The organism is Altererythrobacter sp. C41, from assembly GCF_016803135.1.
Classification (GTDB): Bacteria; Pseudomonadota; Alphaproteobacteria; order Sphingomonadales; family Sphingomonadaceae; genus Pelagerythrobacter.
The window spans coordinates 12,501-70,171 of the sequence record NZ_JAEVFE010000004.1 but is presented as its reverse complement, the minus strand read 5'-3'; the positions used below and the strand labels follow the sequence as shown (position 1 = coordinate 70,171).

Below are 57,671 nucleotides of genomic sequence, written 5' to 3'. Positions count from 1 at the left end.
TGGCCGACCGGCGCACGGTCGCCGAAGGGGCGCACACCGCGCCCGTGCTGACCGAGCTCGCTGCACGCCACGGCGTCGCCATGCCGATTGCTGCGGCCGTCTATCGCCTGCTGGGCGGCGCACCCGCGCGGGATATCGTGACCGAACTGCTGTCCCGTCCGCTGCGCGCCGAACAGGAAGGCCTTGCGTGACCGACGCGGCACAGCAGGGCGACATCGCCGCGCTCGCCAAGGGCGGGCGAACGAACTTCATCGGCTTCCTGCTGCGGCTCGCCGCGCGGGTGCCGTTCCTGTTCATTGCAGGGCGACTCTACGGCGCGGCCGAACTGGGCCGCTTCGCCTCGGCCCTCGTCGTGGTGGAACTGCTCGCGCTCATTTGCTCGATGGGCGAAAAGCGCGGTCTGGCCCAGCGCCTGTCGGAAGGCGAAGGCATACGCCCGGCGAACCTCGTGTTCGACAGCATGTTGCTCGCCGTTCTGCTTTCCACGGTGGCGGCCGTGTTCCTGTGGTTCGTCCCCGCGCCGATGTTCCCAGCCGGCCAGTACAGCACGCTCGACAAGTTGCTCGTCACCGCGATCCCCGCCTATGCGCTGACCGAAATCCTGCTCGCCGCACAGGCCTATCGCTACGATATCGCGACCACCGTGCGCGCCCGCGCGATCGTCGAGCCATGGACGATCTCGATCATGGCAGGGGTTTGCTTCTATCTGATCCCCAAGTCGGGCCTGTCGCTCGCCTACATCGCCTCGATCTATGCCGGGATGTTCGCCGCGGCGTGGCCGTTCTTCAGAACCTACGGCCTGCCGCGCCAGTGGCGCCCCAGCCTCAAGGGCATGTGGCGCATGTCGACCCGCGCCTTCCCGCTCGCGACCGCCGATGCGATCGAATGGGGCACTCGGCGGCTCGACATCTTCATCCTCGGCCTCTTCGCGGCGCCCGCCGCGGTCGGCATCTACTATATCGCCCAGCAGGTCGCCAGCTTGCCGCAGAAGCTCAAGACCAGCTTCGAGCCGATCCTCGGCCCCGTCATCACCCGCAATCTCAAGGAAAAGAACTACCCGGCGATCGCCAAGCAAGTGTGCCAGGTCGGCTTCTGGATCGTTGCGGCGCAGGCGGGGATCGCGCTGGCGCTGGGCGTGCCGGGCGAAGCCGTGATGGGGCTCGTCGGCCCCAATTTCGTCGGCGGCACCGGAGCGCTCGCTTTCCTGCTGGCGGCGGAAGTGGTGGCGGCGACTGCGGTCGTTTCCGAAGCCGCGCTGGTCTACGTGGCGCGGAAGCGCAATCTCGCAATTTCCGTGGGCACGATCGTGCTTCAGGGCATACTGACGGTGGCAGCGATCCTCCTGATGGAGCGGTGGGCGCTCGGCGAACCCTACAAGGCCGCCGGGGCGGCGATCGCACTGATGGTGGCTCTCGGGGTCGCCTCGCTCGTCAAGGCATGGGTGCTCTCGCGCATTCTGGGCGAGCGCGTGAACAACTGGCGCTGGGCGCTGGTGTGGGCCGCGGTCCCGGCCATCGCAGTTGGCTACCTCGCGACGCGGCTGCCCGAGTGGGCAGAGCTGATCTTCGGGATTCCGCTGATCCTGCTCACCTATGGCTGGATCATCTGGCGCAAGGGCTTCGGCCCGGAGGATCGGGTGCTGTTTCGCAAGAATCTCGGCGGAGAAGACACCGCTGAGACCTGAGAGGAGCCATTTCGCCCTGGCCCTTTCCCCCAAAGCCCCCGCCCGCTAAAGCGCCGGCATGCCAGTCCGCACCTCCATCGCCATCGTGGCCGGCGCCCTCGTCACGGGCGCGCTCGCGATCGCCGGAACGTCGATGGCGGCCGGGGAATTGCAGGCCGAACTCGCGGAGCAGGCGGCCCAAGCGATCGAGGAAGCGAACGGCGGCGGGGTGACGGCGCGGTTCGTCTCCCCATCCGGCTGGCCGTCGCGTCATCCGGTGCTCGAGGGCGGCGAAGGGCTGGACGAGAGCACGCGAACCCGGATCGCGCGCGCTGTCGCCGCCGTCCCCGGTGTGGGCGGAATCCGGTGGGCCGACGGCGAGGCGCGGGCCCATTCGGGCGGCCCCGAATACACGCCGACGCACTGTCAGGACGATGTCGACGCGCTGCTGCGCGCGCGGACCATCCGGTTCGAGGAATCGCGCAGCACGATCGACAGCGCCAGCCAGGAATTGCTCGACGAGGTCGCAACGGCGCTGCGTCCGTGCCTTGGCAGCATCATCGCCATCACCGGCCACACCGACAGCTCCGGGCCTGAGCCTGGCAATCTCGCCTTGTCGATGGAGCGCGCCGAGGCCGTGCGTCAGGCGCTGATCGCGCGCGGCATCCCGGGGGACGGGCTGCGCACGCAGGGCGTCGGATCGAGCGAGCCGGTCGAAGGCCTCGCACCCAGCGATCCTGCCAACCGCCGGATCGAGTTCTCGGTCGTGGCGACGCAGCCGGTCAGCATCTCACCCATCGATCTGCCGGGAGCGCGCTGACATGGCGATGTGGTTCGAATTGATGGTAATGCTGCTCGCAGCCTATTCGGTCGGCCTGGGCATCGGTTGGCTGATATGGGGCCGCGTATCGAACGATCTGGGAGAATGATGGCATGATGCAGATGGTGGAAACCTGGTGGCCGCTGTTCGTGGTCGCACTGTTGCTGGGCATCGCGATCGCGTGGTGGATATTCGCCTCCTCCCGCAAGACCCAGGTGCGCGACCATAGCGGCGCCGACGTGCTGGACGAAGGCGCTGCCCCCGCGGCGCGCAATCAGGCGCTGATCGATGCCGCGCCCGCCGCAGCGGTGCAGCCGCCGGTGGTCCCGCCGGGCGTCGCCGGGGCGGGAACGGCCGTGGCCGCCGCCGTCGAGGCCCAGCAGATCAGAATGGCGGAGGAAGCCGAGGCGGCCGAGGCCGAGGCGCAGCCGGCATCCCCGGCATCCCCCTCTCCCGTGGGCGACGATCTCACGCGGATCAAGGGCGTCGGCGGCAAGCTCAACGAACTGCTCGCCTCGCTCGGCGTCACGAGCTTTGCCCAGATCGCGGCCTGGAACGATGCCGACATCGACCGGATCGACGCACAGCTCGGACGTTTTCAGGGGCGCATCCGGCGCGATAGCTGGGTCGAGCAGGCGCGCCTCCTGGCAGAGGGAAATACGGCCGGATACGAGGAGAAATTCGGCAAGCTCTGAGAAAGCACGAATAACCGGCGCGGGAACGATTGGGTCCGTAGCAGGTTGGTTCGATCAAAATCCGGTCGAATTCCTGCAGGACTTTATGATGAATCATCCGCGTATTCTGGTTGCCGAGGACGAGTTCATCGTCGCGTTCGACTTGTGCGATACGGTGCAGGAGGCCGGCTTCGAAGTCGAAGGCCCGCATTCGGAGATCTCCACCGCCATGCTTGCGGTCCAGAAGGCGCGGCCCGATCTCGCCATTCTCGACGTCGAGCTCGAGGACGGCGACGCCTTCCCGTTGGCCGAAGCGCTTATGGCAGAGGACGTGCCGGTCATCTTCCATTCGGGCCAGTTCACGCCCGAGGAAGTCCGCAGGCGGTATCCCAGTGCGATCGCTTGTTCCAAGCCCTGCCCTCCCAGCGTCATGCTTGCCAAAGTGCAGAAGGCGCTCGGCGCGCACTGACGGGTTTTCCCGCTGTAGCGGCCCGGCGCCTTCCATGGGGTCGGCTGCGCTCTCCATTTCGCACGCACGGCCTTTCGCGCCGGGCTTGCCGCTGCCGCGCAACCCTGCGAAGGGGAATGCGACAGTTACAGGAGAAACTATGGCCGGGATGGTGTCGTTCAGCTGGGAGGACCCGTTCGATCTCGACGGGCAGTTGACCGAAGACGAGCGGATGATCCGCGATGCCGCACGCGCCTTCGCCCAGAGCGAGTTGCAACCGCGCGTGCAGCAGGCCTTCCGTGACGAGGCGGATGCGCCCGAACTGTTCCCGCTGATGGGCCGCGCGGGCCTGCTCGGCGCCACGATCCCCGGGGAGTACGGCGGCGCCGGCGCAGGCTACGTCGCCTACGGCCTCATCGCGCGCGAAATCGAGCGGGTCGATTCGGGTTACCGCTCGATGGCCTCGGTGCAGTCCAGCCTCGTGATGTACCCGATCCACGCCTACGGCTCGGAAGAGCAGCGCCGGAAGTATCTGCCGGGACTCGCCAGCGGCGAACTGATCGGCTGCTTCGGCCTGACGGAGCCGGATGCCGGGTCCGACCCCGGCTCGATGAAGACCTACGCCAAGAAGGATGGCGACGGCTATTCGCTGTCCGGTTCGAAGACCTGGATCTCCAACGCGCCCTTCGCCGACGTCTTCGTGATCTGGGCCAAGAGCGAGGCGCACGGCGGCGCGATCCGCGGGTTCGTGCTCGAGAAGGGCATGGCCGGCCTCTCCGCACCGAAGATCGACGGCAAGCTCTCGCTGCGGGCCTCGACCACCGGCATGGTGGTAATGGACGAGGTCAAGGTCGGCGCCGACGCCTTGCTGCCCGAGGTGCAGGGGCTGAAAGGGCCATTCGGCTGCCTCAACCGCGCACGCTACGGCATTTCGTGGGGCAGCATGGGCGCGGCCGAGTTCTGCTTCCACGCCGCGCGCCAGTACGGACTCGACCGGCAGCAATTCGGCGTTCCGCTGGCGTCCAAGCAGCTCTACCAGCTCAAGCTTGCCAACATGATGAGCGAGATCGCGCTGGGCCTGCAGTCCAGCCTGCAAGTCGGCCGGCTGATGGACGAGGGCCGGTTCGCGCCGGAGATGATCTCGATCGTCAAGCGCAACAACGTCGGCAAGGCGCTCGATATCGCCCGCGCCGCGCGTGACATGCACGGCGGCAACGGGATTTCCGACGAGTACCAGGTGATCCGCCACATGGTGAACCTCGAAACGGTCAACACCTACGAGGGCACCCACGACGTCCACGCGCTGATCCTCGGCCGCGCGATCACGGGCATCCCGGCGTTCTGATGAAGCTCTTCGGATATTATCGCAGCTCGACGAGCTACCGCCTGCGGATCGCGCTGAACCTGAAGCGGCTCGATTACGAATACGTCCCCGTCAACCTGGTGACCTCCGAGCAGAAGGGCGAGGCCTATACGGCGCGCAACCCCTTCGGCAGCGTTCCGCTGCTCGAGGCCGACGGGCGCGACCGGGCCCAGTCGATGGCGCAGCTCGAATGGCTCGACGAAGCCTACCCCGAGCGTCCGCTGCTGCCGGCTGACATCGAGCAGCGCTTCACCGCGCGCGAACTCGCCTATGCCATCGCCACCGAAACCCACGCGCCGAACAACTTGCAGGTTCTCAAGTACCTCAAGGAGCAGTTCGGTGCCTCTCAGGACCAGATCGACACCTGGTACCGGCACTGGCTCACGCGCACGTTCACCCCGATCGAGGCGCGCCTGGCGCAGCTCGGCACGGGCAATTTCCTGTTCGATAGACCCGGCCTGTTCGAGGTCGTGCTGCTGCCCCAGGTCTACAACGCGCGCCGCTTCGCACTCGATGTAAGCGCCATGCCGCACATCGCGCGGATCGAAGCGGCCTGCCTCGCGCTGCCCGAATTCCAGCGTGCCCACCCCGACAATCAGCCGGACAACCCCGAGTTTTCCGGGCCGGAGAAGGACTGACACCATGAAGCTCGCGACCCTCAACGACGGAACCCGCGACGGCAAGCTGATCGTCGTCTCGAAGGACATCACCCGCTACTGCGCGGCCGACAATATCGCGCCGACCCTGCAATATGCGCTCGACAACTGGGCGGAGATCGCGCCGAAGCTCGAGGTGCTCTACCGCGATGTCGAGCATCAGGCCGTGCCCTGCGAGCGCTTCCACGAGCGCGAGGCGCATTCGCCGCTGCCGCGCGCCTACCAGTGGGCCGACGGCTCCGCCTACATCAACCACGTCGAACTGGTGCGCAAGGCGCGCGGCGCCGAGGTGCCCGAGAGCTTCTATCACGACCCCCTGATGTATCAGGGTGGGTCGGACGATTTCCTGCCGCCCCGCGCCGACATTCCGCTGAAGGACACCGCCTGGGGTTGCGACATGGAAGGTGAAGTCGCCTGCATCGTCGACGACGTGCCGATGGGCGCCACGCCCGAGCAGGCGGCGGAGCACATCAAGCTGCTGATGCTGGTCAACGACGTCAGCCTGCGCGGCCTCATCCCCGGCGAACTCGCCAAGGGCTTCGGGTTCTTCCAGTCCAAGCCCGCGACCGCGTTCAGCCCCGTGGCGGTGACGCCGGACGAGCTGGGCGACGCGTGGAAGGACAGCGTGATCCACCGCCCGCTGATGGTCGACTACAACGGCGAACCCTTCGGCCGCGCCAATGTCGGCCAGGACGCGACCTTCAGCCTTGCGGACCTCGTCGCCCATGCGGCGAAGACGCGCAATCTGGGCGCAGGCGCCATCATCGGCTCCGGCACGATTTCCAACCAGGGCTCGGACGGCGGCCCTGGCAAGCCGGTCGCCGAAGGGGGTGCGGGCTATTCCTGCATCGCCGAGATCCGCATGATCGAAACGATTGCCCAGGGCGAAGCGAAGACGCGCTTCATGGCTCCCGGCGACCGCGTGGCGATCTGGATGGAAGACGACGACGGCCACTCGATCTTCGGCAAGATCGAACAGCAGGTCGTCCAGATCTAAGCCGGCGGCGATCTATCGGCGCGGCGGCTCACACGCACTGAAGCAGCCGGTGGCGGTCGTGCGCGCCTTCGGCCCGGTATTTCCACCCGAGCGGTCCCTGCGCGACGTGGACCCGGTTCCGCCCCGCCGCCTTGGCGGAATAGAGGGGCGAATCCGCGGTCTGCAGCGCCAGCGTGGCGCTGCACGGCTCGCGCAAGTGCGCTAGGCCGATGCTTGCGGAAACGCCGAACATGCCGCCATCGGCGTCGCGGATCTGGTTCTCGTTGATCGCCTCGCGCAAGCGTTCGCACACATCCGCCGAATCCGTCACGGCACCATGCCGGGCGATCATCCCGAATTCCTCGCCGCCAAGGCGGGCGAAGAAGCACTCGTCGTTCGACAGGCGCTTCATGATTCTTGCAACGTGCTTGAGCACGAGATCGCCGACATCGTGCCCGTAGCGGTCGTTGACCGTCTTGAAATGATCGAGATCGATGATCGCCAGCGAGAACGGCCGCTCGTCCGCCTCGGCGAGGGCCGGCTCCAGTTCCTTGAGGAACGCGCGGCGGTTGGGTAGTCCCGTCAGAGGATCGGTAGACGCATCGCGCATGGCCTGCAGCTCCTCCTCTTTGCGGACGGTCACGTCGCGCACGGTGACGACATAGCTGCCGGGGACCGTCTGCCCACCCTCGACCGCACGGACTTTCGCTTCCAGCCAAAGATCCTCTCCGCCCTTCGCGATGGGGCGCTCGACGACTTTGGTCACTCCCGGCGCCGCCCAGGCTTGCGCGAGCGCATCCGCGATCAGCGGCGCGTCGGCGTCATCGAAGAATATCGACAGGGGCAGGCCCTCGAGCTCCTCCGCACCGCTGAGGCGCCGGCCGGCCGGAGAAGCAAAGCGGATCCGCCCGGTTTCATCCAGGCTCAGCAGCGCATCGTCCGAATGATCGGAGATCATCCGCTGCAGAGCCTCGCGGTGCAGAATGCTCGCGTGCAGAATCTCCCGGTGCTTGAGCGCCGTCGCCACCGGCAAGGAGGCGAGCAGGACGATTACGAGGTAGAATTGCAGGAACATCGCCTTCTCCGCCAGTGCAACCGGCAGGGCTGCGAACGGACCCGCGCCGGAGACTAGCGAGGCTGACGCCACGAGAGCGGTGAGCAGGACCGCGATCGACGCGCCGATCCGGCCGAAACGGAAGCAGGCCACCATCAGCGGCAGGATCGGCAGGAACAGGATCGGATAAGCCGTCTGATAGAAGGCGAGGAACGCGATCGCGACACAGGCGAGCGAGAGGGCGGCGAGTTCCCCCCAGCCTCGCCGCGTCCGCAGCCGCGTGAGCCCGGCAGCGCTCCCGCGCGCAAGCAGGAGCGCGAGCGGCAGCGCCAGCAGAGTGCCGAGGCCGTGCCCCGCGAACCATTCGACCGAATGGTGCAGCCATCCGCCCCCCACTTCCGCCGCGACCAGTCCTCCGCCGGGCAGCGACGCCAGACCGGGGCCGACGATTCCGCCGACCAGGATCAGCTTCACGAAGCCGGACCAGTTCTCGAAGTAATCCCGCTCCGGCCGCAGCCGCACGAGCAGTGCGGCGATGACGATGGCCTCGCACATGTTGACCAGCGCCAGCGGAATCGCAGCATGCGGGCCGAAGCCGAACAGGGTCGTCGCGCAGATGCTGAGACTGGCGAAGAAGATCACCGTGCGCAACCAGGCACGCGACGGCACGTTGACCAGCAGCGCCGCGAGAATGGCGGTGCCAAGCCAGACCAGCGCAAGGCCGCCGCTGAAGCGGGTCGAATAGATGGTGAGCGAGGTTATCGCGAAGAACGCAAGCGCGAACCCGAAGGTTCGCAAACCCGACTCCTCAACGCTGCGTTGAACCCCGACCATTCCCCTTCATGGCCGCAAGCGGTTAAGAATTCGCAAGAGGCGGGCGCACCCGCAGGAAGTCGTACCGCCCGGCTGGGCGGAGCCGGGCGGCACGACCTGCCCGCACAAAGTGCGGACGGGGGGCTCAGAAACCCATGCGGATGGTCCCGCGCAGCGTGAAGCCGACGTCGTTGTGGCGTTCCTCGGCACCGGCTTCGCCCGAGATCGTGAAGGCCTGGTCGCCGCCGATCGCGCGCAGGCGGGCGTACCAGCCGTTGACGCTCTGCTCCGCCTGGAGCGTAAACGGATCGCCGCCCTCGAATTGCGCGGTCGTGTCACCCAGCCCGCCGCCGAGGATCTCGCGCCAGCCGCCCTCGCCTTCGACGCGGAACCAGCTCTCGTCGCGCGCGCGCATGCCCTTGAGGTCGACGCCGAGCGTCAGGCCGCCGTTGATCGCGAACTCGTCGCTCGTGCGCTCCGCAACCGTGAGGTTGAGGCCACCGCCGCCGGTGTCGGTATAGCCGTCTTCCTTCAGCCGGACGTAGTCGACCACGACCGAGGGGCGGAAGAAGAAGAACTGGCCGCCGCCCTCGAACGAGGCGCCGCCCATGAAGCTGGTGACGGTGCCGTCCCACTCGCGCTCGACATCGCGCGAGATGGTGTCCTCGCCCACGGTCGCGTCGAAATAGCGCGTGCCTTCGAAATCGACCATGCCTATGCCGGCGCGGGCGAAAGTCTGCAGACCGCCCCACTTGCCGACCCAGTGCGCGGCCAGCTCGTAGGTGCCGGAGATGACCGAACTGGTATCGCCGATGTCGTGGCGGTTCCACAGGTAGGTGATCGTGCCGCCGAAGCGGCCCACGCCGGTCGAGATTTCGGCGCCGGCGGCGAAGCCGAGACCACTCTGGTCGTAAGCGGCCGTGTCGCCTTCATCCTTGTTCGAGCCCCAGCCGCCGGCATCGAAGATCAGGTGGATCTTGGACGACGGGTCGATCGGGCCCTGCGGATCGGAGAGGAAGCGCGACATGGTCCGCGTGCCCAGGCTGACCCCTTCGAATGCACCGCCTGCGTGGTCCGGCAGCATCAGCGTGACGGTGTTGCGGAAGGCAGCCCCGTCCGTGATGTTGAGGAAGACGTCGGCGATCTCGTCATCCTCGCCCAGCGCGTCGAGGATCGCATCGTAGGCCGTGGCCTGCGACCGGTTCAGTCCGAGCTCCGTGGTCGTCTTGCGCCCGATCTCGACCGCCAGCTCGTTGGCCGCTTCGTCGGCATCGATGGTCGCCTTGTACATGAAGGGGAGGAGCGTGTTGTCGCCCGTCAGTTCATCGCCCACCTGCAGGTCGCCCGCGGTGAGCACGACGTAGCGCCCTTCGGCGCTGTCGATATCGGCGAGGCGGAAGCGCAGCTTGGAATCCTCGTCGAAGGTCGCCGTCCCGGCGACGTCGATCAACGTGCCCTGCCCCGCGTCCTTATCGAGCGTGACGTTGAGGATCGCGCCCGAACCGACCTCGAGCGAACCGATCGAAGTCGGGCTCGAAAGGTCGAGCACGCCGCCGCTCACGGTGACGGCGAGGCTCTCCGCATTGGTGAGCGTGCCGGAGAAGCGCGCCGAGCCTGCCAGCGCCAGCACGTCCGCGCCGCCGCCGAAGTCGGCCGTTCCGTCGAACACCGACGAACCGGCAAGGCTCATCGTATCGGTGCCGGCTCCAAAGGTGACGGTGCCGGTCTGCTTGGCATCACCCGAGAGCGCGAGTTCGTTGCTGCCGGCGCCGAACGTCACGTTGCCGCTGACGGTGCCGTCGGCGATCTCGAACACGTCGTCGCCCGCGCCGAAGCGCACGTCGCCCTTGATCGAGGGCGCGTCCTTGCCCGTGGCGACCGCCGTCTGGCGCACGGTGGCGCCGTTTGCATTCGCGGTCAGATCGATCGCGACGTTGCGGTCGGAATCCTCGTCGGCACCGCCTGCGGAAATCGCGCCGCTGTTCTCGACCAGTTCGACCCCGCCGCTGCGGTCGAGGATCGCGGTCGCGGTGCCGTCCTTGCCGGACACGGCCGCCTTGATCGTGCCGCTGTTGCGGACGGTGTCCACGTCGGCGCCCTCGTCGATCACGACCGCCGTCGCGATCGAATCCTCGGTCTTGCCGCTGCTGGCACTGATCGTGCCGGAGTTGCGGATCTCCGGAACCGTCGCGTCGGCGCCGATGCGCAGTGCGGTGGCGCTGGCATCGACCGACTTGGCAGCGATCGTGCCGGAGTTCGCAATGCCGCCCGCGATGCTCACCGCACCGCCGCGGCCGCCGATCACGAGGCCATTGCCGTCGACGCCGGCATAGACGCCGTCGCCCAGAATGCCGCCTTCGACGATCAGGCCGAAGTTGTTGCCGCTGCCTGCGACGGGCCCGATCGCGATGTCGCGATCTTCCGCGCCAACCACCATGGCCGGCGCTTCGCCTGCGGAGACGACGGCAGCTGTGCCTTCCTGGGCGTCGGGAATGCCGTCCTTGTCCTGGTCGGTATTGTCCGCGGGGTCGCCCTCGCCGTCTTCGTCCTCACCGCCCTCGTCTTCGCCGCCTTCGCCTTCGCCGTCATCCTCGTCGTCGCCCGGCTTGCCGGGCGCCGCGGCGAGCACGATGCCGCCGGTCACGTCACCTTCGATGACGAGCGCCGATCCGCCCTGGAGCTTGTCGTCGGCATCGAGCTTCGAGGCATCCGAGGGAGGCGTGGGATAGCGGTAGCCGGTCGAGGAGACCTGCCCCTGTACGACCATCGCGCCATCGACGTCGCCGCCGAAGTGAGCGCCGACCGCGCCTTCACCCTTGGCGATCACCTTGCCGGCAAGCCGCACATCGCCGGTGATATCCTGCGCGCTGACGGCAACCGAGTCGCTGCCGAGCACGCTGGTCTCGCCGTTGTGCGTGAAATCGCCGGTCAGCGGCCCACCCAGCGCTATGCCGGCCGAATCGTTGCCTTCGACCACGATCTTGCCGCTGTTGGAGATGTCGCCCGTGTGCGCGCCCTGCGTACGGATGCCCGCGCGGCCGGTGCCGACCGCGAACGGCCCGTCGGCGTCGCCATCCTTGTCGATGTCTTCGGGCGTGTAGGTCTCGTCGATCGTGATCGTGCCGGAATTGACGATGTTGCCGGTCGTGCCCGCCGCGGCTGCGATGCCGGTCGCGCCGTTGGCATTGGTGATTTCGATCTCGCCTTCGTTAGTGATGCCGTTGTTGCTGTCCATCGTCACCGCGGTACCGCTGCCGACCACGACGGAGCCTTCCTTGGCGATGCGGATCGAATCGGGCGAGCCGTTCTTGATCGTCGAGGTGCGCACCGGCTGGGTGCGGTCGTCCGAGATCACGGTCTGGGCGGAAAGTGGCGTGGCAAGTGCGGCGATCGCCGTCGTCGCAAGCAAGTAGCGGTGCATGAATCCTCCGGTCCTTTGTCGACCAGCAGGACGGAGCCCTTCCGCGCGAACCTTGACCGCGCGGCAAAAAAATTCGCGGCGGACGGATCTCCGCCCGCTACCGCGTCCCCTAGAAGGCGAAATCGAGCCCCAGACGGAAGGTTCGCGGACGCAGCGGCGTGATCTGCTCGCGCCCGATCTCGAACGGGGTGCCCAGCGCAAAGCGGTTGCCTTCCGTGTCGAAGATATTGGTCACGCTGAACGTCAGCCCCATCCGCTCGCGCCCGACGCGCGCGGTGAGGCCACTGTCGAGATAGTCGCCCTGCGGATCGCCGAGTTCGGGTCCGACTCCGAGCCGCGATTCGCCGACGTAGCGCGCCCAGCCCTGCGCGGTGAGCACCAGATCACGGCCGATCGCGCGTTCGTAGTCGAAACCGGCGCGCGCGTTCACGTTGGCGATGTTCGGAACCTGGCCGATCTTGGAGAACAGGAAGTTGCGTGGACTTTCGATGCGGCTGCGGTTCCACGACAGTCCTGCCTCGAGGCGCAGGTCAGGGGTCACCGCCACGCCGCCGGAGAAGCTCGCCGTCCAGACCTGCCCATCGCCGATGTTGGCGGTGGTCGGCAACCCGAAGGGGTCGATGAAGTCCGCCTGGATATCGCGCCAGCGGGTGAAGGATAGGCTGCCGGAAAGATCGAACGGCCCCGCCCCGGGCCGGCCATGCCGCGCGCCGATCTCCAGCGTCGCCGTCCGATCGCTGCGGAAGCGGCGGACGAATTCGCCGTCGATCGCGAGCCCGCCGGGCCGGAATCCCTCCTGATACTTGATGTAGAGCGCGGTCTCGGAAAGGAGGTTCGCCGTGACGGAGGCAGAGGGCAGGAACACCGTTTCGTGCCGCTGCGCGGTCACTTCGGAGCGGGCGAGCGCGATCATCGGATTGACGTCCTCGCCCGCGCCGCCGAGCTCGGAGCGCGTGACGCGGCCGCCGGCCGTCGCCACCAGCCCCTCGCGCAGGCGGTAGCTCGCCTCGCCGTAGAGCGTCGCCTCGTCCACCCCGTTGCGCACGCCGGTGCTCGCGCGCATGACTTCCGCGGCATCGAAGCTGCGCGTCAGGCGCGTGCGGTTGTGCGTGAAGCTGGCTCCGGCCACCCAACCGAAACGATCCTCCATCGGCCGCCATAGCCGCGTTTCGTTGGCGATCATCTGTGAATCGTTGTTCTGGATAAATACGCGGGTGGGTTCGTCGGGCTCGGTTGCGTCGTACCGTTCCTGAAGCTCCTGATCGACCACGCCGGTCGACGACCGGAAGCGGATCGCGCCGAACTCCCCGCTGACGACTATCTGCCCGTGCAGATAGTCGGCGTCGAAGCCTTCGATCACCCGCGCGGACCGCGTCAGCGGCGGGCCATTGCGATCCGCATACTGGCTGTCCTCGCCGTCGATCCGCTGCGCCAGCCCGATCAGGTCGACCGTCCAGCCGCCCCCCAGGTCGGCACGAGCGAAGGCGCGGCCGCCGTAGATGCGGGTGCGGTTGACGTCGTCGCGGCCGAGCAGCGGCTTGTCGATATAGCCGCCCTGGCTCTCGGCATCGACGACCAGCCGCAGCGTGGCCGCCTCGCCCGCGAGCGGCAGGTTCATCACTGCCCCCGCGTCCGCCCCGAGCGCTCCATGAGTGGTCGCCGAGCCGCCGAGGCTGGCGGAGGCGGAGACGACGCCGGGCTCGGGCGCATTGGGCACGAGCCGGATGATCCCGCCGAGCGATCCCGCGCCGTAGAGCGTGCCCTGCGGCCCCTCCAGCACCTCTACTTTCTCCATGTCGGAGAGGCGGAGATCGGGGTCTGGCGAATTGTAGCTGAGCCGCAGGTCGCCGAGATATTGCCCGACGGTCGCTTGGGTCGGCCCGGTGAAGCTCGAATCGGCGATGCCGCGGATGAACAGCTTGTTGCGTCCGCTGCCGAGGTAGGTCGACGTGACGCTGGCGACCTGGTTGGCGATGCGCTCGCTGCCCCCGGGGCCGCCGAACGCCAGATCGTCGCCCTGGATGATCGTGATCTGCCCGGCGTAGTCCTGCAGCCGCACGTCGCGTTTGCTGGCGGAGACCACAATCGGCGGCCCCACCGCAGGCGGCGGAGGCGCGGGCGGGGCATCGGGGGTCGGTTTGCGGCGAGATGCCGGCCTGCGTGTCTGGGCCTGCCTGTCGGCCACCAGCCGCCAGCCCATCGCACCGGCACTGACCGGCCGTGCGCCAAGCACGCGCGCCAGCCGGTGGACCGCCTCGCGCGCGGTGAAAGTCCCACGGATCGCCGGTACCCGGCGGGCGGCAAGCTCCGGGTCGGAGATGACGATGCTGGTGCCCGTCTGGCGCGCGATCGCGGCGGCCGCTTCACCCCCGCGACCGGCTGGCGCGTCCACCCGCACTTCCTCCGCTTGCGCGGGGACCGCGGCCACCAGGGAGATCAGGGCTATCGGCAGGGATGCGCGCATCGTCAGGGTCGATCGATGATCCAGCTATCTCCTTCGCGGCGCACGGCGACGCCGAACAGCGGACCGATGGCCTGCGGATTCTGCTCCACCGGCGCGAGAGCGACGCTGCCCGTCACGCGCCGTTCCGCCACCGCGGGCGCGGCGGAAAACGCAATGCCGGTGCTGCTTGAAAGCTCATGCGCGATCTCCCCGAGCGTCGCATCGTCGAAGGTCAGCCGGCCATCGCGCCATTCGCCGATTCGCGCAACCGGCGCGGTGCCGAGGCGATAGGCATCGCTCCCGTCGGTGACGCTCAGCGTATCGCCCGGTTCGAGCCGCGCCAGCTTGCGCTCCGGGTTCACCAGCACGACGCCTTCGGACACCGCCACGCTGGTTGTCTTGCCCATGCGCGCGACGTCGAACACGGTGCCCGCATCGACCAGCGTTTGCTCGCCGACATTGACGACGAACGGGTCCGCGTCGTCGTGCCGCACGCTGAAGAGCGCCCTGCCCTGTTCGAGCGTGGCGATGCGCGGGTCCTCGCGGTCGAGCACGATCCGCGCCGCGCCGCCGAGCGTGACGTCGCTGCCGTCCGCGAGCGCCACCGTGCGCGTCTCCCCGGCGGCGGTCTCGACTACATAGCTCGCGTCGCGCAGTTGGATGAAGCCGAGCATCGCCACCAGCACGACCGACGCCGCGAGCGCCAGCCACCGCCAGCCGCCGCGGGCAGGCGCTTCCTCGGCGACATCGTCGTTGGCCGGCGCGACAGAGCCTGCCTCGGCCGCATCCATCACCCCGGCCACGGCGCGGTCGTAGGCCTGCGCATGCGCGGGGTCTGCCTCCAGCCAGGCGGTGAACGCGTCCCACTCCTCGAACGAGGGGTCCCCCGTCCGCACGGCCCAGGCAATCGCTTCGTCGGTCATCCGTTCATCTTGCCTCATCGCGGGCCCTCTTCGCGAAAGAAGACGGAGCCGAGGGTCTCAAGCCTCATCGATCCGCTCCCTGACCTCGAGCACGGCGCGGTAGGCGCGGCGCAGATCGCTCTCGACCGTACTCAGGCTGACGCCGAATTCCTCCGCCACCTGCCGCTGCTGCACGCCATCGATACGGTGGCGGCGGAAGATCGCCGCGGGACGGGGACCGAGAGCATCGAGCGCCTCGGCCACCAGACGCGCGTGATCGCGGGCGATCAGGACGCGCTCGCCCGAAGGCGCATCCGAGACGCCGGGCACCGTCGCGGCCGCCTCGCTCCAGTCCTTGTCGCGCCGGCGGGCCTGACGTTCGGACCGGTAGCGGTCGATCATCAGCAGGTCGGCCGTGCGGTAAAGATAGGCCACCGGCGCCGCGACGGGGCCCACCGCCGCGGTGGAAATCTTGAGCCAGACTTCGTGCAGCAGGTCTTCCGCAGCATCGCCCGCCCCGCGCGCGCGCAGGAAACGCAGCAGCCGCTCGCGATTGGCGAGGAAGGCGGCTTCGAGACCGTTGGGCGCGCGATTGCTGGACACGGACAAAACCAATGACGGCCGCGCGCGATAAGTCAAAATCGGCGTTGGTGAAAGGTGCCTCGCTCTTTCGCGGTCCGTTCTTCCCGGTCGTCAGCCACGGCCCCTCGTCCCTTCTTGTAGTGTTTCAAAAATCGGGTATGCTGATTCGCAACAGACCCCGAAGGGGCGGCGACAATGGGAGGAGTGCATGGCCTGGGATTTCGAAACCGAGCCCGAGTTTCAGGAGAAGCTCGACTGGATGGAAGAGTTCGTCCGTGAAAAGGTCGAACCGCTGGGGATGCTCGGCATCCATCCCTACGATGTGAAAAACCCCCGCCGCAATGCACTCGTCCGCCCGCTGCAGGCGGAGGTCAAGGCGCAAGCCCTCTGGGCCTGCCACCTCGGGCCGGAACTTGGCGGACAAGGCTACGGCCAGGTCAAGCTGGGGCTGATGAACGAGATCCTGGGCGGCGCGAACTTCGCTCCGATCGTGTTCGGCTGCCAGGCGCCGGACACCGGCAATGCCGAGATCATCGCGCACTATGGCACGCCCGAACAGAAGGAGCGGTATCTCCGACCGCTGCTGGATAACGAGATCGTTTCCGCCTTCTCGATGACCGAGCCGCAGGGCGGGTCCGATCCGACCAACTTCGTCACCCGCGCCGAGCTCGACGGCAATCACTGGAAGATCAACGGCGAGAAGTGGTTCTCGACCAACGGCAAGTGGGCCGACTTCCTGATCGTCATGGCCGTGACCGATCCCGAGGCGCCGCGGCACGAGCGGATGAGCATGTTCATCGTGCCCGTAGACACGCCCGGCGTGGAGATCGTGCGCAACGTCGGCGTCTATGGTCAGCAGGACGGTTCCGAGAGCTACATCCGCTACACCGACGTGCGCGTACCGGCCGATCATCTACTTGGTGAGCGCGGCGGCGCCTTCGCCATCTCGCAGACGCGGCTCGGCGGCGGGCGCGTGCATCATGCGATGCGCACGGTGGGCAATTGCCGCCGCCTGCTCGACATGATGAGCCGGCGGGCGGTCAGCCGCAAGACGCGCACCGGCACCATCGCCGACTATCAGGCGGTGCAGATGCAAATTGCCGACAGTTATATCGAGCTCGAACAGTTCAAGCTCTTCGTGCTCAAGACCGCCTGGATGATCGACAAGTACCAGGATTACCGTAAGGTCCGGAAAGACATCGCGGCGATCAAGGCGCTGATGCCGAAGGTCTATCACGACATCGCCGCGCGATGCGTGCATATCCATGGGTCGCTCGGCGTGTCGAACGAGATGCCCTTCGTCGGCAGCCTCGTCGCCTCGATGGTCATGGGCATCGCCGATGGGCCGACCGAGGTGCACAAGGTCACCGTCGCGAAGCAGCACTTGCGCCAGTACCGCGACGTGGCCGATCCCATCTTCCCCGACTACTCGCTGATCCACCGGCGCGCCGCCGCGCAGGCTCTCTACGATCCGCTGGAGGAGATCACCGACGCGGCGGAGCAAGCCGCATGACCGCGGCGAGCGCCGCGCAGGACAGCGCCGCTCGCACCGCCGCGTCCAGCCCACCGCCGATCGGCTTCGTCACCCGCGTCAGTTACGGCGCGGGCGCGATGGCGAACGGCATCAAGGGCGCCGCGTTCTCCAGCTACCTGATGCTCTACTTCAATCAGGTGGTCGGGGTGCCGGCGGCGATCGTCGGCACCGCCTTGGCCTGCACCCTGCTGGTGGATGCGATCGTCGATCCGTTCCTCGGGCGTTGGGCCGACGTCAGCCGCTCGCGCTGGGGCCGCCGGCATCCGTTCATGTATGCAGCGGCAATCCCGACCACGATCTTCTTCTTCCTCACCTGGTTCCCGCCCCAGGGTCTCACCCATGTCCAACTCGGTTTCTGGATCTTCGCGTTCGCTTCCGCGACCCGCGCTGCGATCAGCGCGTTCGAGATCAACGCCTCCGCAATGGCGCCCGAGATGACCGCCGACTATAACGAGCGCACGCGGCTGTTCTCGCTCCGCTACTGGTTCGGATACGCAGGCGTGTACGGCTTTACCGCCTTCTCGCTCGCGTTCATCTTCATCGAATCGCCCGAGTATCCACGCGGGCAGCTCAACCCGGCAAGCTACGCCAACTTCGCCGCGCTCGGGGCCGTACTGATCTTCCTCGCGATCCTGATCTGCGCGGCCGGGACGCACAACCGTATCCCTTACCTTCGGCAGGCAGATTCCACGCAAGGGAAGCCCAAGCTGCGCCTGCGCGATCACGTCGCCGAAATGTTCGCCGCCTTCCGTAACCGCGCCTTCCTCGCCATCTTCGGCTTCGGCGTGTTCAAGTACACCGCGATCGGCCTCTACAGCGCGATCACGCTCTATTTCAGCACCTTCCTGTTCAAGCTCAACACAGCGCAACTCGCGCTTCTCACGCTCGACAGCCTGGTGGCGGCGACTCTGGCCGCCCCCCTCGCGCCGATCTTCTGCAGATGGTTCGGCAAGCGAAACTGCGCGATGGTCTTCGCCGTGGTCGGTGTCGCCATGGGTCTTACCCCGCTGTTTCTGAGCCTGTTCGGCCTGTTCTTCGAACCGGGCCATCCGCTGCTCGTGCCGGTATTGTTCGCTGTCGGTGCAATCTACGGCGCGATGGTCGCCGTCTCGCTCATCGCCACGAGCGCGATGCTGGCCGACGTGGTGGAGGAAAGCGCGGTCGAGACCGGCCGGCACACCGCAGGCACCTTCTTCGCCGCGTCGAGCTTCATGCAGCAATGCTCCAACGCACTCGGCCTCTTCGTGGCCGGACTGGTCCTCTCATGGTCGCAATTCCCCGAGAGGGCCGATCCGGCGACGATCGAACGCTCCGTGGTCGACAGCCTGCTGAGCCATTACATTCCGACAGTGATTTCGCTCTGGACAATCGGCGCGCTGATCCTTCTGTTCTATCCGATCACGCGCGCGCGGCACGAGCGGAACATCGAAATCCTTCGCGCCCGGGAAGCCGAGGCGCTCGAACAACAACAGCGCGATGCGCCCCTGGGCGGCCCCGCCCGGTAATTTTAGGAGAATGCGATGGCGACCCAGCCCGATCTGAAAGCACCAAGCGCGGACGATGCCTTCCGCGAGGAAGTGCGCGATTTCCTCGCGGAGAACTTTCCGCCCGAGCTCAAGGGCAAAGGCAGCGCACTGGCCGGAGTCGACGGACCGACCGAGGAGAGCGAAACGCAGCGCAAGTGGCGCGAGGCGATGGGCGCGCGCGGCTGGGGCACACCGACCTGGCCGAAGGAATACGGCGGCGGCGGGCTGTCGCGCAGGCAGGCGGCGATCCTCAATGAGGAGATGGCGAAGGCCGGCGCCTACAATCCCATCGGCGGCATGGGCGTGATGATGTTCGGCCCGACCCTGCTCGAATACGGCAGCGAGGCGCAGAAGAGCGAGCACATCCCGCCGATCTGCCGCGGCGAAATCCGCTGGTGCCAGGGCTATTCGGAACCGAACGCCGGGTCCGACCTCGCCAATCTCCAGACTTTCGCCGAGGACAAGGGCGACCACTATCTCGTCAACGGACAGAAGACCTGGACCAGCGGCGGCCAATGGGCGGACAAGTGCTTCTGCCTCGTGCGCACCGACAAGAGCGACAAGCACAAGGGCATCAGCTTCCTGCTGATCGACATGGACGCGCCGGGCGTCGAAGTCCGCCCGATCCAGATGATCAGCGGCATGAGCCCGTTCTGCGAAACCTTCTTCACCGACGTGAAGGTGCCCAAGGAAAACCTCGTCGGCGAGGAAGGTCAGGGCTGGACGATCGGCAAACGCCTGCTCCAGCACGAGCGCACCAACCTGTCGGGCGGCGGCAGCCTCGCCCGCATGATGGGCGCGAGCCTGGCCGATATCGCCAAGAAGTACGTCGAAACCGACGAAAGCGGCGCGATCGCCGACAAGGTTCTGCGCGACCGGATCGCCGATTTCGAGATCCGCTGGAACGCCTTCCTCCTCACCGCGCGCCGCGCGACCGAGGAAAGCAAGGCCGCCGGCGGCGTTTCGGAGATCAGCTCGGTGCTCAAGAAGCTCGGCACCAAGCTCGGGCAGGAGCGGGCTGAGCTGACGATCGAGATCATGGGCCTGCAGGGCCTCGGCTGGGAAGGCGAAGGTTTCACCGACGCCGAGCTTTCCGGCGTGCGCGCCTGGCTCTTCGGCAAGGCGACGACGATCTACGGCGGCTCGACCGAGATCCAGAACAACATCATCGCCAAGCGCGTGCTTGGCATGCTCGACCATCAGTAAGAGGGCGCGAAGAACATGGCGGTTCTCAACGAAGAACAGGAAATGCTGCGCGACATGGCGCGTGACTGGGCCACGAACGAAAGCCCGGTCGCGGCCTTCCGCAAGGTCCGCGCGAGCGGCGCGCCCGAGGCGTTCGATCGCGAGGCCTATACGGCGATGGCGCAGATGGGCTGGGCCGGCATCGTCGTGCCCGAAGCGCACGGCGGATCGGATTTCGGCTGGCTCTCGGCCGGGCTGGTGGTCGAGGAACTGGGCAAGACACTGACCGCGAGCCCGCTCGTCGCCACGACGCTCGCCGCGACGGCGATCGTGCTCGGCGGCAGTGAGGAGCAGAAGGCGAAATGGCTGCCCCGGCTCGCGAGCGGCGAGGCGATCGGCACGCTTGCGATAGACGAGGGGCCGCATCACAACCCGGCGAAGATTGCCGCGAGCGTATCGGGCGGGAAGCTCTCCGGCACCAAGGCCTTCGTTCACGAGGCGCACAGCGCCGACCTGTTCGTGGTCGCAGCGGCGGACGGGCTCTACCTCGTCGAGAAGGGCGACGGCGTATCGCTCTCGACCCGCAAGCTGACCGACCAGCGCAGCCATGCAGAGGTGACCTTCGACGGCGCGGCGGCGGACAAGCTCGCCGGCGGCGGCGACAGCCTGCTCGACGACGTGCTCGATCGCGCGCGTGTCCTGACCGCTTGCGAAATGCTCGGCATGGCGCAGGCCGTGTTCGACACCACGCTCGATTACCTGAAGCAGCGCGTGCAGTTCAATCAGGTGCTCGCCACCTTCCAGGCGCTGCAGCACCGCATGGCCGATCTGTTCGGCGATCTCGCGATGATGCGCTCGGCGGTCGAGGGCGGGTTGCAGGCGCTCGACAGCGGGTTCGGCGTCGCGCGGGCGGCGACGATCGCCAAGGCGGAAGCCAACCGCGTGCTTCACACGATCAGCCGCGAGGGCGTCCAGCTCCACGGCGGCATTGGCATGACCGACGAGTACGACATCGGCTTCTACCTCAAGCGCGCCCGCGTGCTCGAGGCGAGCTGGGGCGGCACCTCCTACCTGCGCGACCGGTTCGCGCGGATCGGCGGCTATTGAGGCATTGGATCCGCTTGAGGATCCCGAAGGCCTAGGTGACACGGCCAGCGCCCAACAGCGGGCGCTGGCCGATCACGCGCGGTTCGTCGACGAAAACCTGACGCGCAATTACCGGGCGAACTTCATCCACGGCGTGCTGGGGATGACGGGCTTTCGCCTGATCTACGCCCCGACGATCATCCCGGCCTATCTGATGCTGCTGACCGGCAGCGCGGCCGCCGTGGGGCTCGGCACCGCGCTGCTGCAACTCGGCGCGACCATCAGCCCGATCGCCAGCGGCGCGCGGATCGAGCATCGCAGCCATATCCTGCCCTACGCGATCCGGGTCGGCTCGCTGATGCGGCTGATGATCCTCGGCCTCGCGCTCGCGGGGTGGCTGCTGACCGGCGAGGCGCTGCTGCTGGCGACCTTCGCTTTCTTCCTCCTGCTCGGTTTCTTCACCGGGGCGCAGCGCGTCGCTTTCCAGATGCTGATGAGCAAGCTGATCCCCATCAGAAAGCGCGGGCGGTTGCAGGGCTATCGCAATTTCGCCGGCGGACTGATCGCCGCGGTACTGGCCTGGGTCGCGGGCAACTGGTTCATCGCGGGAAACTGGCTCGGCAACGGCTACGCGACCACGTTCCTCTTCGCCTTCTTGCTCACCAGCGCCGGGCTGGTCGTGCTCAAGACGATGATTCGCGAGCCGCCCGCCCCAGTGTCGCGCCCGCAGATCCCCTTGCGCGACCGCATTCGCGAATTTCCCGAGCTGCTCGCCGACCGCGACTTCGCCAACTTCCTCGGCACGCAGAGCTTCGCCACCATGGCCCGAGTCGGTGCCCCGTTCTGGACCGTCTATGCCGGCGGCCTGCTCGGGCTCGACGGCGCGCTGATCGGCGGGCTCAGCTTCGTGTTTCTGGGTTCGGACACGGTCTCGAACATCGTCTGGGGGCCGATGGGGGACCGCTTCGGATTCCGCATCGTCTATGCACTCGCGCTGCTCTGTTCGATCGGAGGCGTGGTGCTGCTGATCTTCGCCGAAGCCGCGGCGCCCGTTTACGGCGCGTTCGTGCTGCTCGGCTTCGGCGGATCGGGCTGGCTGCTGGCCGCGAGCACGATGGTGCTCGAATTCGGCCGCACCGAGGATACGCCCATGCGGCTTGCGCTGGTGACCACGGTGGAAGGCATCATAGCCGCGTCCGGGCCGGTCCTCGCCGGCCTGATCGTCGCGGCCTGGGGATTCACGCCGCTCTTCGCGCTCGTGCTCGGTGCGCTCGTCATTGCATTGCTGCTGCTGGTGTTTCGAGTGCGCGAACCGCGCGATCTCGCCAAGGGCTGATCAGTCGGCGCCCGGCGGCGCGAGCAGCCCCGAGGATAGCGCCGACACGTAGGTCCGGATCGCCATCTCGGGATCATCGAACCGCCCGGCCCAGTTGCGCGCCTCGTAGGCGCTGTTGAGCGTCGACATGATGATCTGGCTGGCCACCAGCGGATCGATCGGCCGCACCGAGCCGTCGGCGATCCCGTCGATCAGCATTCCCGCGAACCGCCGGGCCAGCCGGTTGGAGCGCGTGACCACATCGGTCCGCTGATCGCTGTCGAGCGACTGGAGCGCGGTGGTGCGCAGCAGAGGCATGGCGTCGAAGAACTGCACGTCGACCAGCTCGCGCAGCACGCTCGCCAGCCGCGTCCAGTAATCCGTTTCGATCTCCTGCCCGGCCATCTGCACCGCGGAAAGCCTGTCGTAGCTGCGCTGGAAACAGGCCAGCACGAGATCGTCCTTCGCGTCGTGGTGATGGTAGAAGCTGCCCTTGGTCACGTTGAGCGACTTCGCGATCCGGTTGACCGATGCCCCGCGATAGCCGCGCTGGTTGATCGTGACGGTGGCGGCGCGCAGGAATTCGTCGTTCTGGCTCGGCTTGGCCACTTTCTCCGTGCGCCAGCCGCGATCGGGCAGAGGCCGGGGCGACCAGCGCTCCGGTTCGGCCGGGATGCCGTGCGCGAGGATGTCGAACATCCGCTCCTCGACGCGCGGGAAATCGAGCGAGGAATAGCGCAGCGACCACACCGGCCACCACATCATCGCCTCCAGCAGGATATGCGCGCGAGCGGAAAACAGCGCGTGGTCGCGATCCGACCGCGCCTCGCCGAAGAAGCCGCGCACCAGCTTCACCACCGTCCTGTAGCGCGCGAGCAGCGGCGCCTGGGTCTCGGGGTCGAGCGTGCGGATTTCCGACAGCGCCGTCACCAGCCCCCTTTCCCCGCCCCGGATACGCCTGCGCAGCGCGACGTGGTCGGCGATGTAGCGGCGCAGGCGCGACGCGGGATCGGGCTCGGCCAGCGCGTCGGCCGCCATCTGCTCCATCAGGTCGAGCGTCGCCTCGTAGACCGCGACGACGAGCTGTTCCTTGCGCGAGAAGTAGTAGGTGATGCTGGTCGCGTTGAGTCCGATCGCGCGCGCGACGTCGGACAGGGTCGTCGCCTTGACTCCGGTTTCGTTTATCAGCACCGAGGCGGCATGGATGATGGCCTGGCGCTTCTCGCCAAACCGTCTCGTCTCCGCACTCTTGCTCGCCATCGGGTCCCCCATGTCAGGCCCGTTACAACAGCGCGGGCGAAAGTGCCAACCGCGCCGCCGGCCTTTCCGTTAGAACAGCGCGGCCAAATCCTTCTTGAGAATCTTGCCGTTCGCGTTGCGCGGCAAGGTCTCCTCCGTAAACACCACCCGCACCGGCACCTTGAACTTCGCCAGCCTGTCGGCAACCCAGCGCTGCAGTTCTTCCTCGCTCGCAGTGGAACCGGGAGCAAGGTGGACGACGGCGGCGGGCTCCTCGCCCAGTTGCGGGTGCGGCAGGCCGATCAGCGCTGCGTCGGTCACCGCAGGGTGATCGTAGAGCACGTTCTCGACCTCGGACGAATAGATGTTCTCGCCCCCGCGGATGATCATGTCCTTTGCCCGGTCGACGATATAGCAGAAGCCTTCCTCGTCGAGCCGCGCGAGATCACCCGTCCGGACCCAGCCGTCCACGAACGTCGCCGCGGTCGCTTCGGGATTGTTCCAGTAGCCTTTCACCACCATCGGCCCGCGCGCCCAGAGCTCGCCGACTTCGCCTCGCGGCAGCTCCTGCGTGCCGTCCTCGTTCATGATCTTGAGGTCGGCGACGGCGACCGGCGGGCCGCAACTGTCGGGCCGGTTGAGGTAATCCTCGCTCGAATGGCCGGTGACGGTGGCCATCGTCTCGGTCATGCCCCAGCCGTTGCCGGGCAGCGCGCCGAACACCTCGCGGATCTTGCGCACGAGCTCGGGCGCCGAGGGTGCGCCGCCGTAACCGATCGCCTCGATGCTCGACAGGTCGTAGTTCTTGCGCTCGGGATGCTCGATGAGTTGCCAGGCGATCGTCGGCACGCCGCCGGTCGAGTTCACCTTCTCCCGCTCGATGATCTCGAAGGCTTTAACCGGGTCCCACTTGTGCATGAAGATCATCGTGTGGCCCGCCGCGACGTTGCCCATCAGGCCGGCGGAGCAGGCCGTGACGTGGAACAGCGGGATCACCGTCAGGCCGACCTTGTGCGCCGGCTCCGGCATCTCATCCCCCCGTCGCAGCACGGCGCAACTGGCGTTGTAGCCGCTCGACATGATGTTGGTGGTGAGGTTGCGGTGCGTGCCGAGTGCGCCCTTCGGGTTCCCCGTGGTGCCACTCGTGTAGAAGATGGTCGCGTCGTCCTCGGGCGCGATTTCGACTTCGGGCAGTTCGGCCTGAGGCAGATCGGCGTAGCCCTTCGGCGTGCCGATCACGGCCTCGAGCCGTTCGGCGCCTTCGGGTTCGCCCTGGCAGCGCGAGACGAACACCGTCTCCAGATCGGGGCATTCGCCGCGATGCGGCGCAATCCGTTCCCAGCGCTCCGCATCGCAGACCAGCAGCTTCGTGCCCGAATCGCTCAGGCCGTAGGCGAGCTCCGGCCCCGTCCACCAGGCGTTGAGCGGCACGCAGATCGCGCCGATCGTCACCGCGGCGAAGAACGCGACGGGCCATTCGGGCAAGTTCCGCATCGCCACCGCGACGCGGTCTCCCTTTGCCACGCCGCGCGCCTGGAACTCGTGCGCCAGCTTCGCGACGGCGCGGAACCACGCGTCGTAAGTGACGCGCTCGTCCTCGTAGATCGTGAACTCGCGCTCGCCGTGCATGCGCCCGGCCATGGCGATCGCGCGCAGGTTCGGCGGCGCGTTCTTCCACACGCGCGTCGGCACGCCGCGGATGTCGATCGTCTCCATCTCGAAGCGTTGCCCGGGCGCGGTGAGGATCGCCTTGCAATCCTCGCGGGTCCGCACGGGCCAGCCTTCCGGCGGGGTCCAGCCGATCGCGGAAGCGAGATCCTTTGCCTGCGTCGCCATGGTCAGAGCACCTCGAACAGACCGGCCGCGCCCATGCCGCCGCCGACGCACATGGTGATGACGACATACTTCACACCGCGGCGCTTGCCCTCGATCAGCGCATGCCCGACGCAGCGCGCGCCGGTCATGCCGAACGGGTGTCCGATCGAGATCGAGCCGCCGTTGACGTTGAGCCGGTCGTCCGGAATGCCGAGCTTGTCGCGGCAGTAGATCACCTGCACCGCGAACGCCTCGTTCAGCTCCCACAGGCCGATATCGCCGATGCCGAGCCCGAACCGATCGAGCAGCTTGGGGATCGCGAAGACCGGGCCGATGCCCATTTCGTCCGGCTTCGCGCCTGCCACCGCCATGCCGACATAGCGGCCGAGCGGTTCGAGGCCCCGCGCCTTCGCTACCTCGGCCTCCATCAGCACCGAGGCCGCCGAGCCGTCCGAAAGCTGGCTGGCGTTGCCCGCCGTGATGCAATGCCCCTCGCCCATCACGGGTTGGAGCTTCGCGAGCCCTTCCAGCGTGGTGTCGGGCCGGTTGCAGTCGTCCATCGCGATGGTGACCTCGCGCTGGCTCACCTCGCCAGTGGCCTTGTCGGTCACGTTCATCGTCGTGGTGATCGGCACGATCTCGTCGTCGAACCGGCCCGCCGTCTGCGCCGCCGCGGTGCGCTGCTGCGACTGAAGCGAATATGCGTCCTGCGCCTCCCGCACGATGCCGTAGCGCTCGGCCACGACCTCGGCCGTTCCGATCATCGGCATGTAGATGTCGGGGTGCATCTTGAGCAGCTCGTCGTCGCGCTGCGTGTTCGGCTTGGTCGAGCGAAGCGAGGTGATCGATTCGACCCCGCCGGCGACGCAGATGTCCATCCGGTCGACGATGATCTGCTTGGCCGCCGTCGCGATCGCCATCAGGCCGGAGGAGCACTGGCGGTCGATCGTCATCCCCGCGACCTCCACCGGCAGCCCGGCCCGCAGCGCCACCTGCCGGCCCATGTTGAAGCCCTGCTGCCCCTGCTGGTTGGCGGCGCCCATGATCACGTCGTCGATCTCGCCGCCTTCCAGCCCCGCCCGCTCGACCGCGGCGGCGACCGACCAGGCGCCGAGCTGCACGGCGTGGGTCGCGTTGAAAGCGCCGCGCATCGCCTTGGCGAGCGGAGTGCGGGCGGTGGATACGATGACGGCGTCGCGCATTCGGGCAATCCTCTTTTTTCGGTTTCGTCTTGTGCGATTCTTTGCCGGAGATTTATGCAGAAGGGACGCTGCGTGGCAAGGTGCAACTGGTTGTTTTCTGAATTTCAGGTATGAGGCTTCAAAAGAGCGAAAAATCGTCTATCAGCAGCAGTCAGAAAACGAGGTATGCCGATAACGGCACCATGCGGGAAAGGTCATGATCGAATTGGCGGATGCGGCGGCGCTCGGCTTCGACACGGCGCGACTGGCTAGGATCGATGCGTTTCTCGAGGCGCAATATATCGAGAGCGGGCGCCTGAAGAACGCCCAACTGCTCGTCGCGCGCGGCGGAAAACCGGTCCACCACGCGCAGTTCGGAACCTTGCGCGATGACGGCACGCCGATGCGCGAGGATGCGCTGTTCCGCATCGCCAGCATGACCAAGCCGGTGACCTCGATCGCGTTCATGCAGCTCGTCGAGCAGTGCAAGGTCGCGCTGGACGATCCCGTAGCGCGGGTGCTCCCGGAGTTCGCCGAGCTCGGCGCCTACGCGGGCGGCGGCGGCGCCCTGCCCTTCGCGCCGGTGCAGCGGGGCGCGCCGATGCGCTTCGTCGACCTGATGACGCATATGTCGGGGCTGACTTACGGCTTCCAGAACCGCAGCAGCGTCGATGCCGCCTATCGCGCAGCGGAGCTCGACCTTTCGCGCGGCAAGATCACTTCCGACGAGTATGTCGCGGCACTGGCGCGAATTCCGCTCGAGTTCGAACCGGGCACGCGCTGGAACTATTCCGTTTCGACCGACGTGCTCGGGATCGCGGTCGAGCGGCTCTCGGGGATGCGGCTGGGCGATTACTTCCGCCAGCATATCTTCGAACCGCTCGGGATGAGCGACACCGCGTTCCGCGTCGCCGAAGGCCAGGGCGAGCGACTGGCCGACGCCTATGGCTATCGTCCGGGCAAACCGCCACGACTGATCGATCGCGCGGCGGAGAGCAGGCTGCTCGAACAAGGCAAGTTCGACAGCGGCGGCGGGGGCCTGATCGGCACGGCGGCCGACTATCACCGCTTCTGCGCCATGCTGCTGAACAAGGGCGAGCTGGGCGGCGCGCGGATCGTCGCGCCCAAGACGCTCGACCTGATGATCGCCAACCACCTGCCGGGCGGTACCGACCTCACGCAAATGAGCCAGAGCCTCTTTTCCGAGGCGAACAACGCCGGCACCGGCTTCGGCCTCGGCTTCGCCATGGTGATCGATCCGGCCAGGACGCTGATGCCCGCAAGCAAGGGCGAATTCTACTGGGGCGGCGCCTACTCGACCGCCTTCTTCGTCGATCCGGTCGAGCAGATTACGATGGTCTTCATGACCCAGCTCTACCCCTCGTCCACTTATCCCATCCGCCGCCAGCTCAAGACGCTGATCTACTCGGCACTGGCGGAAAGCTACGCATGAAGGAGCGCACGATGACCACCCCGATCCGCACCGAACGCCACGACAATGTGCTCGTGATCGTATCCGACAATCCGCCGGTGAACGCCCTCGGCCAGGCGGTACGCGCGGGGCTCGCCGCAGGGATCGAGGAAGCGCTGGGCGACGACGCAGTCGAAGCGGTCGTGATCCGTTGCGACGGGCGCACGTTCTTCGCCGGGGCGGACATCACCGAATTCGGCAAGCCGCCCAAGGGCCCGAGCCTCCCCGAAGCGCTCGACAAGCTGGAGGCGAGCGACAAGCCGGTGGTCGCCGCGATCCATGGCACGGCGCTCGGCGGCGGATGCGAGGTCGCGCTGGCCTGCCACTACCGCGTCGCAGTGCCGAGCGCGAAGCTGGGTCTGCCCGAAGTCAAGCTCGGCCTGATCCCCGGCGCCGCGGGCACGCAGCGCCTGCCGCGCCTCGTCGGCGCCGAAGCGGCGCTGCCGCTGGTCGCGACCGGCAATCCGATTCCGGCGAAGAAGGCGCAGGCGATCGGGCTGGTGGACGCGATCGTGGGTGAGGACAGCCTGGAGGCGGACGCGATCGCCTTCGCGAAATCGAAGATCGGCCAGCCGGTGCCGCGCGCGTCGCAAGGAACGGCCAATCAGGACGGGGTGAAGAACCCCGCGATCTTCGACGATTTCCGCCAGAAGAACGGCCGCAAGATGCGCGGTTTCGATGCGCCCAACGCCGCGATCGAGGCGGTCAAGGCGGCGGGTGAGCTGCCCTATGCCGAGGGCGTGAAGAAGGAGCGCGAGCTGTTCGCCAGGCTGATGGGCGGCACGCAGTCGAAGGCGATGCGGCACTACTTCTTCGCCGAGCGCGCGGCGAACAAGATCGACGACGTGCCCGCCGACACCCCGCTGATCCCGATCAGGAAGGTCGGCGTGATCGGCGCGGGCACGATGGGCGGCGGGATCGCGATGAACTTCCTCAGCGCGGGTATTCCGGTGACGATCCTGGAGATGAAGCAGGAAGCGCTCGAGCGCGGCACCGGCGTCATGCGCCGGAACTACGAGAACACCGCCAAGCGCGGCCGGATGACGATGGAGCAGGTCGAGGTGGCCATGGACCTGCTCACCCCCACGCTCGACTATGCCGACCTTGCCGACTGCGATCTGGTGATCGAGGCGGTCTATGAGAACATGGATGTGAAGAAGGAAGTGTTCGGCACGCTCGACGGCGTGGTCAAGCAGGGCGCGATCCTCGCCTCCAACACCAGCTACCTCAACATCGACGAGATCGCCGCCGCGACCGGGCGGCCAGGCTATGTCCTCGGCTTGCACTTCTTCTCGCCGGCCAATGTTATGAAGCTGCTGGAGGTGGTGCGCGGCGCGAAGACGCGCGGCGATGTGCTGGCGACGGCGATGAAGCTCGCCAAGACGATCGGCAAGGTCGCCGCGGTCTCGGGTGTGTGCCCCGGCTTCATCGGCAACCGCATGCTCTCAAAGCGGCAGGAGCAGGCGAACCAGCTCATCATGGAAGGCGCGAACTACTGGGACGTCGACGACGTGCTGCTCGAATTCGGCTTCCCCATGGGCCCGTTCCAGATGGGCGACCTCGCGGGCATCGACATCGGCTGGCACCGCGATCCGAGCAAAGTGACCACCGTGCGCGAGGCGCTCTGCGCCGCGGGCCGCTTCGGCCAGAAGGCGAGCAAGGGCTTCTACGACTACGACGAGGCGCGCAACCGCACGCCGTCGGACGAGGTGAAGGCGATCATCGCCGACTTCGCGGCCAAGGAAGGGCATGAGCAGCGCGAGATCTCGAAGGACGAGATCCGCGAGCGCCTGCTCTATCCGATGATCAACGAAGGCGCGAAAATCCTCGAGGAGAAGATGGCCCAGCGCGCGAGCGACATCGATGTCGTGTGGATCAACGGCTACGGCTGGCCGCTCTACACCGGCGGTCCGATGTTCTGGGCCGATACGATCGGCCTCGATACGGTGGTCGCCGGGCTGGAGAAGCATGGGCTTCCGGTCAGCGATTATCTGCGCGGCAAGGCCAAGCGCGGGGAAAGCTTCAACGGCTGAGGCCAAAGCCGCTCGAATTCGCGAAGCAACCCGATCCTCCCTTGGCCGCCGGCAAATGGGGAGGATCGGGCGCGCGTGCGGCACCGAGTAGGCGGACACGCTTGTCCACGGCCCGGCACTCGTCGTTGGGAACCCTGCTGTTCGAATTAAGGGTATGAGTGGCAAGTCAAAACCCATCGACTGCCGCAGGCACCGTGCATGGCTTTGCTTTCGAAACCAGTCTCGTAAAACGCGGTACGCCCCCGACTTTAGGACCTCTTCCTAGAAAACTCACCTCCTCTCCGCGCTGAACGGCATGTTTTCGGAAGCATGGTCCGGGCATTCTTCCACAACCTCTACCGGCCTCACAGGCCCGCTCAATTCACAAAGGGCTTGACAGAAGGTCCCCGAAATACTCCACTTTCGATAAGTGGGTATGTGTCTGAGAGCACAACGCACAGGAGAGGAGAGGAAGATGAGAAAACACGGTCTTCGGTACACGTGCGCCCTGTCGGCTCTCGTTATGGGGCTCGCCGGCGCCAGTCCGGCCATGGCGCAAGCCGAGCCCCAGGAACCACCGCAAAGCGCCGCTCCTGAAAACCCGGTCATCGTGGTTACGGGTTCGCTCATCCGCGGAACGCCGGAAGATGCGGCGCTGCCTGTCGACGTGATCACGCAGGACGAACTGGTCGATCAGGGCTCTCCCACCGCGCTCGATCTCATCAAGAATCTGCCCGGATCCAGCGGCGTGCTCGGCGATTCGAACCAGTTCGATTCGCGTTCCCAAGGGTCGGAAGGCGTTGCGACCGTGAACCTGCGCGGGCTCAGCCCGTCGCGCACGCTCGTCCTGCTCAACGGCCAGCGGCTCGCCAATTCGCCGATCGGCGTCGCCGCGGTCGATGCCAACCTGCTGCCCACCGCCGCCATCGGGCGGATCGAGGTGCTGAAGGACGGCGCCGCCGCGACTTACGGCTCCGACGCGATCGGCGGCGTGGTGAACTTCATCACCAACAAGCAGCTCGACGGATTGGTGGTCAGCGGAGACTATCGCTTCATCGACGGGTCGGACGGGGACTGGACCGCCTCGGGCGCGTTCGGCCACGACGGCGACGGGCTGCGAGTCCTGGCGAGCTTCGGTTACCAGCACCGCTCGCCGCTCGCGGTGAGCGAGCGCGACTTCGCCATCCGTCCCTATGCCGACAATCCGGCGGGCGGCTTCACCGAAGGGGGCAACCCCGGCGCCTTCCTGCCTTTCGCCTTCTACCCGGGCACGTTCGTCGGCCTCACCAGCGGCTTCCAGGTGGACCGCGGGTGCGAGCCGCTGGGCGGTCTGCCGGTCAATGAATCAGTCCCGACCGGCATCGACAGCGCCACTCGCTGCGCCATTCAGTACACGCCGTTCGACCTGCTGGTGGAGAAGGAGAACCGCTGGCAGGCCTATCTGGAGACCGAGATCGACCTGACGGACGAGATCGCGGCCGAGTTTTCGGGCCTCCTGGGCCACACCGCCATCTCTGCCAACACCTCGCCGAGCTATCTCATTCTCAACACGCCTACGCCGGGTCTCGCGAATCCGATCGGCTCGCAATTCTGGGTCCCGCCCAACAACCCCGGCCTGATCGCCTATCGCGAGGCCAATCCCGATCAGTTCCCTTCCGGTGCCAACAGCGCGCTTCTCGCCGCCGGGGTATTTCGGACGGCCCTCCTCGGCGGTAACCCGCTTTTCAAGGATCAGAACGGGATCGACGGGGCGTCGCCGATGACCCGCGACAGCGAGTCGATGCGCTTCACCGGCGCCCTGCGGGGAAGCCACTCGGACGCGTTCAACTGGGAGCTGAGCGGCACCTGGCACAAGTACATCCGCGAATCGACCGGCTACGACACGATCATCGATCGGGTACAGCTCGCACTGCGCGGGCTCGGCGGTGAGGACTGTGACCCGCTGACGGGCACGCCGGGCGTCGGGCCGTGCATGTTCTTCAATCCATTCTCCAATGCGATCCAAGCGAACGCGATCACCGGCGAGGGCAATCCCGGCTACGACGCTTCGGTCGCGAACGATCCGGCCATCTTCGACTACTTCACCAAGAAGTCGACCAGCCGCATCTCCAACGAGCTCATGGTCGCCAATCTCGTGTTCAGCGGCGACACCGGCGTCAGCCTCGGCGGCGGCAACGGGATCGGCTACGCGCTCGGCGCGCAGTATCGCCGCAACGACTATGACGCGGCTTACGGTCCGTACAACAATCTCGACATCTATCCCTGCCCCGCCTCCCTCGACTTCGGGGTGGAGGACTGCGAGCGGCCGATCGGCCTGTTCGGCTTCCTCGGCTCGGACCGGCCGAACTCCAGCTCGCAGGACGTCTATGCCCTGTTCGGCGAGCTGCAGATCCCGATCGGCGACCGCATCGATATCCAGCTCGCCGCGCGTTACGAGGATTACGGCGGCTCGGTCGGATCGACGTTCGATCCCAAGGCGAGCGCGCGCGTGCAGGTCACCGACTGGCTGGCCCTGCGCGGATCGTACCAGACCACCTTCCGTGCACCGCCCTCCACGATTCTGACCGCCGGCGATTATCTGACCTCGCTGCAGTTCGTCGGCGGATCGTTCCGTGCGGTGCGAGTGAACGACAATCCCACGCTCGTTCCCGAAAGTGCCGAGAGTTACGGCGGCGGCGTGATGGTCGAATTCGGCGGTTTCCGCGCCAGCGTCGATTACTGGCGGTACGACTTCTCCGACGACATCGTGGCGGAGCCGTTGTCGGGCTTGCTCAATTCGGTGTTCAACAGCACGGACGGATCGAGCACGCCGGGCACTGCAGCGGCGGATTGCTCCAACCCGCTGGTGAACCGCTTCACTTTCTCCGGCGGGCCCGCGACCGGGGGCTGCGGGACGCTCACCCCGACGCTCTCCAACGTGACGACCATCGATACGTTCTACACCAACGGGGCGGGCCTCTCGACGTCCGGCATCGACTTCGTCGCGAATTACCGCGGTGACTTCGGCTCCGAAGGCACCTGGGGCCTCGGCGTCACCGGCAGCTACGTGATCGACTTCCAGACCAATGACTTCTTCATCGGCGAGGATCTGATCCAGCCGGGCTTCTCGGCAGTCGGCAAGCTCAACTACCAGACGACCGCCTATCCGCTGCCGGAGTGGAAGCTGAACGCCTATGCCGACCTCGGCTGGGACCGCCACAACGCGCGGCTGACCGTCACCCATATCCAGGGTTACACCGATCAGCGGCTGGAGCCCGGCGCGCCCGGCTATGACATCCCCAGCTTCACGACGGTCGACTTTACGGTGCGGATCGGACTTCCGAGCGAAACCGATCTGACCCTGTCGGTGCTCAATCTGCTCGACAAGGAGCCGGGCTTCGCGGCGCTCGACTACAACTACGACCCCTTCACCGCGAACCCATTGGGGCGCAACTTCAAGATCGGAATCCGCAAGGCGTTCTGAGCTTGAAGTTGCTCGGACTGGCGGACGGGAATGCCGGAGACTGCGTGAACGACCAGACTGCGATCGATCTCGCCTCCCTCCTCGCCCCGCGCGAGGCGGGGGGCGATGGATGCTGGACCGGCGCGCCCGGCCCGGCGATGGGGCCGCGCCTGTTCGGCGGGCAGGCGATTGCGCAGGCGCTGATGGCGGCCGCGCAGGAGGAGGACGCGGATCGCCTAGCGCATTCGCTGCACTGCTACTTCCTCAAGCCGGGCATGGCGGACGAGCCGGTCGACTATCGGGTGACGCACCTCACCGCCGGGCGCAGCTTTGCCACGCGCAGGGTCGAGGCGTCGCAGGGCGACCTGCTGATCTTCTCGATGATCGCCTCGTTCCACCGGCCGGAACCGGGCTTCCGCCACGGGCTGGAATGCCCGTTCCCGCTCGACGTGGAGGCCGCGCTCGCCGGTCTTGGCGAGTGGAAGCAGCGCCATGCCGAACCCGAGGACCACCCGATTGCCGATCGACTGCAGCGGCGACCCATCGAGCTCGTCCCGCTCGACCCGTCGTCGGTGTTCGGCCGGCGGCCGCGCGAGCCGCGGACTGCCTCGTGGATGCGGATGCGTGTGCCGACCCGTGCGGGGCCGGCCATGCAGCGCGCGCTGCTCGCCTACGCCTCCGACATGCTATTCCTCCGCACGGCGATGCTGCCGCACGGAATCCGCCCGGGCGGATATGAGGTTCAGGCGACGAGCCTCGATCACGCGATCTGGTTTCACGAGACGCCGGACTTCGACCGCTGGCACCTGTTCGTCGCCGACAGTCCCTGGGCCGGCGGTGCGCGCGGGCTCAGCCGCGGCCATTTCTTCGCAGAAGACGGACGGATGATCGCGACCGCGCAGCAGGAGAGCCTGATGCGGCCGCGCGGTGAGGCGCTGGAGCGCGTCATGCAGCAGGACCGCGAAGCATGAGCGACAGCTCGTTTGCCGATCTGGACGGCGCCGCGCTGGAGCGCTGGCTGGGTAAGGCGGCGGCGGGACACGGCGCAGTCCGCAGCATCGAGAAGTTCCCCGGCGGCCAGTCGAACCCGACCTACCGTGTCGAGACCCAGCGCTGGCCGCTGGTCCTCAGGCGCAAACCCTTCGGCAAGCTGCTCCCTTCCGCCCATGCGGTCGAGCGAGAGCATCGCCTTATTTCCGCGCTCCACCCCGCTGGCGTGCCCGTCGCCGCGCCGGTAGCGCTATGCGAGGACCCGGAGGTGATCGGCGCGCCGTTCTATCTGATGGAGCTGGTCGAAGGCCGCACCTTCTGGAACGGCGCCCTGCCCGATTGCGCGCCCGAGGAGCGCGGCGCGATCTACCGCGCGATGATCGACACTCTGGCGAAGCTCCACGCGGTCGACCCTGTCGCGGTCGGCCTCGGCGACTACGGTGCGCCGGGCAACTACTTCGCGCGTCAGGTCGGCCGCTGGACCAAGCAGTACCGCATGGCGCAGACCGACGACATTCCGGAGGTCGAGCGGCTGATCGAATGGCTCCCGGCGACCCTGCCGCAACAGGACCGCACCTCGATCATCCATGGTGATTACCGGATCGACAACATGATCTACTCGCCCGACCGGCCGGAGATACTGGCGGTGATCGACTGGGAATTGTCGACGCTGGGCGATCCGCTGGCCGATTTCGCCTATCTCGCGATGAACTGGGCGATGCCGCATGGCGAGCGCGGGGCGCAGCTCGGCGGGCTCGACCTGCCCGCGCTCGGCATTCCCACGCTGGAGGAGGCAACCGAGCGCTATTGCGCGGCGACCGGCCGCACTTCAGTGCCCGACCTCAACTGGTTCTTCGCCTACAACCTGTTCCGGCTGGTAGGGATCATCCAGGGAATCAAGAAACGCGCGATCGACGGCAATGCGTCGAACGCCAATGCGGACGCCGCCTCCGCGCGCATCGCCCCGCTCGCCCGGCAGGCGTGGGGCTTTGCTGAGAGAGCGGCGGTCTGAGGCAGCGTGCGCATAACGTGAATCACTCTAGTTCCGTTCGTGCTGAGCTTGTCGAAGCACCGTTCTTCCTTCGAGCGCAGTGCTAGAAGTAAAGTGTGGCCCTTCGACAAGCTCAGGGCGAACGGTTTGAGGTTAAATGATACCATAGCAATCAAGGGAGTTACGCGATGTCGCTATTCGATCTGACCGGCAAGGTCGCCATCGTTACCGGATCGAGCCGCGGGATCGGCCGCGCGATCGCCGAGGAGCTGGCGGCGCAGGGCGCGAAGGTCGTGATCTCGAGCCGCAAGCAGGAAGCCTGCGACGAGGTTGCGGCCGAGATCAACGCCGCACACGGCGACGGCGCCGCGGTGGCGATCGCCGCCAGCATCTCCGACAAAGTGCAATTGCAGGACTTGTTCGCGCGCGCGAAGGAGCAGCTCGGCCCGGTCGACATCCTCGTCTGCAATGCGGCGAGCAATCCCTACTACGGCTCGATGGACGGGATCGAGGACGAGCAGTTCCGCAAGGTGCTCGACAACAACATCCTCTCCAACCACTGGCTGATCCAGCTCGCCCTGCCCGACATGCGCGCGAAGGGCGACGGGGCGATCATCGTCGTCAGTTCGATCGGGGGCCTGCGCGGTTCGCCGACCATCGGGGCCTACAACGTCTCGAAGGCGGCGGACTTCCAGCTCGTGCGCAACTACGCGGTCGAGAACGGCGAGCACGGTATCCGCGTCAATGCCATCGCGCCGGGCCTGGTGAAGACCGACTTCGCGCGCGCGCTGTGGGAGAACCCCAAGGCGCTCGCCGCGACCGAGGCACGCCTGCCCATGCGCCGGATCGGAGAGCCGCGCGACATCGCCGGCGCGGCGGTCTACCTCTCCTCGCCCGCCGCCAGGTGGACAACCGGCCAGATGATCGTCGTCGACGGGGGCGCAACGATATGAGCGCGCGCCTCGCCGGCAAGGTCGCAGTCGTGACCGGCGCCGCTTCGGGCATCGGCCGCGCGAGCGCGCTGCTGTTCGCGCAGGAAGGCGCGCAGGTCGTCGCGTTCGATCGCTCCGACGCCGTGCATGAGACCGCCGACATCGTGCGCGATCGCGGCGGCATGGCGCTGGCGGTGGCAGGCGATGCGGGCGCGGAAGCCGACATCGAGGCGCTGGTCGCGACCGCCCGCAAGGAATTCGGCGCGCTCCACCTATTCTTCGCCAATGCCGGCATCACCGGCGGCGTGCGCGGCGGCTTCTTCGACGCCACGCCTGAGGACTGGGCGGAGGTCCTGCGCGTCAACCTGATCGGACCGTTCCTCGCGGTGAAGCACGCAGCGCCCGCCATCCGCGAATGCGGCGGTGGGGCGATCCTCTGCACCGCCTCCGTCGCCGGGTTGCGCTCGGGCGCCGGGCCGGCGCAGTATTCGGCGAGCAAGGCAGGCGTCATCAATCTGGTCCAGACCGCCGCCCAGCAGCTTGCCGGCACCGGCGTACGGATCAACGCCGTGCTCCCCGGCCTGACCGAAACGGGCATGACCCGCCCGCTCTACGAAGGTGCGCGGGCGGCGGGCAAGGAAGACAGGATCGGACAGTTGAACCCGCTCCTGCGCGGCGGGCAACCGGAGGAGATCGCCGCCGCAGCCCTGTTCCTGCTGTCGGACGAGGCCAGCTACGTCAACGGGCAGGCGCTTGCGGTCGATGGCGGGCTGTCGAGCTCCCACCCGACATCGCGCCCGCCGGGCGATCCAAACCGTCCCAGCTCTTAGGCCGTCAACACGGTCACGAACTGCACGAGCCAGCCTCGGTCTTCTCCCACTGGTAGGCATCGACCGTTTCGCCGCGCGGCTGGTACCGGATCGTCAGCTTCTGGCCGCCCCGCTTCACCTCGAGCGTGAGAAACGCCTCCTGGTCTGCCTGGAGGCCATCCTGCGAGAACGTGTTGGTGATCGCGTCTCCCTCGCGCAACCCCGCCTTCTCCGCTTCGGAGCCCGGTTTCAAGCCCTGCACCCTGCGCGGGTCGCTCAGCAGCGAGGCGGGATCGAAACCGAGATCGAAGCGTCGCAGCGGCCGCGTGGTGCGCTGGAAGCAGGGCCCGAACGCGTCGGAGGGCGGCAGAATCGTCCCGCCGGCCAGCATGGCTTCGAAATCGTCGATCCCCGTTTGGCCGAGTTCCGCCCGCAGCAAACGGCGCCACAGCGCCTCGTCCATCGGCCGCCCGACGCGGCGCTCCGCAAGCATCGCGCGTACGAGGTCGTCGAGCGATCGCTTGCCGACCGATGCCTCGCGCACTTTCGCATCGAGGCTGGCGAAGTAGAGCGAGCCGCGGTCGTAGGGCAGAACCCGGATGCGCGTGTCTCGCCAGAAACCGGCCGGAATCTCGGCATTCGGCGTGCCGATCATCACGTTGGTATAGTAGCGCCCCGCCGTCTTGTTCAGATCGTCGAGAAAGGCATCCGCGTCGATCAGCCCAGCGCGATAGGGCAGCATCCGCTGATAATGGACCGCGAGCCCTTCGCCGAACCAGCTCCGGTCGAGGCCGCCGGGTCGATCCATCGATTCATCGAGCGAGCGGACCCAGGCATGCAGCATCTCGTGCGCGAGAAGCCCGCGCAGATCGCCGATCTCGGACTTGGGGCCATAGGTGAAGGCGAAGCTGTCGGTCAGCCCGATACCGCTGCCGGGATTGTCCGGATTGGGGCGCGCGAAAACGCCGAAGCTCGCCGCCGCTTCGCCGAAGAATTCGCCGTAGAAACCGTGCAGATCGGCCGCCCAGGCCATGAGCTCGTCGGTCGAGAACGGCGGATCGCCGGCCCAGCCGGCAAAGAACCCGCCGCTGTCCGACCGGTACGTGCCCGCTCGGCCCCCGATGTAGTAGGTCGACGCGATCCGCGCGGGCGCAAGCGGCGTAGCGCTCTGCGCATCGCCGATTCCGAAGCTGGAAACGCCGGTCGCGCCCAGTCCCATGGCCGAGAGGTCCCAGTCGACCGTCACCCGCCGGGCAGTCTCGTCTGCGGGAAGCATGAGGAAGGCGTTCCCGGCGCCCGAGAAGCTGCCGTGACCCGTCCGCAGCTCGTATTGCGGGCGGCTGATGAATGGCCGGGCGGCGTCGATCGTGACGCGATAGCGCAGCGTCAGCGGCCCCTCGATCGCACGGTCGGCATGCCAGAACCGGGTGCGGTTGGAAGCGTCCGCCGCCTCGTCTGTCGGCGTCAGAATCACCGCGCCGCGCGCGTCGCGTGCGGTCAGCCCCTCGACGTCGTCGGCGCTGGTGACCACGGTGTTGGCCTCGATCGGCAGTTCGACGACGGGCGTTCCAGGCGCGGCCTCGATACCGTCGGCGACGACCGTGAGATCGAGCGCTGGAACGGCCCCTTCGGCGTTCGCGGCCTCGGGACGGATGGTGATCGTAATCGCGGGCGCTTCCACGGGCGTCGCCGCGAAGGCCGGTGCCGCGCCGAGCGCGCAGATCGTCAGCAGAATTCCCCTCACCGCCTTCTCTCCCATACGTTGCACGGCGAATCTACGGCAACGTCCGCGCATGATCGCAGTCGTTCTCCGACCGGCCCGACCGGGCGCGGCATAGACTATGCGCCCCGCTGGAGGGCGCAGGGATCACAACGATGGAAGCGGCAGGCGATGCGTGCACTTGATCTCCGACAAGGTCGCGGTCGAGCGGACATCCTGCACCCCGGGAAGGCGCAGGAGCGTGCGGAAGGTGAACCCCTGATACCAGGCCATGCTCGGCGCCAGCACCTTCAGCATCACGTCCATTTCGCCAAACAGCGTGTAGGCTTCGGTGATCTCCGGGATATCCTCGATCGCCTGCGTGAACCGGTCGCGCTCTTCGTCGGTCAGCCGACCTATCTGAAGCTGCGCGAAGATATACATGCTCTCGCCCAGCTTATCCCGGTCGAGCACGGCGACCTGCGCCTTGATGTATCCCTTCGCCTTGAGGCGCTGCATCCGGCGCCAGCACGGGGATTGCGACAGCCCGACCCGCTCGGCGATCTCGCTGGAGGATTCGGATGCGTCGACCTGCAGGCGGTCGAGGATCTTGAGGTCGAGGCGGTCGAGTTCATTGGCCATGGTTATGCTCCGGATTCCGCGAGAGCGCATCATTCATGCGCCAGCCTTAGAAAGCGGGGAACCTTCGGGCAAGTTTTGCCGCAGGGACCGAAATAGGTTCGGCGAGGGAGGATCAATGGACCGGAACGATCTGACGATAATCGACGCAGCGGACGTGCGGCGGCGGCTGGACTACCCTTCGTGCATCGAAGCCATGCGGGAGGCGATGCGAGCGCTTTCCGCCGGGACGACGCGCCAGCTACTGCGGACGATGATCCCGCTCGGCGAGGCACGCACGTTCGCCCAGATGCCGGGCGCGCTCGGCACGCACGACATGTTCGGCGCCAAGCTGGTCAGCGTATTCGGCGATCCCGCCGCGCCCGGGAGGCGGCGGCACCGCGGGGTGATCGTCCTGTTCGAGCCCGACGACGGCAAGCCGGTCGCGATCGTCGATGCGGAAGAGATCACCCATATCCGCACTGCGGCGGCGACGGCGATGGCGACGGATGCGCTCGCGCGCGAGGATGCCGGCACCCTGCTGATCGTCGGCACCGGCGGGCAGGCGCGGACGCATCTCGAGGCCCTGCCGCAAGTCCGGCCGTTCCGCCGGATCCTGATCTGGGGGCGCGATCCCGCGAAAGCCGCGGCCCTCGCCGCCGATTATTCGTGTATCGAGGCGCAGGCGGTCGAGGACCTGCCTCGCGCCGCGGCGGAGGCGGACGTCATCTGCACCCTGACCGCCGCGTCCCAGCCGGTGCTGCGGGGCGAATGGGTCCGGCCGGGCACACACGTGAACCTCGTCGGCTCGAGCGGCCCCGGCCCGGTGGAATGCGATCACGAGATGGTCGTGCGCGCACGCTACATCGCCGACAGCCGCGCCTCGGCTCTCGACGCGGCGGCCGAATTCCTCGATGCGCGCGCGGCCGGCCTCGTCGGCGACGATCACATCGTCGGCGAAATCGGCGAAGTCCTGCTCGGCACGGTCGCCGGCCGGACAAGCGCGGACGATATCACCCTTTACAAGTCGCTCGGCCATGCGGTGCAGGATCTTGCCGCCGCCGCTCATGTCTATCGGAGCCTGAACACCTGATGCGTCATTATTCCCTCCGCACCCTCCTCGCGGCATCCACCCTTCTCGCCGCTCTGCCGGCCCATGCCGAAACGGTGCGCTGGTCGGTCGTCACCAGCGGCGAGAAAGTCGGGTTCGTCGAAGCGGACGAGCAGGGCTCCACCGTCGCCATCAGCTACGACGTCAAGAACAACGGTCGCGGTCCGACCACGACGGAAGAGATCGAGCTGGGTGCGGACGGCCTGCCCGTGCGCTGGGCGATCGATGGCACCTCCACCTTCGGCAGCGAGGTGCGCGAACGGTTCGCGCGCGACGGGCAGACCGTCCGCTGGACCGATTCCACGGGAACGCAGGAGAGGGAACAGGCCGCCACCGCGCTCTACATCGCGCAGAACGGCAGCCCGTGGGCGCTCGGCCTCTATGCCCGCGCACTCCTGAAGGACGAGGATCAGCGCATGGCGGCGCTGCCCGGCGGCGAGCTGCAACTGGAGGCGCTGGGCGAGGCGCAAGTGCAAGGCACGACCTACCGCGCCTTCTCGATCAGCGGCATCGACCTGTCGCCCGAACTGATCCTGCTGGATCCGCAGGGGCGCCTCTTCGCCCGCATCGACACCGACGGCGCGACCGTGCGCGAAGGTTCCGAAGGGGCCGTGCCTGAGCTCACCGAACTGGCGACGCGGCTCACCGCCGAACGCTTCGCGGCGCTCCAGAAGCGGTTCGCGCATACGCTCGACGGCCCGATGCGCATCCGCAACGTCCGCGTGTTCGACCCGAAAGCCGGCACGCTGGGGGACCCGGTATCGGTGGTCGTGTCGGGCGAGCGGATCGCGGGCATCCACCCGCTCGACGCGCCTGCGACCCCGGGCGAGATCGTCGTCGACGGCCAGGGCGGAACGATCCTGCCGGGCCTGCACGACATGCACGCCCACGTCTCGCCGCAATCGGCCCTGCTCTATCTCGCGGCCGGGGTGACCTCGATCCGTGACATGGGGAACGACAACGCCGTTCTCGACGGCTTGATGGAGCGGATCGAAGACGGGACGGTCGCCGGGCCGCGCATCGTGCGCAACGGCTTCCTCGAAGGGCGCAGCAGCTACTCCGCCCGCAACGGCATCATCGCGGCGAGCGAGGCCGAAGCGGTCGAGGCCGTGCGCTGGTATGCGGCGCGCGGCTATTGGCAGATCAAGATCTACAACTCCATGAATCCCGACTGGATTCCCGCGGTGGTCCGCGAAGCGCACCGCCTGGGCATGGGTGTGACCGGCCATATTCCGGCCTTCACTAATGCCGATACGATGATCGCCGCCGGATACGACGAAGTGACTCACATCAACCAGCTCATGCTGGGCTGGGTCCTCGATCCGCAGGAAGATACCCGCACCCCGCTGCGCCTCACGGCCATGCGGCGGACGGCCGACCTGGACCTCTCCTCGGCCCAGGTGCAGCAGACGATCGAAGCAATGGCCGCGCACGATATCGCGCTCGACCCGACCGCAGTGACGTTAGAGCTGCTGATGCTAAGCCGCGACGGGCAGCCGAGCCCTGCGGTCGCGAACTATATCGATCATCTGCCGATCGCGCTCCAGCGCCGCCGGCGCCAGGGGATCGCGCCGATCGAAACGCTGGCCGATGCGGCCGCTTACGAAGGCTCGTTCGTCAAGATCAAGGAACTGATCAAGCGCCTGCATGATCGCGGCGTGCGCCTCCTGCCGGGCACCGACGACGCCACCGGCCTGTCGCTGCACCGCGAACTGCAGATCTACGGCGAGGCGGGAATCGCGCCCGCGGAAGTGCTCCGCCTCGGCACGCTCGCGCCGGAAGTCTACATGGGCCGCGACCAGAATCTCGGCTCGGTCGAGCGCGGCAAGTATGCGGACTTCCTGCTGCTGCCGGGCAATCCGCTCGAGGACCTGCGCGAGTTGCACCGGATCGCGATGGTGGTGAAAGACGGAACGATCTACTTCCCGTCGGAGATCCACGCCGCTTTCGGCGTGAAGCCCTTCGCCGAGGCGCCCGCGATCCCCGGGCTGGAGTGAACAGAGGCGGGGGCGATCACCGCCCTCGCTGCTTCACCAGATAGTAGACCACGCCCACCGCGAGCCAGCCGCCGAGCAGGGCGTAAGGCCGCCAGTCGGCTTCGAAGCCGACCGCGATCAACGCCAGCGCGCAGAGCGCCCCGGCAATCGCCATCACGCGCATCCGCGCCGCCGGCGGGCGGAAGCCGGCCTGCGCATGGAGCTCGGGATGATGGGCGGCGACGCGCGCTGCGGACAGGCAGATGCTCGCATATTTGAGCAGGTTCGGAATGTTCACCGCGAGGAACAGGAAAGTCAGCTCCATCGGCAGAAACAGCCCGACGCAGCCGATCGCGAACACTGCGAGCAGGGCGACGTGCGGCGTGCGCCAGCGCGGATGGATGCGGCCCAGCGCGGCGGGGAGAACGCCGGCCTCGCCCATTGCGAAGAGGCTGCGGCTGAACATGGCGAAGATCGCGTTGAGCGACTTGCCGATCGACAGCACGGCGGCAAGGGCGATCACCGGCACCGCCAGCGGCCCCATGAACACGCGCGCAGCGTCGAGGATAGGCGCCTCGCTCGCCGCCAGCGCGGGGCCGCCGAGCAGGCCCAACGCGACGAAGCCGACCGCCAGATAGAGCACGGTGGCCGACCCGATCGATAGCGCAATGCCGAGCGGGATGTTGCGGCGGCTGTTCGAGACTTCCGCCCCCGCTTCGGTCGCGGCCTCGATTCCGAAGAATAGCCCCATCAGCAGCGGCGCCGCGGCGATCACGCCGCCCCAGCCCTCGGGCATGAGCGGCTGGAGTCGGTCGAGCGACACTTCGGTCGCCCCGCCCCAGATCACGAACACCGCGAACAGCACGAGCATGGCGGAGAGCAGGATCTTCTGCACGCGCGCAGCGACGTCGATGCCGAACCAGTTAGCCGCCAGCACTAGGACCATTACCGCGAACATCGTCGGCTTGGTCGGGAGCGGCACCAGCATCGAGCCGTAGCGCACCAGCACCAGCGCCAGCACCACGATCGCACCCATATTGGCGACGATCCGCGCCCAGGCGATGAAGAAGCCGACCGCGGGATGCAGGAATCGCGCCGGCCAGGCGAACGATGCGCCCGAGACCGGCAAAGCGGAACCGAGATAGGCGTAGCTGACGGCGATCAGGTACATCGGCAACGCCGCGACCAGAACCGACAGCAGCATGCCCGGCCCCGCGATCGCGGCCGCTGGGGCGATAGCCGAGAAGATCGAGACACCGACCGCCGTGCCCAGCCCGAGCGCGACGACCCCCCAGAGATCGATCCGCGCGGCAAGCCCCTTCTCGCCAGCATTCGTCACTGCGCGGTATCTCCCTCGATAAAGGCGCGGATGTCGCCGATCATCTGCTGCCAGCTTTCGTCGTCGGAGTAGGCGACGTGGCCCGCACGGTAGACGTGATCGACGATCCGCTCGCGGCCGGCATCTGATTGGGCGATCAGATAGTCGGCCGCGCCCACGGTCGTCGTCAGGTCATAGAGACCGGTGCCGATGAACAGGCGGAAATGCGGGTCGCGTTCCATCGCCTGCTCGGCGATTGCCATGAATGGCCAGTCGTTGAACGGCGAATCTCCGGAACCGTAGACCCATTCGCCCTCCGTGCGGGCGATGACGCGATAGTCTTTCGCGCCGGGCACCCCGCGATCCGTCAGTTCGGCGACCATCGCCGCACCATACAACCCGGAGACCGGAGAAAACGCGTCGGGGCCAACGACAAGTCCGGCATCCGGCGCGCGCGGAGCAGTGTACCGTGCGTCGTAGCGGCCGAGAACGACACCCTCGCCCCGCAGCAGCTCGACCCGGAACCGCTCCTTGGAAAGCTTCAGGTCCCACTCGAGCCAGCGGTCCTCGGCGATGCCGGTCAGGTCCGCCAGCCGCCCGGCGACCGCCTGGCGCGTCTCGCTATCGAGCGCGCGGCCGCGATAGAGCGCCGCGAGGTATTCGGGCCCGAACGCGCTGGCCGCCTCGGCCGAAGCGACCGGGTCGCACTCGCCGATCCGCCCATGATAGCATGCGATCGCCGCCAGCGTGGGCAGCGCCACCGGATACGTGACGACGTTGTCGGGCCGCTGCGAGGTCTCGATCATGTTGAGAGCCTGGCCGATCAACAGCACGCCGGCGAGCCGCACCTCGGGCGCGCGCTTGTGCAGAGCTTCGATCATCGCGGTCGCGCGGATCGTGCCGTAGCTTTCGCCGAGGACGTAGATCGGCGCCTCCAGCCGGCCGTTGGCGCGCAGCCATGCGAGAACCGCCTGTGCGACGGCATCGGCGTCCCCGTCGACCGAGCGGTACCAATCCATGTCCGCACCGGCATCGATCGCGGAGAATCCGGTGCCCGGCGGATCAAGCAGGACCAGATCGACTACGTCGAGCAGCATGTCGGAATTGGCGCCGACCTCCGCCTCCGCCGGCAGAGGCGCGTCAGGGTCCTGCGGCACGCGGGCGCGCACCGGCCCCAGTGCGCCCATGTGCAGGAACGAGGCCGAGGCGCCGGGCCCGCCGTTGAACGCGAAGAGCACCGGCCGATCCGCCGCTCCTCGTGCCACATAAGACATGTATCCGACGTTCGCGTCCTCGGGACGATCGGGGCTCGATACGGCGATCTCGCCGACTTCGGCGGTATAGGCGATTGTCCGTCCGGCCACCTTCGCCTCATTCTGCGCGCGGTGACGGACATCCTGTGCGACCGTGGCGGAGGAGAGAGTCACCGCCGCAGCGAGCGCCGCGAAACCCAGAGCCTTCCTGCAGGCGCGCACCGTATCCATTATCAGGTTCTCCCGCGTCGATGCTCGCCGAGCGCTCGATAGCGCTTGAGGCCGTCGGTCAATGCCTGCAGCCCGTAATCCACATCCGCCGGCGCATGGGCGAACCCGATCCGGAGATGGCCCGGCGCCCCGAAGTGCTCGCCCGGCACGACCACGACCCCGCACCGGTCGGCCAGCCACTCCGAGAAATGCTCGGTGTCGTCGATCCCCACCGCGCGCGGAAAGGCGATGCATCCGTGCGGCGGAAGACGGCCGGCCATCAACCCTTCGGCGAGCCAGTGCGCATGATAGGATTCGATGATCGGCCGGGCTTGCTGCAGCATGCCCTCGCGATAGCTTTCGAACCGATCGCGCTGTTCGAGCACGAGCGCCGCCACCGCGTGCGCGAGATTGGAGATGCCGAACTCGACCTCCCGGTTCAGCGCGCGGACCGGCTCCATCACGCTCGGATGCGCGACGATCCAGCCGCACCGCAGGGTGCTGAGGCCCCAGATCTTGGTCAGGCTGCTGACGCTGACCAGCGCCGGGGACCAGGTGCCCGAGGCCGCGGGGTTGAATTCCGAGCCCGCATATTCGCCGTAGACCTCGTCCACCACCACGATCGCGCCTCGCGCTTCGGCCATGCGCGCGATCGCCGCCAGGACTTCGGGCGCAATCGCCATGCCCGAGGGATTATGGAGGTTGGACAACAGAATGAGCCGTGTCTGCGGGGTCATCGCGCGCTCGACTTCCTCCGGGTCGATCGCAAAATCGTCGCCCCGGCGAACGAAGCGGTCGACCGGCTTGTTCAGCGAGCGGGCGACGGTATCGAAGATATCGAAACCCGGCGTTTCGACGAGGATGCGGTCGCCCGGCGCGAGCAGCGCGCGGTACAGCAGCGACAGGGCTCCGGTCGCGCCGGTCGTGCACAGCACCCGGTCACGCTCGACCCTGTAGCGCGCCGCGAGCTGGTCGATGACATAGGGATTTCCGCCGGCAAACGCGCTGGCGTAGCGCGTCGTCACCGTTTCGCCGAAGGCGTCGCGGATGATCTCGTGCAGCAGTTCGGCGGGTTCCGGCACCGAACTTTCGAACAGGCTGATCAGCAGGTTGCGCTCCGACCGCACCTTGCGGATCACGTCGCGCACCCACTGGCTGTACGAGCCGAAGCGCGGGGCGGGCAGTGCCCCGCCCGGACCGCCGCCTGGCGCGTCTTGGTCGAACCGGATCATGCCGTGCCTTCTTCCTGTTCGAGACGCGCCGGGCGCGCTGCGCCGGGCCGGTGGCAGGTCGCAGCGATCACTTGAGTCGGATCTTCACCCCGACGAAGAACCGCCGGCCGAGGATGTCGCCGTAGGCGATCTGCGGATAGGAGGGCGCCTTGTCCGCCAGGTTGTCGATACCGCCGCGGAGGACGAAATCGCCGAGGTCGAGCTGCGCCGAGACGTTGTGGACGGTATTGCCTTCCAGGATCGGATTGGGATTGTTCTCGATCGTCGCGTCAGGCCCTGCCCGCGTTTCCCCGCGATAGTCCGCCTGATAGGTCAGCCGCAGCGGCCCCTTGTCGTAAGCGAGATTGAACCGTCCGACCCATTCGGGCGTGGTGTAGGTATCGTCTTCCCGCACGAAGGTCGTGCCGGTCACCGACCGTTCGAGCAGCGTGTTGTGCGTCGCTGTCACCCCCAGCCGGATGCGGCCGAGATCGTCGCCGCCGAACCACTCGCCGGGGCGGAAGGAATATTCCACCGCGTAGACCTCGCCGCGATAGCGGATCTTGCCGGCGTTGATCGTGGTCGTGGTGCCGGTGACGATGGTCCCACCCGAACTGACGCCGTTGGGCGCGGCGAGACGGGTGAAGGCCGAGCAGATCCCCGCGTCGGGCGTCGCATCGTCGAAGCAGGTCGCTGCGAAATCCTCGGTCGTGAACAGCGACAGCCCGTCCTCGAGATCGATCTCGACCCGGTCGGCCGTGATCGTCAGACCCGGGATGAAGCTCGGCGCCAGGACGATGCCGTACGTGAACGTGTCGGAGACCTCGTTGCGCAGATCGGGATTGCCGCGCGAGGTGATGAGCGCACGCTGGAAATTCTCCGAACCGCTTTGGAAGCGGGCGAGCCGCTCTTCGGCCGACAGCCCCGCCCCGGTCCCGTCGGCATCGACGCCGTAGCCCGGGTTGGCTTCGAACAGCGCGAGGCAGTTGGCGCGGCGAATGTCGGGGTTGGGCCCGCCGACGATGCGGTCCGCATCGCACGGATCGATGCCGGCGGCATCGAGCCCTTCGCTCGTGGGAACGAGCAACTGGGTCAGCGTCGGCGCGCGGAAGTTGCGGCTGCGCGAGGCACGCAGCGTCACGTCGCGCACCGGCTGCCAGCGCACGCCGAGGTCCCACACGTTCTCTTTCCCGGCGAGCGAGTTGTCGACGTAGCGGAACGCACCCTTCGCTTCGAGCGAGTGGACCAGCGGAAGCGTGAAGCCTTCTCCGACCAGCGGGATCAGCAGCTCGCCCGAAAGCTCGTCGGTGTTGTAGCTGCCGGACTGCGGAACCTCCTGCGCGCCGGAGCCGAACGAGCCCTCGCGATTCGCCTGCAGCGGATCGAAACGCGCGCTTTCGTCGCGATGTTCGTAAGCGGCGCTGAACTGCACGTCGCCCGCCGGCAGCGTGAACAGCGAGCCGCCGAGGGTGGCAAGGAAATCGACCTGTTCGTTGGTCCAGTCGATTCCGGCGATGGTGCTGACATAATCGCGCGCCTCGGCGCTGACGTTGCCGTTGCCGAACGGATTGATCGGCGCGCACGCGGGGTCGTCGTTGGAAGGGTCGGCATCGGCGTTGATCGCGCAGATGATCTGGCCGCCCGAACGGACCGCGTTGATCGCATTGTCGAAGCGGCTGTTGATGACCTGCCAACCGCGGCGCTGCCCATCGACACGCGAATAGCTGCCCGAGATGTCCCAGTAGAACTCACGGTCGCCCACATCGAAGGTGCCGTCGAGGCCCAGTACCGCGCGGTAGGTTTCGGTCTTGGTGCGCTGCGAGGGGTCGGGCACGAGGTCGAGGAACAGCTTCGACAGGAACAGCGGCCGCCCGCCGGCGAAGGCCGGGTTCGCCTCGATCAGCGCCGCGCGGGCCTGATCGGTGAGGAACGGGTTGTCGACGGTGAACGCGATCGGCCCGGCGTAGCTGCCGGCGTTGAGCACCGTGCGGCTGTTGCCCTGCGGGATCTCCGTCCCTTCGGTCTTTGCGTAGAGCAGCTCGGTCGAAAGGCGGATCCGGTCGGTCACGTCGTAGTGGCCGACCATCGCGCCCGTCAGACGCTCCACGCCCGTGCGCAGGCCAGCGAGCTGCTGGTAGGGAAAGCCGTCTCCGCCGCTGGCGAAGGGAATGCCTGCCAGGGCACCGGTGTCGTAAGGAACGATCGATCCGTCAGGTGCGAACTGGATCGCATGGCCGTCGAGCTGCGTCAGGAAGTTCGGCGGCGGGGCGGGATTGGTGAAAACGACGCCGTTGGCGTTGAAGGGCCAGAACCGCGCGTTGAAGATTTCCTGGACCGAGGGAATGCCGTCGTCCGGGCCCGTATCGTCGGGATTGTTGACCGTCAGGCGCCCGAGGTTCGACAGCGGGCGATCGGTGAAGCGCAGGATCGGCGAGCTCGACCAGCCCACGTCGACTGCGACGTTGCCGCGCCCATCGGCGAAGTCGGTCCCGGCCGTGCCGCGCAGCGCGTAGGTCTCGTAGTCGCCCCGGTCGCTGATCCCGGCCTGAGCGTCGAGCTCTACACCGGTGAAGTCGTCGCGCAGGATGTAGTTGACGACGCCCGCAATGGCGTCCGATCCGTAAACCGCGGCGCCGCCGCCCTGGTAGACTTCGACCTGCCGCAGCAGGCCCAGCGGAATGATGTTGGAGTCCACCTGCGCGTCGCCGACGCCGCCACTGCCGATGCCCGAGGTCGAGGTGACCATGCGGCGCCCGTTGATCAGCGTGAGAGTGCGCCCCGGCCCGAGGCCGAAGAGGTTGGGGAACTGCTGCCCCGAACCGCTCGACTCGCCGCTGCCATCGGCCTGGTTGAGCTGCGGGACGACGGAAGGCAGGTCGTTCAGCGCCTCGGCGGCGCTGACGTAACCGCGGTCCTCGACATCCTGCTGCCCGACGTCGATGATCGGCGAGGCGGTGGTCACATTCTTGCTGCGGATTCGCGAGCCGGTGACCACGATCTCGGGGGCTTGGGCTTCGCCCGCAGTCGCTTCGCCGACGACCGGGCCGCCAACGGCCTCGTCAGCGTCCTGCGCATGAGCCGCCCCGCCCGCCAGTATCGCGGCGGATGCGAGCAGCCGCGCCATGGTGATCGTCATCCTCGTACGCATCCTGCTTCCCCTTCGGATTCGGTCTTGTTGTTCCATCCCGGAAATCGCGCCGAAGGATATGCCGGTGAACTGGATTGCGGTCGTCGTTCTCTACCGATGCAAGCCCTAGAGAGCATTAGGTTCGGTGAGAACCGGGTTCGAAGCGTGAAAATTATTCCTGTTTCTCGCCCTTCAAGAATGCGGCGATGTCGCGCCCGAAGGTTATCGCCACCGCTGGCTCGTCGTACATCATGTGTCCGCCGGGATAGCAGTGGAGCGCAAACCGTGCGGCGACGGCGGCCGGCAGCGCCGCGACCGTGGCCTCGTTCGCTGCGCAGCTATTGAGCGAGTCGTAAAATCCGGCCGCGACGAAGGTTCTCATGTCCGGCATCTTCTCCATCGCGCGCAGGGTCCACGGCTGGGAGGGACTGGGCGGCCCCTCGCCGGCCATGGCGCGGGCGAGCGATTCCGGCGTGATCGGCGCCTGATCGTACTGCCACCCGGCGCCGACCGGCAGTTCCTCCACCTCGATCCCGGCGTAACGCCCCTCGGCGTAGCGCAGGCGCTCGCGGTAGTAGCGCAGAACCGCCGCGCCCGACGGCGTCGGATCGGCGCCACCCGCGATGCGCATGTCAAACACGTCGAGCATCTGCCCGCCATCCCCGAGCAGTTCTGTGCGGAACGTGCGCGGCGATACCCATAACGTCTCGGGGTCGACCGCCTCCTGCGGCAGGCCGTGGAAGGCTGCAACGCGCGCACGGATCGTCTGGCGTTCCTCGGGCGAGAGCGATGCCGGATCGGCCAGCGCGGGCGCGTAGACCGCACGCGCAAACCGCTCCGCCTCCTGCAGCACCTGCTCGATATCGCCCTGCAGCTCGGACGGCAGCTTGCCATGTGCCAGCGCGGTCGCGGCACGGTTGGGCAGCGAGAGCGCACGCATCAGATGGCGGTCAGGCAGGTCACCCAGTGGAATGCCGCCCGAGATCAGCGCGATCCCGGCGACCGGACGGCCCTGGTCGGCCAAGGCTTCCGCAACGCCCGCCGCCCGCCAGGTGCCGAAGCTTTCGCCGACGAGGAAGACGGGCGCCCCCGAGCGGCCGCTCGCATCGAGCCACGAAAGAATGAAATCGGTCGTCGCGGCGATATCCGCGGTCGTCGCGTAGAACCCCGCGGCATCCGCCTCGCTCGCGGCGCGGCTGAAGCCCGTTCCCACAGGGTCGACGAACACGAGATCGGCGACCGCCAGCGGGCTGTCAGGATTTGCCTCGACCCGCCCCTCGCGGATGCGCACCGGGCCGAGCGCCGAGAAGTGGAGCAGCCGCGAATCAGCGCCGGGGCCGCCGTTCCATACGAAGGCGACCGGCCGCTGCTCGTGCTCCGCGGACGCGAGGTAGGCGGTATAGAATATGCGCCCCTGCGCATCTCCGCCATTGTCGACCGCGATCGTTCCGGCACATGCAAGATAGGACAGCGTGCCGCTGTTCTGGCGGGTCTCGACGGCATCAGCCGGACATGCGGCGAGCGCAGCGGCGGCGGGTAGCCAGGAACACGTCAGCAGGACCAGGACTCGCGAAATCGATGTAATGCGCACGACGTGCTCTCCCGCAGTATTTGCTCGATCGTAAGGGGGAATAGACGAATAGATTATTCGCAATCACGCGTTCGTCGGGCAGCAGCACGCCGCTACAGGCGATCTCCGTGCAACGGGAACGCCGTGTTCTATGCGCCGCCTGCAGCGTACAATCCGGATATGACGCAATCGGGGAACGGGCTGGAGATGTCGCGCCGTGCCGTGCTGACGGCAGCGGCCGCGCTTCCGGTGACGGCGAGCGCCGGCGTGGCGGGAAGGTTGCCGGAGAGATCCGCCTTCGACGTCGACGGCGTCTATCTCGATTCCGGAACCATGCATCCGCCTGCGCGCGGTGCGCGGGCGGCGGTGGCCGACTATTTCACACGCCGGGGTACGGCGGCCGATTACCCGACGAGCGCAATGGAAGAGCGCGTGAAGGAACGCTTCGCCCGCCTCGTCGGCGCCTCGCCGGCGGAGCTCGCATTCGTCCAGAGCACGACCGCGGGCGAGCAGATGGTGATCGACGCGCTCGACCTGCCACGGGCGGGCGGGCGCATCGTCACCGACACGCTCCATTTCTTCGGATCGTTCTATCTCTACGAGGAACTGTCGCGCCGCGGGATGGACGTGGCCTGGCTGCGACCGCGCGACGGGCGGATCGCCATCGAGGATTACGAGCGCGCGATCACTCCCGGAACGCGGCTGGTCTCGCTATCGCTGGTTTCGACCTACAATGGCTTCGAGCACGATCTGAAGCGCGTGTGCGAGATTGCCCATGCGCGCGGCGCGCTGGTCTATGCCGATATCATCCACGCCGCCGGGGCGGTGCCGGTCGATCTCCATGGCAGCGGCGTCGATTTCGCCGCGACCGCGAGCTACAAGTGGCTGATGGGGGATTTCGGGATCGGCTTCCTCTATGCGCGGGCCGACCGGATGGACCGGCTGACGCGCAAGCGCTTCGGTTATTACGGCCTCTCACGATTCACGCCGCACGTCTATCCGCTCGACACGCCGGGCGAGACGATCGCCGACGTCGCGGCGCGCGACGATGCGGAGGGCATGTTCGCCATGGGCACGCGCTCGCACGCCGGCATCGTCCAGCTCGACTGGTCGCTCGGCTACCTGCTCGACCTTGGCGTCGAACGCCTGACCGCGTGGCGTCAGCCTCTGCTGGATCGCCTGCGCGCCGGGCTCGAGGCGAAGGGCTATTCCCTGGTCACGCCGCCGGGCTGCCGCGCGCCGTTGATGACCTGCGTCCTCGCCGATGCGCGCGGGAAGCTCGGCGAGCGATTGAAGAGCGCCGGAGTGCAGATAACGCTGTCGAAGAACCGCTTCCGCGTGTGCCCTTCGGTGTTCAACGACGAACAGGACATAGACCGCCTGCTCGACGCCTTACCGCGCGCATAAGAGCGCGCGGCCGTTTCCGGGGAGAAAACGATGCCGTTCCGCCGCTGCCTCTTGTCCGTCCTGCTCGCTACGGCTGCCACGCCGGCTTTGGCGCAGGACGCCGATGCGCCGATGTCGCCCGCTTTCCTGCGCGCGATGGAGCCGATGATCCCGCGCGAAGAGGCTACGAGCCGCGTCGTCGCGACCGATCATGACATCGTGCTGGGCGGCAAGCGCATCGCTTACCGCGCGATCGTCAGCGAACAGCCGCTGGCGGGCAAGGACGGCAAGCCGGCCGTCGTCGCAGTTACTTATGCCTACGTTGCCCAGGGCCTGGGCGATGCCGCGACGCGGCCGGTGCTGTTCGTGTTCAACGGCGGCCCGGGCGCATCCTCCTCCCCGCTCCACATGCATGCCTTTGGGCCCCGCCGCATCCTCGGTGAGGGCGCCGACATGCGCCTGGCCGACAACCCGCACAGCCTGCTCGACGTCGCGGACCTCGTGTTCATCGATCCGCCTGGAACGGGCGCGAGCATGCCGGTCGAAGGGGCCGACGCCGCTTCGTTCTGGGGCGTCAAGGGCGATGCGCAAGCCGTCGTCCGCATCATCGACGAATGGAAGCGCGCCAACGGTCGCCTCGCGTCCCCGGCCGTGCTGGTGGGCGAAAGCTACGGCACCGCGCGCGCGGCCGCGATCCTGAACGAGCTGCACAGCACGGAGCAGGCACTGCCCGATGCCGTGGTGCTGCTGTCACCGTCGCTGGGCTGGACGGACGGGCCGATCCTCTCGCAGGTGACCACACTGCCGACCTTAGCGGCAGTCGCGTGGTATCACGGCGCGATCGACCGCCAGGGACGCGATGTCGCGGCGCATTTCGCGGCCGCGCAGCACTTCGCCGAAACCGATTATGTGAGTGCGCTGGCACAGGGGCCACGCCTGCCTGCCGAAGAACGGCGCCGCGTGGCCGAAAAGCTTTCGACCTTGATCGGGCTGCCTGCCGACCAGATCGAGCGGGAACGGCTGCGGATCGGCAAGCTCGATTTCATGCTCTCGCTTTTGAAAGAGAAAGGGTTGCGCACCGGCCAGCTCGATGCGCGGGTCACGCGATCGATCGAGGAATCCAAGCTGCGGCCACCGTTCGACGATCCATCGATGTCGCTGGGAAGCGACGGACCCCACGCGATCGAGCGCTATCTCGCGGATGAACTCGGCTATTCGCTCCCGAGCGCCTATCGCAGCCTCAATCTCGGCATCAACTTCCAGTGGAACTGGGGCGAAGGCTACGGCGGGAGCTACCGCGCGGCCACGTTCGCGCCTTACCTCGCGACCGCGCTAAGCGTCGACCCGTCCATGCGGCTGTTCGTGGCTGGCGGCTACTACGACATCACCACCCCGGTTCACGCGGGACCGTTCGCCCTCGATCAGGCGGGGGTGCCGCGCGAACGCTATCTCCAGCGCGGCTATCCAGCCGGCCACTCGATCTTCGAAGACGAGACGCAGCTCGCCAGCCTGGCTGCGGATCTCCGCGCCTTCGTTCGCGGTGAGATCGAACCGATGTGAACGAGGCGGCATCCGGTTCGGATCACCTCGATGTCCGATAGCGCTCCTGTCCACTCGCGGCGTCACGCTGACCAAGGCCATTCTAGTTGTTTCTGGTCAGCCGGTTCATGCGACGCAGGTAGCGCCTAATCCGCCCGCTCCGGTCGCGGGGGCCGCATCGTGTACGAAGAATACCAACCAGGGATCCAGCGAGCATCACCGCTTCCCGCGCCCGCAGGTTCAACTCGAAAACCTGACGGGGGGCTTCAACGAACTCGAGGCCAAGAGCACTGTGGGTAATGCGGCGCAAAGCGCCCTCGAGTTTCCGTACCAGGCGCTGGCGGAAATCTGGCGCCTCACCGTTCCGCGACGATCGGCCGGAGCCGGGTTAACACGGACAGCACGCGATCCGCACCAGCCCGCTCACGCCATGATGCCGCCAGTTCCAGATGGCGACCTGGTTGCGCTTCTCGGGCCCCAAAGCGACAAAAGCCCCGCGGTCCGGAAGGACGGCGAGGCTGGTTCGCTAAAACTGGTTGCGGGGGTTGGATTTGAACCAACGACCTTCAGGTTATGAGCCTGACGAGCTACCGGACTGCTCCACCCCGCGGCACCTGTACGTCACCTCCGGCGACGGTTTGGCCGAACCCCTGAGGAGGCGATCGGCGCGGCATCAAAGGCCAAAAGCCAAAGACGCCAAAAGGGCCTCCCCTGGACGGGGTGGCCCTCTGACTTGTAAATGGGTTTTTCCGTGCTCCGTCAGCTGCAATGCCTGGCGACGACCTACTCTCCCAGCGCTTGAGCGCTAGTACCATCGGCGCTGTCCGGTTTCACGGCCGAGTTCGAGATGGGATCGGGTGGGTCACAGACGCTAGGGTCACCAAGCAATGAAGCTGGCGGATGCGGTTTTAAATCGATGTCTGGCTGGTCATCCTCCACACCGAGGACAATCCATTCAGGACTGTCGTTGATGGTGGGATTCAACAAGCGCGAAAAGAACTATTAGGACCGGTTAGCTCCACACATTACTGCGCTTCCACACCCGGCCTATCAACGTCATGGTCTATGACGGTTCGAAGATTGCTTATCTTGAGGGAGGCTTCCCGCTTAGATGCTTTCAGCGGTTATCCCGTCCATGCATAGCTACCCTGCTGCACCGCTGGCGCGATGACAGGTACACCAGAGGCATGTTCACCCCGGTCCTCTCGTACTAGGGGCAACTCCTCTCAACAATCGACGCCCACGGCAGATAGGGACCAAACTGTCTCGCGACGTTCTGAACCCAGCTCACGTACCACTTTAATTGGCGAACAGCCAAACCCTTGGGACCTGCTCCAGCCCCAGGATGTGATGAGCCGACATCGAGGTGCCAAACGATTCCGTCGATATGAGCTCTTGGGAATCATCAGCCTGTTATCCCCGGCGTACCTTTTATCCGTTGAGCGATGGCCCTTCCACGAGGGACCACCGGATCACTATGACCGACTTTCGTCTCTGCTCGACCTGTCGGTCTCGCAGTCAGGCAGGCTTATGCCATTGCACTCTCGCAGCCGGTTTCCAACCGGCCTGAGCCTACCATCGCGCGCCTCCGTTACTCTTTAGGAGGCGACCGCCCCAGTCAAACTACCCGCCACAGAGGGTCCCAGCACCGGATAACGGTGCGTGGTTAGACATCAGAAAACAACAGGGTGGTATTTCACCTATGGCTCCACACCAGCTGGCGCCGGTGCTTCAAAGCCTCCCACCTATGCTACACAGTTATTTCCTAATGCCACTCTGAAGCTGCAGTAAAGGTGCACGGGGTCTTTCCGTCTAACCGCGGGTACTCCGCATCTTCACGGAGAATTCAATTTCGCTGAGCATATCCTGGAGACAGTGGGGAAGTCGTTACGCCATTCGTGCAGGTCGGAACTTACCCGACAAGGAATTTCGCTACCTTAGGACCGTTATAGTTACGGCCGCCGTTTACTCGGGCTTCAATTCGGAGCTTGCACTCCTCCTCTTAACCTTCGAGCACCGGGCAGGCGTCACACCCTATACGTCGTCTTGAAGCCGACTTAGCAGAGTGCTGTGTTTTTGCTAAACAGTCGCTACCCCCTGGCCTGTGCCCCCCGCTACTGCTTGCGCAATAACGGGGCCTCCTTCTTCCGAAGGTACGGAGGCAATTTGCCGAGTTCCTTCAGGATACTTCTCTCAAGCGCCTTGGTATACTCTACCTGACCACCTGTGTCGGTTTCGGGTACGGTCTATACGGAGAGGCTATTTCCTGGAACCGCTTGGCTGCCCGACCAATCCAATAAGGTCGAACAACTTCCACGATCCGTCACACATCTCCAGGCCCACGAATATTAACGTGGTTCCCATCGACTACCCCCTTCGGGCTCGTCTTAGGGGCCGGCTCACCCTGCGCCGATTAGCGTTGCGCAGGAACCCTTGGTCTTTCGGCGAGAGGGCATCTCACCCTCTTTGTCGCTACTCATGTCAGCATTCGCACTTCCGATACGTCCACGGTCGGTTACCCTTCCGCTTCACTCGCTTACGGAACGCTCCGCTACCGCTCAGTCAAAGACTGAACCCTAAGCTTCGGTGCGTATCTTGAGCCCCGTTACATCTTCGCCGCAGGAACCCTTATTTAGACCAGTGAGCTGTTACGCTTTCTTTAAAGGATGGCTGCTTCTAAGCCAACCTCCTGGTTGTTTTGGGATTCCCACATGCTTTCCCACTTAGATACGACTTGGGGACCTTAGCTGTAGGTTAGGGCTGTTTCCCTTTTGACGACGGACCTTAGCACCCGCCGTCTGTCTGCCGGATAAGACTCGATGGTATTCGGAGTTTGGTTAGGTTTGGTACCGCTCGCGCAGCCCTAGCCCATCCAGTGCTCTACCCCCATCGGCATACATCCGACGCTCTACCTCAATAGATTTCGCGGAGAACCAGCTATTTCCCGGCTTGATTGGCCTTTCACCCCTAAACACAACTCATCCGAGCATTTTTCAACATGCAACGGTTCGGCCCTCCAGTGCGTGTTACCGCACCTTCAGCCTGGTCATGCCTAGATCGCCGGGTTTCGGGTCTAATCCAACATACTCAGTCGCCCTATTCAGACTCGCTTTCGCTGCGCCTACACCTAACGGCTTAAGCTTGCATGTTAGATTAAGTCACTGACCCATTATGCAAGAGGTACGCTGTCACCCCCTATGGGGCTCCAACTGCTTGTAAGCATCCGGTTTCAGGTACTGTTTCACTCCCCTAATCGGGGTGCTTTTCACCTTTCCCTCACGGTACTGTGTTCGCTATCGGTCATGTACGA

39 protein-coding genes, 1 tRNA gene and 2 rRNA genes (2 of these 42 cut by a window edge) are annotated in these 57,671 nt (G+C 66.7%); 24 read left to right on the top strand and 18 right to left on the bottom strand.

The window, feature by feature from the left end; translation table 11 throughout:
* From JNO53_RS08945 to JNO53_RS08910, 8 genes are all read left to right on the top strand, one after another.
* Window positions 1-191 carry the final stretch of an NAD(P)H-dependent glycerol-3-phosphate dehydrogenase gene (locus JNO53_RS08945; protein ID WP_203109883.1) on the top strand. It extends 811 nt beyond the left edge of the window, so the window shows 191 of its 1,002 coding nt (coding positions 812-1,002); its start codon lies off the left edge, out of view; its stop codon occupies window positions 189-191.
* Window positions 188-1,684: a lipopolysaccharide biosynthesis protein gene (locus JNO53_RS08940; protein WP_338015331.1), complete on the top strand. Its 1,497-nt coding sequence runs from the start codon at window positions 188-190 to the stop codon at window positions 1,682-1,684. Before JNO53_RS08945 ends, JNO53_RS08940 begins: the two co-directional genes overlap by 4 nt.
* Before the next feature lie 58 nt (window positions 1,685-1,742).
* Window positions 1,743-2,483, top strand: a complete 741-nt coding sequence (locus JNO53_RS08935) for an OmpA family protein (RefSeq protein ID WP_203109881.1) — start codon at window positions 1,743-1,745, stop codon at window positions 2,481-2,483.
* Window positions 2,484-2,596: 113 nt separating this feature from the next.
* Complete coding sequence (locus tag JNO53_RS08930; RefSeq protein ID WP_203109879.1) at window positions 2,597-3,178, top strand: hypothetical protein; 582 nt, start codon at window positions 2,597-2,599, stop codon at window positions 3,176-3,178.
* An 88-nt stretch (window positions 3,179-3,266) separates the two neighbouring features.
* Window positions 3,267-3,626, top strand: coding sequence for a response regulator (locus JNO53_RS08925; RefSeq protein ID WP_203109877.1), 360 nt, complete (start codon window positions 3,267-3,269; stop codon window positions 3,624-3,626).
* A 139-nt stretch (window positions 3,627-3,765) separates the two neighbouring features.
* Window positions 3,766-4,950 (top strand): acyl-CoA dehydrogenase, encoded by a 1,185-nt coding sequence (locus JNO53_RS08920; RefSeq protein ID WP_203109875.1) that lies wholly within the window; start codon window positions 3,766-3,768, stop codon window positions 4,948-4,950.
* Window positions 4,950-5,606 (top strand): maleylacetoacetate isomerase, encoded by a 657-nt coding sequence (maiA, locus tag JNO53_RS08915; protein WP_203109873.1) that lies wholly within the window; start codon window positions 4,950-4,952, stop codon window positions 5,604-5,606. The genes JNO53_RS08920 and maiA overlap by 1 nt, the downstream gene beginning before the upstream one ends.
* Before the next feature lie 4 nt (window positions 5,607-5,610).
* Window positions 5,611-6,621: a fumarylacetoacetate hydrolase family protein gene (locus tag JNO53_RS08910; protein ID WP_203109871.1), complete on the top strand. Its 1,011-nt coding sequence runs from the start codon at window positions 5,611-5,613 to the stop codon at window positions 6,619-6,621.
* Window positions 6,622-6,649: 28 nt separating this feature from the next.
* Here the strand turns inward: JNO53_RS08910 and JNO53_RS08905 are convergent, their stop codons facing one another.
* The 5 genes from JNO53_RS08905 to JNO53_RS08885 all read right to left on the bottom strand — a co-directional run bounded on the left by JNO53_RS08905 (window position 6,650) and on the right by JNO53_RS08885 (window position 15,836).
* A complete protein-coding gene (locus JNO53_RS08905) occupies window positions 6,650-8,452 on the bottom strand; it encodes a sensor domain-containing diguanylate cyclase (RefSeq protein ID WP_203109869.1) in 1,803 nt (600 codons plus the stop codon).
* 160 nt (window positions 8,453-8,612) lie between these two features.
* Entirely contained in the window at window positions 8,613-11,888 is a 3,276-nt protein-coding gene (locus JNO53_RS08900) for an autotransporter domain-containing protein (protein ID WP_203109865.1), read from the bottom strand.
* Between the two features lie 109 nt (window positions 11,889-11,997).
* Entirely contained in the window at window positions 11,998-14,352 is a 2,355-nt protein-coding gene (locus JNO53_RS08895) for a TonB-dependent receptor (RefSeq protein ID WP_203109864.1), read from the bottom strand.
* A 2-nt stretch (window positions 14,353-14,354) separates the two neighbouring features.
* Window positions 14,355-15,254, bottom strand: a complete 900-nt coding sequence (locus JNO53_RS08890; protein WP_238401784.1) for a FecR family protein — start codon at window positions 15,252-15,254, stop codon at window positions 14,355-14,357.
* Window positions 15,255-15,311: 57 nt separating this feature from the next.
* On the bottom strand, window positions 15,312-15,836 hold the full coding sequence (locus JNO53_RS08885) for a sigma-70 family RNA polymerase sigma factor (protein WP_203109860.1): 525 nt from the start codon (window positions 15,834-15,836) through the stop codon (window positions 15,312-15,314).
* 187 nt (window positions 15,837-16,023) lie between these two features.
* On the opposite strand from JNO53_RS08885, the gene JNO53_RS08880 reads away from it, so the two are divergent.
* The 5 genes from JNO53_RS08880 to JNO53_RS08860 are packed head-to-tail and all read left to right on the top strand — an operon-like array spanning window position 16,024 to window position 22,482.
* Window positions 16,024-17,328 (top strand): acyl-CoA dehydrogenase family protein, encoded by a 1,305-nt coding sequence (locus JNO53_RS08880; RefSeq protein ID WP_203109858.1) that lies wholly within the window; start codon window positions 16,024-16,026, stop codon window positions 17,326-17,328.
* The gene (locus tag JNO53_RS08875; protein WP_203109851.1) at window positions 17,325-18,854 is read left to right on the top strand and encodes an MFS transporter; all 1,530 of its coding nucleotides are present in this window, start codon (window positions 17,325-17,327) and stop codon (window positions 18,852-18,854) included. Before JNO53_RS08880 ends, JNO53_RS08875 begins: the two co-directional genes overlap by 4 nt.
* A 15-nt stretch (window positions 18,855-18,869) precedes the next feature.
* On the top strand, window positions 18,870-20,081 hold the full coding sequence (locus tag JNO53_RS08870) for an acyl-CoA dehydrogenase family protein (RefSeq protein ID WP_203109849.1): 1,212 nt from the start codon (window positions 18,870-18,872) through the stop codon (window positions 20,079-20,081).
* A gap of 15 nt (window positions 20,082-20,096) precedes the next feature.
* A complete protein-coding gene (locus tag JNO53_RS08865) occupies window positions 20,097-21,167 on the top strand; it encodes an acyl-CoA dehydrogenase family protein (protein WP_203109839.1) in 1,071 nt (356 codons plus the stop codon).
* Between the two features lie 4 nt (window positions 21,168-21,171).
* Complete coding sequence (locus JNO53_RS08860) at window positions 21,172-22,482, top strand: MFS transporter (RefSeq protein ID WP_203109837.1); 1,311 nt, start codon at window positions 21,172-21,174, stop codon at window positions 22,480-22,482.
* On the opposite strand, the gene JNO53_RS08855 is transcribed toward JNO53_RS08860, so the two are convergent.
* From JNO53_RS08855 to JNO53_RS08845, 3 genes are all read right to left on the bottom strand, one after another.
* Window positions 22,483-23,721 carry a TetR/AcrR family transcriptional regulator gene (locus JNO53_RS08855; protein WP_238401783.1) on the bottom strand — a complete coding sequence of 413 codons (1,239 nt, stop codon included), beginning with the start codon at window positions 23,719-23,721 and terminating at the stop codon, window positions 22,483-22,485.
* A gap of 69 nt (window positions 23,722-23,790) precedes the next feature.
* Window positions 23,791-25,536, bottom strand: coding sequence for a class I adenylate-forming enzyme family protein (locus JNO53_RS08850; protein ID WP_203109833.1), 1,746 nt, complete (start codon window positions 25,534-25,536; stop codon window positions 23,791-23,793).
* Window positions 25,537-25,538: 2 nt separating this feature from the next.
* Window positions 25,539-26,717: an acetyl-CoA C-acyltransferase gene (locus tag JNO53_RS08845; RefSeq protein ID WP_203109831.1), complete on the bottom strand. Its 1,179-nt coding sequence runs from the start codon at window positions 26,715-26,717 to the stop codon at window positions 25,539-25,541.
* Between the two features lie 196 nt (window positions 26,718-26,913).
* Here JNO53_RS08845 and JNO53_RS08840 point away from each other — a divergent pair, with 196 nt between their 5' ends.
* From JNO53_RS08840 to JNO53_RS08810, 7 genes are all read left to right on the top strand, one after another.
* Window positions 26,914-28,149 carry a serine hydrolase domain-containing protein gene (locus JNO53_RS08840; RefSeq protein ID WP_203109829.1) on the top strand — a complete coding sequence of 412 codons (1,236 nt, stop codon included), beginning with the start codon at window positions 26,914-26,916 and terminating at the stop codon, window positions 28,147-28,149.
* 11 nt (window positions 28,150-28,160) lie between these two features.
* Entirely contained in the window at window positions 28,161-30,200 is a 2,040-nt protein-coding gene (locus tag JNO53_RS08835) for a 3-hydroxyacyl-CoA dehydrogenase NAD-binding domain-containing protein (protein WP_203109827.1), read from the top strand.
* Window positions 30,201-30,654: 454 nt separating this feature from the next.
* A complete protein-coding gene (locus JNO53_RS08830; RefSeq protein WP_203109825.1) occupies window positions 30,655-33,642 on the top strand; it encodes a TonB-dependent receptor domain-containing protein in 2,988 nt (995 codons plus the stop codon).
* A 2-nt stretch (window positions 33,643-33,644) separates the two neighbouring features.
* Window positions 33,645-34,592, top strand: coding sequence for an acyl-CoA thioesterase (locus JNO53_RS08825; RefSeq protein ID WP_238401782.1), 948 nt, complete (start codon window positions 33,645-33,647; stop codon window positions 34,590-34,592).
* Window positions 34,589-35,623: a phosphotransferase family protein gene (locus tag JNO53_RS08820; RefSeq protein WP_203109818.1), complete on the top strand. Its 1,035-nt coding sequence runs from the start codon at window positions 34,589-34,591 to the stop codon at window positions 35,621-35,623. The genes JNO53_RS08825 and JNO53_RS08820 overlap by 4 nt, the downstream gene beginning before the upstream one ends.
* Window positions 35,624-35,790: 167 nt before the next feature.
* Window positions 35,791-36,555 (top strand): SDR family NAD(P)-dependent oxidoreductase, encoded by a 765-nt coding sequence (locus tag JNO53_RS08815; protein ID WP_203109816.1) that lies wholly within the window; start codon window positions 35,791-35,793, stop codon window positions 36,553-36,555.
* A complete protein-coding gene (locus tag JNO53_RS08810; RefSeq protein ID WP_203109814.1) occupies window positions 36,552-37,364 on the top strand; it encodes an SDR family NAD(P)-dependent oxidoreductase in 813 nt (270 codons plus the stop codon). The genes JNO53_RS08815 and JNO53_RS08810 overlap by 4 nt, the downstream gene beginning before the upstream one ends.
* A gap of 13 nt (window positions 37,365-37,377) precedes the next feature.
* Here the strand turns inward: JNO53_RS08810 and JNO53_RS08805 are convergent, their stop codons facing one another.
* Both JNO53_RS08805 and JNO53_RS08800 read right to left on the bottom strand, forming a co-directional pair.
* Window positions 37,378-39,087 carry a M61 family metallopeptidase gene (locus JNO53_RS08805; protein ID WP_338015330.1) on the bottom strand — a complete coding sequence of 570 codons (1,710 nt, stop codon included), beginning with the start codon at window positions 39,085-39,087 and terminating at the stop codon, window positions 37,378-37,380.
* Window positions 39,088-39,210: 123 nt separating this feature from the next.
* Window positions 39,211-39,684: an Lrp/AsnC family transcriptional regulator gene (locus JNO53_RS08800; RefSeq protein WP_203109812.1), complete on the bottom strand. Its 474-nt coding sequence runs from the start codon at window positions 39,682-39,684 to the stop codon at window positions 39,211-39,213.
* A 115-nt stretch (window positions 39,685-39,799) separates the two neighbouring features.
* Between JNO53_RS08800 and JNO53_RS08795 the strand changes: the two genes are divergently transcribed.
* Both JNO53_RS08795 and JNO53_RS08790 read left to right on the top strand, forming a co-directional pair.
* Window positions 39,800-40,753, top strand: a complete 954-nt coding sequence (locus JNO53_RS08795; protein ID WP_203109810.1) for an ornithine cyclodeaminase family protein — start codon at window positions 39,800-39,802, stop codon at window positions 40,751-40,753.
* Window positions 40,753-42,768, top strand: a complete 2,016-nt coding sequence (locus JNO53_RS08790) for an amidohydrolase family protein (protein WP_203109808.1) — start codon at window positions 40,753-40,755, stop codon at window positions 42,766-42,768. Before JNO53_RS08795 ends, JNO53_RS08790 begins: the two co-directional genes overlap by 1 nt.
* A 16-nt stretch (window positions 42,769-42,784) precedes the next feature.
* Here JNO53_RS08790 and JNO53_RS08785 read toward each other — a convergent pair whose 3' ends face one another.
* The 5 genes from JNO53_RS08785 to JNO53_RS08765 form a co-directional block, all read right to left on the bottom strand.
* Window positions 42,785-44,086, bottom strand: coding sequence for an APC family permease (locus tag JNO53_RS08785; RefSeq protein ID WP_338015329.1), 1,302 nt, complete (start codon window positions 44,084-44,086; stop codon window positions 42,785-42,787).
* Window positions 44,083-45,549, bottom strand: coding sequence for a S10 family serine carboxypeptidase-like protein (locus tag JNO53_RS08780; RefSeq protein WP_203109799.1), 1,467 nt, complete (start codon window positions 45,547-45,549; stop codon window positions 44,083-44,085). The genes JNO53_RS08785 and JNO53_RS08780 overlap by 4 nt, the downstream gene beginning before the upstream one ends.
* A 2-nt stretch (window positions 45,550-45,551) precedes the next feature.
* Complete coding sequence (locus JNO53_RS08775) at window positions 45,552-46,760, bottom strand: pyridoxal phosphate-dependent aminotransferase (RefSeq protein ID WP_203109797.1); 1,209 nt, start codon at window positions 46,758-46,760, stop codon at window positions 45,552-45,554.
* A 67-nt stretch (window positions 46,761-46,827) separates the two neighbouring features.
* Complete coding sequence (locus JNO53_RS08770; RefSeq protein WP_203109795.1) at window positions 46,828-49,887, bottom strand: TonB-dependent receptor domain-containing protein; 3,060 nt, start codon at window positions 49,885-49,887, stop codon at window positions 46,828-46,830.
* 151 nt (window positions 49,888-50,038) lie between these two features.
* Window positions 50,039-51,457, bottom strand: coding sequence for a S10 family serine carboxypeptidase-like protein (locus JNO53_RS08765; protein ID WP_203109793.1), 1,419 nt, complete (start codon window positions 51,455-51,457; stop codon window positions 50,039-50,041).
* Between the two features lie 186 nt (window positions 51,458-51,643).
* Between JNO53_RS08765 and JNO53_RS08760 the strand changes: the two genes are divergently transcribed.
* Together JNO53_RS08760 and JNO53_RS08755 are read left to right on the top strand one after the other, a co-directional pair.
* Window positions 51,644-52,843, top strand: coding sequence for an aminotransferase class V-fold PLP-dependent enzyme (locus JNO53_RS08760; protein WP_238401781.1), 1,200 nt, complete (start codon window positions 51,644-51,646; stop codon window positions 52,841-52,843).
* A gap of 30 nt (window positions 52,844-52,873) precedes the next feature.
* Complete coding sequence (locus JNO53_RS08755) at window positions 52,874-54,382, top strand: S10 family peptidase (protein ID WP_238401780.1); 1,509 nt, start codon at window positions 52,874-52,876, stop codon at window positions 54,380-54,382.
* Between the two features lie 512 nt (window positions 54,383-54,894).
* On the opposite strand, the gene JNO53_RS08750 is transcribed toward JNO53_RS08755, so the two are convergent.
* The 3 genes from JNO53_RS08750 to JNO53_RS08740 all read right to left on the bottom strand — a co-directional run.
* Window positions 54,895-54,971 (bottom strand) — tRNA-Met (locus JNO53_RS08750).
* 160 nt (window positions 54,972-55,131) lie between these two features.
* A 5S ribosomal RNA gene (rrf, locus tag JNO53_RS08745) occupies window positions 55,132-55,246 on the bottom strand.
* A gap of 97 nt (window positions 55,247-55,343) precedes the next feature.
* Window positions 55,344-57,671 (bottom strand): 23S ribosomal RNA (locus JNO53_RS08740) (it continues 463 nt past the right edge of the window).

Coding starts and splice junctions, on each gene's coding strand:
- JNO53_RS08925 (WP_203109877.1), top strand. CDS start 3,267: ATGAATCATCCGCGTATTCTGGTTGCCGAGGACGAGTTCATCGTCGCG.
- JNO53_RS08880 (WP_203109858.1), top strand. CDS start 16,024: ATGGCCTGGGATTTCGAAACCGAGCCCGAGTTTCAGGAGAAGCTCGAC.
- JNO53_RS08780 (WP_203109799.1), bottom strand. CDS start 45,549: ATGGATACGGTGCGCGCCTGCAGGAAGGCTCTGGGTTTCGCGGCGCTC.
- JNO53_RS08760 (WP_238401781.1), top strand. CDS start 51,644: ATGTCGCGCCGTGCCGTGCTGACGGCAGCGGCCGCGCTTCCGGTGACG.
- JNO53_RS08820 (WP_203109818.1), top strand. CDS start 34,589: ATGAGCGACAGCTCGTTTGCCGATCTGGACGGCGCCGCGCTGGAGCGC.
- JNO53_RS08845 (WP_203109831.1), bottom strand. CDS start 26,717: ATGCGCGACGCCGTCATCGTATCCACCGCCCGCACTCCGCTCGCCAAG.
- JNO53_RS08755 (WP_238401780.1), top strand. CDS start 52,874: ATGCCGTTCCGCCGCTGCCTCTTGTCCGTCCTGCTCGCTACGGCTGCC.
- JNO53_RS08910 (WP_203109871.1), top strand. CDS start 5,611: ATGAAGCTCGCGACCCTCAACGACGGAACCCGCGACGGCAAGCTGATC.
- JNO53_RS08890 (WP_238401784.1), bottom strand. CDS start 15,254: ATGACCGACGAAGCGATTGCCTGGGCCGTGCGGACGGGGGACCCCTCG.
- JNO53_RS08790 (WP_203109808.1), top strand. CDS start 40,753: ATGCGTCATTATTCCCTCCGCACCCTCCTCGCGGCATCCACCCTTCTC.
- maiA (WP_203109873.1), top strand. CDS start 4,950: ATGAAGCTCTTCGGATATTATCGCAGCTCGACGAGCTACCGCCTGCGG.
- JNO53_RS08870 (WP_203109849.1), top strand. CDS start 18,870: ATGGCGACCCAGCCCGATCTGAAAGCACCAAGCGCGGACGATGCCTTC.
- JNO53_RS08930 (WP_203109879.1), top strand. CDS start 2,597: ATGATGCAGATGGTGGAAACCTGGTGGCCGCTGTTCGTGGTCGCACTG.
- JNO53_RS08815 (WP_203109816.1), top strand. CDS start 35,791: ATGTCGCTATTCGATCTGACCGGCAAGGTCGCCATCGTTACCGGATCG.
- JNO53_RS08895 (WP_203109864.1), bottom strand. CDS start 14,352: ATGCGCGCATCCCTGCCGATAGCCCTGATCTCCCTGGTGGCCGCGGTC.
- JNO53_RS08840 (WP_203109829.1), top strand. CDS start 26,914: ATGATCGAATTGGCGGATGCGGCGGCGCTCGGCTTCGACACGGCGCGA.
- JNO53_RS08865 (WP_203109839.1), top strand. CDS start 20,097: ATGGCGGTTCTCAACGAAGAACAGGAAATGCTGCGCGACATGGCGCGT.
- JNO53_RS08800 (WP_203109812.1), bottom strand. CDS start 39,684: ATGGCCAATGAACTCGACCGCCTCGACCTCAAGATCCTCGACCGCCTG.
- JNO53_RS08855 (WP_238401783.1), bottom strand. CDS start 23,721: ATGGCGAGCAAGAGTGCGGAGACGAGACGGTTTGGCGAGAAGCGCCAG.
- JNO53_RS08810 (WP_203109814.1), top strand. CDS start 36,552: ATGAGCGCGCGCCTCGCCGGCAAGGTCGCAGTCGTGACCGGCGCCGCT.
- JNO53_RS08875 (WP_203109851.1), top strand. CDS start 17,325: ATGACCGCGGCGAGCGCCGCGCAGGACAGCGCCGCTCGCACCGCCGCG.
- JNO53_RS08835 (WP_203109827.1), top strand. CDS start 28,161: ATGACCACCCCGATCCGCACCGAACGCCACGACAATGTGCTCGTGATC.
- JNO53_RS08935 (WP_203109881.1), top strand. CDS start 1,743: ATGCCAGTCCGCACCTCCATCGCCATCGTGGCCGGCGCCCTCGTCACG.
- JNO53_RS08795 (WP_203109810.1), top strand. CDS start 39,800: ATGGACCGGAACGATCTGACGATAATCGACGCAGCGGACGTGCGGCGG.
- JNO53_RS08920 (WP_203109875.1), top strand. CDS start 3,766: ATGGCCGGGATGGTGTCGTTCAGCTGGGAGGACCCGTTCGATCTCGAC.
- JNO53_RS08830 (WP_203109825.1), top strand. CDS start 30,655: ATGAGAAAACACGGTCTTCGGTACACGTGCGCCCTGTCGGCTCTCGTT.
- JNO53_RS08770 (WP_203109795.1), bottom strand. CDS start 49,887: ATGCGTACGAGGATGACGATCACCATGGCGCGGCTGCTCGCATCCGCC.
- JNO53_RS08775 (WP_203109797.1), bottom strand. CDS start 46,760: ATGATCCGGTTCGACCAAGACGCGCCAGGCGGCGGTCCGGGCGGGGCA.
- JNO53_RS08850 (WP_203109833.1), bottom strand. CDS start 25,536: ATGGCGACGCAGGCAAAGGATCTCGCTTCCGCGATCGGCTGGACCCCG.
- JNO53_RS08900 (WP_203109865.1), bottom strand. CDS start 11,888: ATGCACCGCTACTTGCTTGCGACGACGGCGATCGCCGCACTTGCCACG.